Genomic DNA, 54,641 nt, shown 5'->3' with positions numbered 1-54,641 from the left:
GTTCGTGCTGCCCGCCGACGCCACGCAGGAGCAGCTGCTCCGGGTACTGGACGAGGTGAACACCGACGACGGCATCCACGGCTGTCTTTTGTTCCGTCCCCTGCCCAAGCAGTTCGATGACCGCACCGTCCGCGCCGCCCTGCGCCCGGAAAAGGACATTGACGGCATCACGGACGGTTCGCTGGCCGGGGTGTTCACCAACACCGATCTGGGCTATGCTCCCTGCACCGCGCAGGCGTGCATGGAAATTTTGAAGTATTACAACGTCCCCCTTTCCGGCAAGCGTGCCGTGGTGGTGGGGCGCAGCCTTGTGGTGGGCAAGCCCGCCGCCATGATGCTGGACCGGGAGAACGCCACCGTCACCCTGTGCAACTCCCGCACCCGGAACCTGCCGGAAGTGTGCCGGCAGGCCGACATTGTGGTGGTGGCCATGGGTAAAATGGGCGCTGTGGGCGCGGACTGCCTGCGGGCAGGCCAGACGGTCGTGGACGTGGGCATCCATGTGAACGAGGAAGGCAAACTCTGCGGTGACGTGCAGTTTGCCGCCGCAGAGCCGGTGGTGGACGCCATCACCCCCGTGCCCGGCGGCGTGGGCACCGTGACCACCTCGGTGCTGGTAGGCCATGTGGTGCAGGCGGCGGGGAAAAAGGCAGGGGTGTAAACTCCCCCAGTCTCGACCATTAGATAGAAAAACAACACCCTCAGGCGCAAAGGTCTGAGGGTGTTGTTCTTTGGTTTTATAGCGTGCTGTTTACCCCCGCACAAGGAGCAGCAGCAGAGCCGAAGCCACGCACTGCAGAATCAGCCAGCGGGCTACCACCTGCTCGTCGCTCCAGCCCTTGCGCTTGCGCACATGGTCGTGGAGAGGGGTCAGGGTGTTTTTTAAGATCCAGATGTGCAGAAAACGCTTCAGGCTGATCTTCAGAATGCCCAAGCTGCCGTCCGCGATGAACACGATAGCCGCCAGCAGGAAGGCGAACGGATGGCCGCACTTGAGGGACAGCATGGCGATGAAAAAGCCCATGGCGCGGCTGCCGGCGTCGCCCATCAGCAGGCTGGAGGGCTTGGCGTTGAGCCACAGGTAGGCCAGCAGCGCACCGATGAACACCACACCGGCGGTGGCGTAGGTACCCAGCTCGGTCTTATAGGCCAGCAGGTAGGTGCCAATGGTCACCACTGCCAGACTGGCGGAAAGGCCGTCCACACCGTCGGTGCAGTTGACCACGTTGATGCTTGCCCAGATCAGGATAACAATGAGCAGCAGGTACACTGCATAGGGCAGCGTGAAACTCCACTGCAAAAAGTGCACCCCGCAGCCGTTGAAGTTCAGGTAGGTGACGCCCGCCAGCACCGCGATGACAAAATCAATGATGCCCTTTTTGTACTCGTTCCAAGCAGTCTCGGCGGCATCGTCCAGATAGCCGGAGAGCATGGAAGCGATCAGCAGCACATTATACACCACATACTCGGTGGTGAAGGGCAGAAACGCCAGCGACACCAGCGCGATGCACAGCACAAAGATCAATCCGGAGCCCCGCGCCTTGCCCTTGGAAAGTTCGCCGTTCACCGCAAAGGCGCGGCCATGGTCGTGGGGCAGTTTATCGCGGAAAATGGAATCCGTCAGGGCGGTCAGGGCGAACGCCAGCAAAAATGCCATGGCATCCACGCCCCGCTGCCCGATGACAGAGGTAAGCATTTGGATCATAAGATAACATTCCTCTTTCTTTCTGTATAGTACGTTGTGAGTGTATCACGCCCTTGCCCAAAAATCAATCCCGGCGGCAAAATTCGCTGCGGATTGACTTTTCTCCCGCCGCTCTTTATAATAGTATGTTAGTCTGTATTTTCACCCGCAACGCAGGAGGTTTCATGTCCATTACCCTTGAGCAGCTCTCTGCCCGGATGCGGCAGGGCGAGCAGGTGCCGCTGCGCCACACTGCACAGGTGGCGCTGACGCTGAGCATCCCTTCCATTTTGCAGCAGATCGTAGTTACCGCCATGGAGTACATCGACGCCGCCATGGTGGGGCATATCGGCGCCGCCGCCACCGCTTCCATCGGCATCGTCAGCTCCAGCACATGGCTGCTGCACGGGATGCTGGCGGGGCTGTGCATGGCGTTTTCCATTCAGGTGGCGCAGTATCTGGGCGCAGACCGCCAGCAGGACGCCCGGGGCGTGCTGCGGCAGTCCATGCTGTTCAATCTGGTGGTAGGGCTTGCCGCTGCCGCCTTCGGCGTGGGCATCAGCCGGTTTCTGCCCGGGTGGCTGGGCGCAGACGCGGCACTGCAGACAAATGCTTCGGCGTATTTTGCCATCTGGTCGGCTTCCCTGCCCTTTATCATGGCTATGGGCACCTATGCCGCCATGCTGCGCTCCACCGGCGATGCCCTGACCCCCGGCCTGATCAGCGTGTTCGCCTGCGTGCTGGACATCATCTTCAACTTTTTCCTCATCAACCCCACCCGGGAGATGACGGTATTCGGCCAGAACCTCACGGTCTGGGGTCTGGGCTGGGGCGTGCCGGGCGCGGCGCTGGGCACAGCCCTTGCCAACGCCGTGGGCGGCACGCTGGCGCTGGGCGTTCTGCTGCTGCGGGACGGCCCGCTGTGCATCCGCAAACCCGGCGCGTGGCGCATTACCCGCGCCTGCCTGCATAACGTGTGGAAGGTGGGTGCACCGCTGGCGGCAGAGCGCGCCGCTTTGTCCTCGGCACAGGTGCTGCTGGTGCGCATCGTGTCCGGGCTGGGCACGACCGCCATTGCCGCCAACAGTCTGGGCGTCAGCGCCGAGAGCCTGTGCTACATGGCAGGCTACGGCATTCAGGACGCCGCCCTTGCGCTGGTGGGACAGGCCGTGGGCGCAAACCGCCGGGACATGGCAAAGCGCTTTGCATGGCTGTGCACCGCCATGGGCATGGGCATCATGGCGCTTACCGGCGTGGGGCTGTATGTGTTTGCCCCGCAGCTGATGGGCATCTTCACCGCCGATGCCGCCGTTATTGCGCTGGGCGCGCGGGTGCTGCGCATCGAAGCCTTTGCCGAGCCCATGTTCGGGGCAAGCATCGTGGCCAGCGGCTCCATGCAGGGCGCGGGCGACAGCACCGGCTGCTTTGTGCTGAACCTTATCAGTATGTGGGGCGTGCGGCTGACCTTGGCTGTTCTGCTGGCTCCCCGCTTTGGGCTGGTGGGCGTATGGGCAGCCATGTGCGCCGAACTTTGCACCCGCGGCGTACTGTTTTTGCTGCGCATGGCGCGTGGCAAATGGCTGGATAAGGGCGCGCTGGCGTAAAAAGCACCTTGTCAGCGTCCTCGCCCTCTCCGTCTGCTCACTGCGTTCGCATCCACCTCTCCCAAAGGGAGAGGCCTTGGCAAAGAGATGAACTTTGCGTGGACTGCCAAAGGCTCTCCCTTTGGGAGAGCTGTCACCGCAGGTGACTGAGAGGGCGAGCCCTCTAAAGAAAGAGAGCTAGAATGTCCGCAAACACCTGACGCATCCGCAAACTTTACACTTTAGCCGGAAACATCATCGCTATGCCAAGGGCTCCATCTCCGAGGGAGCTGTCACGGCGCAAGCCGTGACTGAGGGAGTTTCTTCGGCAGCTACTCCCTCCAAACAGAGAAAAAGCCGGAAAGTCCGCGGACTTTCCGGCTCTCTTGTTTCAGCAGCTTACTTGCGGCCGTGCAGGATGGGAGACAGGGGCTTATAGATCAGCAGGCACAACACGGCGTCCAGCAGACCCTTGACCAGCGTGAAGGGCATATTAAAGATCACAAGGCACTTGATCAGGCTGTCGGCAGAGGGCAGGATAGCCTGATACATCCCCAGAATGGCTTCCAGCGGCATATGGTAGAACTGCACATAGGCCGGGTAGGTGATGAAGTAGTTGGAGGGCACGCTGAACACCGCCATAGCGGCTGCACCGGCGATAGCGCCCAGAATGGCGGTCTTGCGGCTCTTATGGCGCTTGTAGACAAAGCCCGCCACAGCGGAGAACACCGCGCCCAGCATAAAGTTGCACAGCTCGCCCACGCAGGCGGTGGAGGTGCCCTTGATGATGATGTGCAGCAGGTTCTTCATAAAGCTGATGACCACGCCGTACACCGGGCCCAGTGCAAAGGCACCCAGCAGGGCGGGCAGGTCGGAGAAGTCCATCTTGACGAAGGACGGGATGAGCATCGGCAGCGGGAACTCAATGAACATCAGGATAAAGGCGACCGCGCTGAGCATGGCGGCAACGGTCAGGTTGTGGGTGGTATTCTTTTTCATGGCAGTTGTCCTCCCCGGGGTGTACGCCCCGTTCAAATTTGTTCGGAAAGCCCTTTTCGCGCTGGATCGAACCGGAAAGACAAACCAAAAAACGCCCTGCTGCAACCAAAAACTGCAACAGGGCGCACAGACGCAATTTGCCTGCCGTTTCTTGCATCCGGACTATACCGTTGGTCCCGGAGTTGCACCGGGTCAGCACCCTTGCGGGTGGTCGCGGACTTTACCGCCAGTGGGGAATTGCACCCCGCCCTGAAACGAACTTTCTGACCAAGAGTATAGCGCGGTACTGCGGCGCTGTCAAGCCCCCTTTTTGAAAAGTTTGCGCATTTTTTATCAAAGTGTGTTTTCACCGTTCTTTCCTTGCCCCGGGCGGCAGAGTATGCTATCATAATATGCGTTGTGAAAAAACACAGGAGGTTTTCCATGATTTTCTCGATCCGTAACCTTGGTTTTGAGCTGGGCTCGCTGCTGCTGGAAGGCTGGGCAGCCTTTGCCGCCCGGGTGGTGTGCGCGGCGCTGCTGCTGGTGCTTGGCTGGCTGGCGCGGCAGCTTTTGTCCCGCCGGGTGTGCCCTGCCCTGCTGCGCCGCAGCTGGCGGCTGGCGGGTACGCCCATTCTGCTGCGCAGCTTTGCCGTGCCGCTGCAGCGGCTCACCCTTGCGGCGTTCATCTATGCCGCAGCTGCCAGCCTGCCGTGGGCAATCAGCGGCGTGAGCAAATTTCTGCTCACAGTCTTTGAGCTGGCCGCCACCTTTTTTGTGTGTCAGGGACTGTACGCCGCCGCCGACCTTACCGACCTTTTGCTGGCAAACTGCGGCGAGGAGGTGCGCGCCAACCGCACCCTGACCACCCTGCTGAACAAGCTGTACAAAGTTTTCATCGTGGTATTGGGCGTTATGACCATGGCACAGGAGACCGGCCTGCCGGTGGGCAGCATCGTAGCCAGTGCGGGTCTTGTCGGTCTGACCATCTCTCTGGCGGCGCAGGACAGCGCCAAAAATCTGTTCAGCGGGCTGGTCATCCTGCTGGACCGGCCCTTTTCCATCGGTGACTGGATCACCGTGGGCGATGTTTCCGGCGAGGTGGTGGACATCAACTTCCGCTCCACCAAGGTCCGCGCACTGGATAACTCGGTGTACATCCTGACCAACAGCACGGTCAGCTCTGCCACCATCAACAACGGTACTTTGCGTAACAAGCGGCTGTACCGCTTCACCCTCGGGGTCACCTACGACACCACCCGTCCCCAACTGGAACAGCTGATGACCGACCTAACCGCCATGCTCAAGGCCAGCCCCTACACCTACGAGGACTCGGTGCTGGTGGAGCTGAGCGGCTTTGGAGCTTCCAGCATCGACCTGCTGGTGTCTGCCTACCTGCGCACCGCCGACATGACCCGCTTTTTGCAGATGCAGAACGATTTGAATCTTGACCTGATGGACGTGATGCAGAAAAACGGCGTGGACTTCGCCTTCCCCTCCACCACCGTGTATCTGGAAAAGAACAGCGAAAACTAAAAGACGATCCAGAATGGCCGCCGCTTGCGCTTTGGCCATCTTCAGCGGAAGTCTATTTATACTTCACGTTTGCCGCGGCCTGTGGGTTGCGGCAAACGCATTTTTACGGATCAAATCAAAGAAACGCCTGTTTTGTTGTAAAAAGCAGGCGCTTTTGCCCTATGATTTCCCATCCGGTCATGTTATTCTTATAGCGCACCCGCATATACTGCGGGACACGCCATCAAATCATCTGTGGAGGAATTCTTCCTATGACACAGCTTTTGCTGCCTATCATTTACTTAGCCTTTATCAGTCTTGGCCTGCCGGATTCCCTGCTGGGGTCTGCATGGCCCACCATGTACCCCCAGCTGGGCATCCCCTTTTCCTATGCGGGCATCCTGTCCATGATCATCTCGCTGGGCACCATCGTTTCCAGCCTGAACAGCGACCGGCTCACCCGGGCGCTGGGCACTGGCAAGGTGACCGCCCTCAGCGTGGGCATGACCGCTGCGGCACTGTTCGGTTTCTCGGTCTCCGGCCAGTTCTGGATGCTCTGCCTGTGGGCTGTGCCCTACGGTTTGGGCGCGGGCAGCGTGGATGCCGCCCTGAACAACTATGTTGCCCTGCATTACGAAAGCCGCCACATGAGCTGGCTGCACTGTATGTGGGGCGTGGGCACTACCATCGGCCCTGTGGTGATGGGTGCAGCGCTTTCCGGCGGGCTGAGCTGGAACAGCGGTTACCGGTATATCGCCCTATTCCAGATCGCACTTTCTGCCGTTCTTTTTTGCAGCCTGCCCCTGTGGCATAAACGCTCCGACGCTGCCCCGGACGGTACTGTGTCCAAGGCGCTGACCCTGTCGCAGGTGTTCGCGCTACCGGGCGCGAAGGAAGTGATGCTCTGCTTTTTCTGCTACTGTGCGCTGGAGACCACCGCCGGGCTTTGGGCCAGCAGCTACCTGACCCTTGTGCGGCAGGTGCCCGCCCAGACGGCTGCCAGCTTTGCCAGCCTGTTCTATATCGGCATCACGGTGGGACGGGGCGTCTGCGGCTTTTTGACCTTAAAACTGAGCGACGACCAGATGATCCGTCTGGGGTTTGCGGTGCTGGGCGTGGGCATTGCCGCCCTGCTGCTGCCCGGGGCGCAGGCTTTTGCGCTGGCAGGGCTTGTGCTGGTAGGGCTGGGCTGTGCGCCCATCTACCCCAGCATCATCCACGCCACCCCGGCGCATTTCGGCGCACAGAATTCTCAGGCCGTCATCGGCATCCAGATGAGCAGCGCCTATGTGGGCAATCTTGCCATGCCGCCGCTGTTCGGTCTGCTAGCCAACAGCATCACCCCGGCGCTATTCCCCTTCTATCTGCTGGTATTTCTGGTGCTGATGGCGCTGATGCACCGGCAGCTGGTGCGCAAAACGGCGCGCACCTGAAAGGGTCCAGCCTGCTAAAGTTAAAGGGACTGCCGTACCTCATTTGGTGCGGCAGTCCCTTTGCTATTTATTCAGTTATTTGTAAAGAACTGCGTTCAGAACTTATTGAGCATCTTTTTCAGCTTTGCCAGTTCCTCTGCATCGCGGGTATCATCCAGCAGGGTGAGGGCATCGTTGAAATAGTTGCGGTCCAGATAAGAGTGGGTGGCATTGGCGTGGGCAGCCATAGCCTCCAGCACGGCATAACCGGAGCGCACCAGCGGGTGGGTGGCAGGCACGCTGCCGCCCTCGGCTACCAGCGCAAACTTGCTTTCAGCCATATCCTCCAGCAGGGCGCTGTAAGCGTTGTTGGGGTCGGTGCCGTGGTTCTGCAGACCCTGATACAGCAGCTGTGCCACAAAACCCAGCGTAGAAGCCGTATACCAGTTGCCGTTGAACTTATTGGGGTTCGCGGCCTTATCGGTGACCGGGGAGTTGATCTTGTTGGTCAGGTACACCACCACCAGATCCTCCACGGGGTCGATCATGGTCAACGTACCGGTCCAGCCCTGATGGCCAATGGTATTGGAGGGTGCCTGCGTACCGAAATACCAGCAGCGCTGGTTGTCACCCTCACGCCACCAGCCCAGACCCCAGTTGGCAGCGTCCTCCTTCTTGGGTGCGGTAAAGGCGTCCATCACGTTGCGGGAGAAGTAGCGGTTCTCGCCGTAGCCGCCGGTGAGCATGACAGAGGCCAGTTTTGCCAACTCGGTAGCGTTGGAAAACAGGCCTGCATGGCCGGAAATACCGCCCATCGCGTAGTAGCACTTCTCGTCGTGCACCTGGCCCTGAATGGTAGCGGTGCGCACGCCGGTGAAGGAGATGGCACCATCACGGGTGTTGCCGTTCAGCTCGGTAGCGGCGCAATCGTTGGCGGCAAAGCCGTTCAGCAGGGGGTTGTAGGTGGTATGGGTCAGACCCATAGGATCCCAGAAGGTCTCCTTCAGGAAGGCGTCCAGCCCCTTGCCGGTGATGGCTTCAATGGCGAAGGCCAGCAGCATATAGTCCACGTCGGAGTAAACGGTCTTGGTGCCCGGCTTGTACATCAGCGGGGTCTTGAAGATGGACTTGAGGGTCGCGGCGCGGGTTGCAGCGCTGCCGTCCCAACCGGAGAAGAGCAGGTTGGTGGCACCGGGAACGGTCTTTTGAGAGCACTGGTCAAAGGAATCGTTGTGGTACTGGGGGTCTGCAGGGAAGCCTGCCTGATGGCGCAGGATATCGCGCAGGGTCAGTTCTGCCTTCCACTGCTTGTTGACCTTCAGGCCCGGGTTCTCGTAGCCGTTGTAGGTAATGTCGATGGTGTCCTCCACAAAGGCGCTGCCCAGCAGGTCTACCAGACGGCTGTCCAAATTGGCCTTGCCCTGCGTGACGAGGTACTGTAATGCGTAGTTTGCAGTGTACATCTTGGTGTTGGAGGCCAGATCGTACAGGGTATCGTTGGTCACAGCCGGGCTATCGGTCTTGGGGGTGCCGTCCGGATTATAGGAGTTCACCTTGCCCCATGCGTTCTGATACACCAGCTTGCCGTTTTTCACAACAGCCATCTGTGCGCTGGGGAAGCCGTTGTTCACATCTGCCTGAATGATCTGCTCCAGCAGTTCCAGTGCATCGCGGTCGATGCCCACGTCCTGCAGGCTGCCCTCCTGCACAGTGGGGTAGCCCACCCGCACAGTCACCTTTTTGCCGCGGGGACGGATGCCGCCCACTTGAATGGTGTTGCGGCCGTTGATGGTCTGGCCGGAAATATCCACGTTCCACACGCCGCCTGCCGCCATGGCAGCGGTGTTGATCTGGCGGTTATTGACGAACAGGTTAAAACCGGTCACGCCCGCCTCGGGCTCCACGCACAGCGTTCCCTGCCCTGCATAGCCCACAAAGGTGTACATGTGGTTCATGGCCAGCGTATCGTCCAGACCCTTCCAGTTGGGGAACACCGGCTCGCCCTGCCAGCCGCCGCTCACGCTGCCGCGGCTGGTCACCTTGACCGAGGCCGCCTTTTTAGGGACGAGGTTCAGGGAGTTGGTATCCTCCGCTGCGGCGGCTGCGGGCTCGGCAGCAGAGGCTGCCCCGGCGGTGCACACGTTGAGCGCCATCATGCCCAGACCGGCAACGCTGCCCTTCAGGAACGTTTTACGGGAAAATTTGGTTGACATGGTAAGGTCCTCCCATTCTTTTTGCCGCAATGCGACAATATGCCTGTATTCGTGCTTTTTGTCCCGCAGCAGCGGGACTGCCTTATGCCCCGAATTGTACGCGAGATAAAACAAAATGTCAATCATGTTTTTATCTTGTGGCACAAAGTTTTGCGTTTCTCAGTTTTTCGCCTATTTTGGCACATTGTTTTACTCTTTGTTCCAAATTTTCATGCGTTTTGTATACAACCAGCCGCAAAAATGCGTAAAAAAAGCCGCCGCACAAAACCTTGTGCAGCGGCTTTGGTTCATAATTTTTCTTACAAAATGCGGGCACTGATGGCGTTTGCCACCTGAAACAGGTCTTTCTGTCCGATAAAGCCAAACTTGGCCTCGTGGCCGTCCGCAAAGCAGACAGTCAGCTGGGACGCCTGTAATGGATCGCCAAAGCCCGCTGTCTGGATGCCGTAGTGCAGCACCTTGCGGTAGGGCAGCACAAAAAGCTGCTGCCGCGTGCCCGTGACCCCCTGCATATCCACCATGATGATGCGGTGGCTGGTAAACACCACCTGATCGCGCACCGTCTTGTAAGCGCCCACGATCTGCTCGCCCTCCAGCAGCAGGGCGTTGATATTTTTGCAGATATCCTTCTCCTGCAGGCGAATAAGATTCTCCATCGGTTTATCGCGGAATTCCATAGCAGCGTTCCCCTTTCAGCGTTTTATGGCTCTATTGTAGCATTTCCGCCGCCGGTTGGCAAGATGGCTGCCCGGATAAAAAGAAAAGACCCGAACCATTCAAGGTTCAGGTCTTGTGGAGCGGGTAATGGGAATCGAACCCACCTCCTCAGCTTGGAAGGCTGATATACTAGCCGATGTACTATACCCGCAATTGCAGAATGCATTATACCATAATTTTGCGCAAATGTCCAGCATGAATTTAGGGTCTGCAACCGTGAAGGCGGTGGCTTTCCTTATTGTGGGAAGCTCCCGCCTTTTGCTGTGTCTGTGTAAAAGTCAGGAATTGCGTATTTCTACTTTAGATTTATTTCTCATTGCGGGGCTTTTTAATTTTGCAATTCACAATCCGACTTGCAAGATAAATTATCCAAAAAGTAAGGATATAATTGTTAGTTATAAACTTTGTAAAGGTCGCTTGTTCCCCTAATCTTATTTCAACAAAGTAAAATATCAAATACTGCACAATTAGCATACCACCAACGTCTACTACCAGTTTTTTCACTATCTTCGGCTCCTCTCTATAAAACCTTTTATCCGGATAACGCAGCAAATCACTGGTTTGTTGCAAGATTTTCTGTTTTTATGGTTATAATCATGCAGCCGCTCCCTCATTTTTCAGTAGATTCTTCCAGATTCTTTCGGTACTGTGCCGGACTGACACCATACTCTTTCTTGAATACCCGGCTAAAATAGAGTGGGTTATCATACCCTATGATCTCTGCAATTTCTCCAATATTGTATTCGGTGTTCTCCAATAAGCTCTGCGCATTTACCATCCGAAGGGACAGGATGTATTGTGCAGGGCTTATTTTCATGTACTGCTTAAAATTACGGATAAACCAGTTCGTACTGATATGCAGCGATTCTGCGTAATCGTCCACACTGACCTTTGTGTTATAGTTCTCGTTAAAGTAGGCAACGGCGGCTTCGATTTCTTCCGGGATGCTCGTAGTTGTTTTCTCGCTTTCCTGCTGTTTCCTGCTTACTAAAAGCAGAATGATGTTGAAGAGAGAAGCAATATAGTCTTCATAGCCATATTCACATTGCTGCAGTTCCCGGATGATCTTTCGGAACAGCATTTTGTAATCCGGCAGTGTGCCGCTGTAAAAAACGTGCTTGTCCAATGGTATTCCGCGATAGTTCAGGATGTTTTTGACATCATATCCTGTAAAGTGAATCCAGAACACCTCCGGGTGGTCTTCTACATAGTAGACATACTTCTGGATTTCTTTCGGCTGATAAAGCACCATGTGTCCAGAAGTCACCACTTCCTCAACACCATCGAACCAGAAGTGTGCTTTACCGGATGCCACATAGAGGATTTGATAGTCTCTGCGGCCCTTTGCCCAAAAAGTAGGCAGCTGAGGGCGTTTTTTCAAGCGATAAGTGCCGCAGCTGCCTACGACCAGCGGCTTTGAGTAGTCTTTGAAATCCAAACGGGAGTTGTTTAAATATCCTGAGTTGAAATACATCCCTGCGTCCTCCTCATCTTCAGAGATTTTACAGTGATTTGGGAAATGTTCTATCAAAAAATTACAAACTCTTTGATTTTGTGCATATTTTGTTCCATCTTGTCTATATCTTTTCGTCCCATTAGATTCTATAATATTTTCAGACGAAACGCAAGAGATTTGGGCAACTTGCGGAATGACAATTCCAGTCTGAAGTGCGCAGCAGATTGGTCGCGCCCACACAAAACAAGCAAGATGGGAGAAAGCACAATGACTGAGAAGCGTTATCTAAAGTGGTATAATAAAGTCGGCTATGGTTCAGGCGATATTGCGGGCAACGTGGTGTATGCGTTCCTGTCCTCCTTCGTCATGATCTATCTGACCAACACCGTTGGCCTGAACCCCGGTATTGTCGGCACTCTGATTGCATTTTCCAAACTGCTGGACGGTGTGACGGACATTTTCTTCGGCTCTCTGATCGACAAAACGCACTCCAAAATGGGCAAAGCCCGTCCTTGGATGCTGTACGGCTACATTGGCTGCGCCATCACGCTGGTGGCGATCTTCGCCATCCCGACCAATCTGGGACAGTTTGCACAGTACGCATGGTTCCTGATCGCATATACTCTGCTGAACGCTGTATTCTACACTGCCAACAACATTGCTTACTCTGCACTGACTGCTCTTGTCACGAAGAACAGTGCCGAAAGGTAGTATCGTGGTCGAGTGCGGGAACGCACTTCTGAAAAACGGGTACAAGCTGAAAATCCTGAACACCATCAACTTCAAAAAGTCCATGCACTACAACCCCTTCGCCTATGTCCACAGCGAAAAGGACATTCTGAAACTGGTCACAACCCTGATGACCAACACCAAGGGTGAAGGGTCCGGCGGGGACCCATTTTGGGAAAAAAGCGAACGTCTTTTGCTCACCGCACTGATCGCCTATCTGCATTATGAAGCCCCGGTGGAGGAACAAAACTTCGCTACCCTGTTGGAGATGCTCAACACCATGCAGGTGCTGGAGGATGACGAGGAATACCAAAACCCGGTGGATTTGCTGTTTGAGGAACTGGCGAAGAAGAAGCCCAACAGCTTTGCCGGGCGGCAGTACAAACTTTACAAGCTGGCCGCCGGTGATATATGCTCTAAGTGACTTCTTAATCATGATTTTGTCATGGTTAGTGAAGCAATCACTTAGAGCATTTTTGTTTCAGGAGGTACAGCTATGAGAAACGAAAAAATCACCCCACTGTACGAGCGCCTGAGCCGGGACGATGAGTTACAGGGCGAGAGCAATTCCATATCCAACCAAAAACAGATGTTGGAGGATTTTGCTCGCCGGAACGGGCTGCCAAATCCTACGCATTTTACAGATGACGGTATCTCAGGCACCCGGTTTGACCGCCCCGGATTTTTGGCGATGATGGAGGAAGTGGAGGCAGGGCGTGTAGAGGCAATCGTCATCAAGGACATGAGCCGGTTAGGACGCGACTATCTGAAGGTCGGTCAGGTTATGGAGGTTTTGCGGCAGCGTGGTGTTCGTCTGATTGCCATCAACGACGGTGTAGACAGTCTGAAAGGTGATGACGATTTTACCCCGTTCCGCAACATCATGAATGAATTTTACGCCCGTGATACCAGCCGGAAAATCCGCTCTGTGTTTAAGTCAAAAGGCATGAGTGGTAAGCACCTGACAGGCACCGTGATTTACGGCTACTTATGGGACGAAAAGCGGGAGCATTGGCTGGTAGATGAAGAAGCCGCCGAAGTGGTACGCCGTATCTTTTCCCTCACGCTGGAGGGATATGGGCCTTATCAGATTGCTTGCAAACTATCCACAGACCGGATTGAAATTCCTGTCGTACACCTTGCCCGCTTCAACGAGGGTGTGAACCGTTCAAAGCCGGTCAAAGACCCCTATGGATGGGGATCATCTACCATCGTGAACATTTTGAAAAAACGAGAGTATTTAGGGCATACCATCAATTTCAAGACCCGCAAACACTTTAAGGACAAGAAAAGCCACTATGTTTCTGAGGACGAATGGACGATCTTTGAGAATACCCATGAAGCCATTATCGACCAGCAGACCTTTGATATGGTGCAGAAAATCCGCAGCAATGTACGGCGTTATCCAAACGGCTGGGGCGAAGCGGCTCCCCTCACAGGTTTGCTCTATTGTGCCGATTGTGGCGGCAAGATGTATGTCCACCGCACCAACAATGGCAAGCGGATTTCTCAATATACCTGTTCCAATTATACCAAAGTTCCGTGTGGGACACTATGCCCTACACAACACCGTATCAATGAGAGTGCTATCCTGACATTGGTTTCTGACACGCTCCGGGCTATCGCTGAATATTCCAAAAATGACCGGACGGAATTTATTCACGCCGTTCAGGAAACGCAGGTTGCCCAACAGAGTGCCGATATAGCGAAAAAGCGCAGGCGTCTGGCCGCTGCTCAAAAGAGATCCGGAGAACTGGAAAAACTGATTTGCAAAATCTATGAGGACAACGCCCTCGGCAAGCTGCCGGATGCACGATATAGGGCACTTGATGCACAGTATGCCAAAGAGCAGGACGCACTTGAGATTGAAATTGCGGAGCTGGAAAAGGCTGTTACCGGCTACGAGCAAAGCCAGAAATCAGCGGAGAAATTTATAGCCTTGATTGATAAGTACGAGAATTTTGACACTCTGACAAACACCATGCTCAACGAGTTTGTAGAGAAAATCCTTGTCCACGAACGCGCCCGAAAAGGCACCCAGGACACCACGCAGGAAATTGAAATCCACTTCAATTTTTTAGGACGCTATATCCCGCCATCCTTACAGCCGGTTCCTTTAACTCCAGAGGAACAGGAAGAATTGCGGAAAAAAGAAGAACGCAAGGACAGGCTCCATCAGAACTATTTGAAGCGGAAAGCCAGCGGTGCACAGAAACGGTATGAGGACAAAATCAAGGCGAAGAAAAAAGCGGAAATGGACGCTAAGAAAGCCCTGATCCGGGCTGAGGATATGAAAAAAGGTGTTTTTTCTACTATCGGTCAGCTACCAAAAGAAGAACCGCGCAAAGGCAGCATAGCAGCCAGCGCAGCAGTCTAATCATCACGAAGCAAAGGAGAATGAATATGAGTAAGTTGACTTACATTCGTTGTGGAGATTATGATATACCCAACCTAAAACTTTCTGAACAGCCGGAAACTTCTATCGGCAAGTACGGCAGAATGCGAAAATCCTACCTAAAGGAACATCGCCCCATTCTCTACAACCATCTGCTGATGAGCGAGAAGCTGTATCCACACCTGTTAGAGATTGAGCGGACAGCACAGGGGCGTGTGGAAACCATGTTGCCTCACATGATGGAGACTGCGGGTGTCACGGAAGAACTGAAAGCCTGTGACCCTATGCGTTGGGTGGGGCTGATGAACACATTAACGGCACAGATTGAGGAAATTTTAATCAGGGAACTGATTTGCAGCTGAATGGGAGGTGCGGGAAATGCTGACCTTTGAAAAGATTTTGAAAGTGTTTCAGGCATATCTGGATGATGATCCACTGTATGAGGTGGTTCAGACCAGCCACGGTTATACATTGATGGCATGGGAACCCCACCGGAATGACTGGTACAGCGCTGAAATACAGAAAACCCCGGAGGATTTACGGAACGCTTTGTTGGGTACATACGCCAACTTTCTGGAAGATAAGATTACTGGAAATGACCGTGACCTAACTGTGACAGAAACTGGAGAAATTCAGCAGAGATGCCGGGAACTTTTGGAAAAATGCTGGGAAACTTGATATAGAAACGCCAGAAGGAGGCCGCGATTATGCGTCCTCCTTCTGCTTCGCAGTCTGTTCCATTTTGAGCGCCCCGTCTATGGCACCTTCAATAATCGTCAGGTATTGTTCAGGACAGAGCTTCAGCTTGTGGCTGACCCGCTGCCGCTGATCGCTTTCTTCCCGCATGATCTCCGGGTTAAAATATCGCTCTACGGGAAGTCCGCAGACCTTAATCAACTGGATCATCACAGGCAAGCTCGGAATCGCACCTTGATTCTCAATGTTGGCAAGATACCGCCATTCAATCCCAACCATTTCTGCCAATGTTTTTCGTGCAAGACGCTTTGCCTCTCGTGCGGCTTTGACATCTGCACCAAAGGTTTCAAAACCGGGACAATCTTCAACTTTCGCCATATAACATCACCCAGTTACATTGTATAATTCATACTTTGCCCGTGGAATGTTGCTATATGCAGGTTGGTTGAAGTTTATAATTCATATATTACATCTTATATTTTTCAAGAACAGGAATTACAATAGAATGGAAATAAAAAAAGTAAAAGAAATAATTCTAAAGTTAAATCCTTTTGGGTTATTCAGTTGTATATTAAGTGTAAGGCGTTTTACACATGGAAGGCGGTGACAAGGTATCGAAGATTTCATACTAATAAAAAAAATCCAGTCGGGTGACACAGATGCATTTGAGATAATTGTCCGAAAATATTATCAGTCAATTTATCTATTTTGTTGTCGGCGATTGAACGGCGATCCAGATACCGCCGTAGATATTACACAAGATGTTTTCTTGAAATTGTTGGAGAATATTCAATCAGTACGAAAGATAGGGAAATTTCAAAACTACCTGCTAACGATTGCTGTTAATACCTGTAACAATTATACTAAGAAAGCAAAACCCCTGTATATGGATTTAGAAACTCTTGAAGATATAGAAGATACTGATAATGCCTTTGAAAAAATTGAGCTTAACGAACTTAAAGCGCAAGTTCAATATGCAATCAACACATTACCGGACTATCAAAAAGAGGTCATCATTTTACGATTTTATTATGATTTGAAAATCCGAGAGATTGCAACCATTACAAAAGCGAGTGTTTCTACTGTAAAATCTAGGCTCCAACAGGGGATTAAAAAACTGGAACGATATTTGGCTGATTTTAGAGGAGGCGATAATGTATGACCCAAAAACAAAATGGTGTATTAGAATGGTTGCAGAGTTGTGAAACGCCTGCTCCATCTGAACCTAAAATTGAAGCAGTAATCGTAGCTGGAAAAAGTTACATGAATAGTTCTGAATTCAATAAAAATTCAATGCGAGATATTATATTGAACCAACTTCAATTTCTGCCGCTTTCTTTCTGGATTATTCAAATAATACTCACTATATGTGCAGTATTATTAGCATGTATCCTGGGCCAATGGAGGGTTCCATTTTATTATCCATTGACAATCCTTGCAGTTATGGTTCCATTCCTTGCGTTATTAGGTGCAATAGAAATATCTAAAAGCAACATCTATGGTATGTGGGAAATTGAACAGTCTAGTAGAACAACGCTGGTAAAAATTATAGCAGGTCGTATGCTGATTATTGGAGTAATCAACCTTTTCCTAATAACAGTCATTTTAATTTCAATGGCATATATTTACCAGAAATCAATGATTGAAATGGTGTTGTATGGTTTGATTCCGTTTAATATTTCTTGCACTTGTTATCTTTTTATATGTGCGAAAAGCAGGACAAACGATAGCTTGTATCATTTAATTGCTTGTATGATTTTTCTTTCTGGAACATTTTCTCTTGTACTTCATCAGCGATTTATTTTTGAAGCGTCTATGTTCTGGGGATGGATTGGATTTTATGTGTTATCCATTATCCTATTAGGGAAAACACTTCAACTGTACTTGAAAAAAGAAAAAATGATTGGAGAATTGATATGGAACTTACAATAAATGATCTTTCAAAAGAATATGGAAGAAAAAAAGCTGTAAATCATTTCAGCGCAAAATTAACAAATGGTGTTTATGGTCTACTCGGGGCAAATGGTGCGGGCAAGACAACTTTGATGCGAATGATTTGCGATGTCCAAACTGAAACGAAAGGAGCAATTTTTTTTAACGGGAAAAACATTCATGATTTGGGCGAGAAATATCGTAATATCTTAGGCTACCTGCCACAAAATTTTGGCTATTATCCTAACTTTACAGCGTATAAATTTTTGATGTATATCTCTGCAATAAAGGGGCTGCCGCCTAAAAAAGCCCATAATCGCACAATGGAGCTGTTGCAGGTTGTTGATCTGCTCACACAGAAAAACGAAAAAATCAAAACTTTTTCCGGCGGTATGAAACAACGCTTGGGAATTGCTCAAGCATTACTAAACGATCCCCGTATTTTGATTTTGGATGAACCTACAGCTGGACTTGACCCGAAAGAGCGGGTGCGGTTTAGGAATCTGATTAGTTCTTTGGCAGAAAATAAAATTGTAATTTTGTCCACTCACATTGTTTCTGATGTTGAATATATCGCAAATGAGATTCTGATTATGAAAAATGGCGAGTTAATTCAACATGGTTCTCCAGAAGAAATTTTGAAGCCGATTGAAAAATGTGTTTGGGAATGTGATGTATCTCGAAAAGAGGCCGAAGAATTAGAATTGAACTATGTAACAGCAAATCTGAAACATAATAATGGTGCAGAACGGCTGAGGATTATTTCTCAAGAAGCACCATGCAGAACCGCTTGGAATGTTGATCCAACATTGGAAGATTTGTATTTATACTATTTTGCGGAGGTATCCGAGCATGAATGAAATGATAAAAGCAGAACGAAATAAAATATGTTCGAGAAAGCAAACACGAATGTTGTTTTTAGCTGGTGTGGTTCTTATCGTTGCCTATTTTTTCTTTTTTCAATTTAATTATCAAAATGTTTTCTATGATTATGACCTTGAAAAAATGGCATTAGCAAGCGGTTTTACAGCCATTGAACAACGGAAGGAAGTAGCAGAAATATTTGAAGGAAAACTCTCTCAAAATACATTACTTACTATGCAAGAAAAAATCGACCAAGCAAAACAAGCAACTGTTGGACAAGATGAAAATTCTGCTTTTTCTGCTGTTCATGTTTATCGTGACCAAGCGGCGATTCTGGAATATTTGACAAATTCTGATGGTAGTTTTAAGTCACTCGAAACAGCATATCCAAATAGTCCAACTGTGACTTTAGGATATTGCGATGGCTGGGATAAGCTATTATCTGGAATGGGGAGCATCTTGTCCATAATGATATGTTTAATTGTTGTAATCACTCTATCTCCTGTTTTCTCAGAAGAGTATGCACTTCATACAGATAGCATTATTTATTCGGCTCGGTATGGCCGAACCAAACTCACAACTTCAAAAATTATAGCGGCCTTGGAAGTTGTAATTGGCACATACCTCTTGTATTTACTGCTAAATTTAGTTCTGTATGGCTGTACCTATGGGTTACAGGGGTGGAATGTAAGCATTCAATCTTCATTACATTATGCTTCTTCAATATATAATTTGACCTTTTTGCAAATGTTCTTTATCTCTGTAATATTGAATATTTTGGGGATTGTAGCCTTGACAACTATTACATTGTTTTTAAGTGCTCAAATGAGTTCTCCTGTTACAGCGCTTATTACTTCTTGCGTCATCTGCTTCTTGCCAGTTGTGTTTGATTTTAATGATAGCCTTCCTGTTTTACAAAAAATGCAGGAAATTTGCCCGATTTTTATGCTTCATGCAAACGGTATATTTTCTGATATGAAAACATATTTCGGTATGAGCCAGCCGGTCTTTATGATCATCCTTAATGTTGGATTGATATTCGTATTTTATAGACTAACAAAAAATATATCAAAGAAACATCAAGTTACGGGGTAATTTTGATGAAAGAGACAAGTTGGGTTAGTTGTCCTATATGCCATAATAAAACCCGAATAAAAATACGAATTGACACGGAATTAAGGAATTTCCCCTTGTTCTGTCCAAAATGTAAACAGGAAACGCTCATTCATGTAAAGCAACTGAATATATCCGTTATTAGAGAGCCAGACGCATAGACGCAGAGCCGATAACACGCAGGCTAACATGACTGCTGTTATCGGCTTTTCATATTCTTTTAAACCTGCCCCGCCTAATGGGGAAAGAAAAAAACCGTAGCTGGGCAGGTTGATTTTGTGCGCTTACTCTAGATACCCTGGCGGCGGTTTTGAGAAATCAGAGCCGCCGTTTCTTTTCGTCTACCCTAAACCAACGACGACCTAACACCGTGTAAATCCACGGCGGCACATAGGAGGATTGCCGCCGTGTCTATTTTTGCCTTTTTTCACAGTCCCCATGACCTGCACCAGCTAAAAAAAGCCTGTTCCCAGCAGCGGAGCAATGCGGTCAGAAGTATGCACTATACCATGTAACTAAACAGCAAAATATACTCTATTACGCTCGTATGGCTTTATGCCGTCCGGGCGCTTTTTTGTCCCTGTGGAGCCGTAACATCGGGCCAGCATGGCCCGAACTTTATCCCCGGTGCCGTTCTCCGCCGCCCCATTCAGATTTTCCCGAAAAAATCTGAATGGAGGAAAGGCAGATGGAAGTTACCATCAATTATAACGGACAAGCTGTGGCCGTGGAGGTCACGCTGGAAGTCTATGAATTTCTTGACCGGGCCGATCACAAAACGGAGAACCTGTTCCATGAACAGCGGCGGCATTGGGATGGCCGGGAGTTTGACGAGTACATCATTACCACCGAAGGCGTAGGAGCCTACGGAGAAACGCCGGAAGAATATCTTTGCCACATGGAAACGCTGCATGAGCTGATGGCTGTTCTGGACACCTGTACTGAGGCCCAGCGCCGCCGGTTCCTGCTCTATGCGCTTGAGGGACTGAGCCTTGCAGAGATTGGTGTGCTGTGCGGCTGCTCCAAAGTGGCTGTGTATCAAAGTGTGGAGGCGGTCAGAAAAAAATTTATAAATTTCTTTGAGAACAGGCTTAACGAATGACCTGTTTTCTGGCTACCAAGTGAAAGGGATCATTTCCCTTATCTCAGCGAGGGGCGGACAGCGGACGAGCTGTCATCCTCTCCGATTTTCAGGAGGTAAGCCTATGAAAACAATCAATCTGCGGTGGATGTATCCCCACTACCGGCATGACGAGTTTGTGGATGTTACGGACGAGGTATGGGCAGCGATGTATCAGGCCAAGCGGGAGATGGAGAACTATGAGCGTCGGAAAGTCTACCACCGCGCCTACTACTCTCTGGACGCATACAGCTGGCTGGAAAATTACGCGCTGGAACACAGCAGATCGCCGGAAGATATTTTGCTGGAACGAGAAGAAATGACCACCCGCCTGCACCTGATTGCAGCTCTGCCGGTGGCTCTGGCTCATGCCACTCCGACACAGGCCCGCCGTGTTCACGCCTACTACATTGCCGGTATCAAGCAGCCGGAAATCTCCCGGAGAGAGGGCGTCCACAGCAGCAAGGTCAGCGTTGCCATCCGCCGGGGGCTGCGGAATATGCGCCGCTGCTATGATGACCTTTTTCAAACAGAGTGAGGGCGTGCCTATGCAGACCATCAATCTCAAACAATATTATCCATTTTGCAAAGAGGACATTTTTGTGGAGGTGTCCGATGAGATCGTCGAAGCGTTTCTTCTGGACAAGAGAGCCGAGGCCGCCAGAGATCGCAAGATGTTCCGGTATAAGGCGTTTTATTCCCTCGATTGTAACGATGGAATCGAAAATGCCGCCATCGGCTGGGCGCAGCCATCGCCGGAGGACTACCTGATAGAAAAAGAAGAATTAGCCGAATACGAAGAATTGATACGGCGATTGTACGAAGCCATTTCTTCCCTGCCGCCTATGCAGGCTCGCCGTGTCCATGCCCGCTATATGCTGGGTATGAAAGTGAAAGATATTGCCGCAATGGAGGGTATCACGCCATCACAGGCGGGAAAATCCATCCATGCCGCACTGCGGAGGCTGCGCCGGTACTTTGCTCGACAGAAATGGACGGTCAATCTATGAGTATTTCCAAAGAAAAGAGGTGCCTGACATGAACGAAAAAATTACAGCCCACCATCAAAAAGAAGAACGGGAGAAAGTCCTGAAGGAGATTCGGCAGCTTGAAAACCGAAAGAAGATTTTGGAGAACAAGCAGTGGAACGAAGAACGCAGGGTTCGCACCCGCCGCCTGATTGAGCGCGGAGCCGTTTTGGAGGGGATTTTCCCGTTGGCTCCTGACCTTTCCGGCGCAGAGGTCAAAGCATTTCTGATTACCCTGTCCCATCTTCCGGGGGCTGCGGAATTGACTGCAAACCTGCCAAAATCCGGGGACACGCCATAAGTCCCTTGTTTACAAGGGCGCACTTATACACCGTTGCCGGTGCTGTGCGCCCTGCCGGGGGCATTGCGTACTTCGTCCGCGATGGGGCGCTACACTCCCCAAACCCCTTGTGCGCCCCGCGCAGCCAAACACCCGCTTCGCGTTTGTTCGGCTCCACGGAGCCTGAAATATCCCCGCCGAAAGGAGGTGCCACCCATAGATTTCTGTCATATCCCCGTCAGTATTATCAAGCGCAGCGCAGGCCGTTCTGCTGTTGCCGCAGCTGCTTACCGCAGCGGAACCAAGCTGACAAATGAATGGGACGGCATGACCCACGACTACACCCGGAAAGGCGGCATTGTTCATGCGGAGATCATGCTGCCTGCCCACGCGCCGCCGGAATTTGCAGACCGATCTATCCTCTGGAACAGCGTGGAGCAAATCGAGAAAGCAAGGGACAGCCAGCTTGCCCGCGAGATTGAAGCAGCCCTGCCCCGTGAACTGTCCGGCGAAGAGCAGCTTGCCCTTGTGCGTGCCTATGTGAAGGACAACTTTGTAGACAAAGGAATGTGCGCCGACTTTGCTATCCATGACAAGGGAACCGGCAACCCTCATGTCCATATCATGCTGACGCTCCGGCCTCTGAAAGAAAATGGACAGTGGGGCGCAAAGTGCCGCAAGGCATACGACCTGGACGAAAACGGCCAGCGTATCCCGGACGGGAAAGGCGGCTGGAAGAACCACCGGGAGGACACCACCGACTGGAACGACAAAGGAAATGTGGAGATTTGGCGGGCGGCATGGGCGGCCTGCACCAACCGGGCATTGGAGGCCGCCGGTCATCCCGCCCTGGTAGACCACCGCAGCTACAAGCGGCAGGGCATTGATAAGATTCCCTCTGTCCATCTGGGGCCAGCCGCCAGCCAAATGGAAAAGCGCGGCATCCGCACCGACAAGGGTGAAGTAAACCGGCAGATCGCCGCCGACAACAAGCTGCTGAAAGAAATCAAAGCCCGCATTACCCGTCTTTATCTCTGGTCGAAAGACGAAGCGGAAAAACCACAAACGCAGCAAAGCAGCTTGACCGCCTTGTGGGAAGCCCAGCAGCAGTTGAACGCTCCCCGCACCCGCACCGGCAAAATCCGGGCTTTGCAGGAAAGCGCTGCACTATTCAGCTTTTTACAGGCAAACGGCATCCAGTCTATGCAGCAGCTTCATGAAAAAATCGCTGATATGAACAGCCGTTACTATGACCTGCGGGGAAAGATCGTCAAGGCCGAGCGCCGGATCACTACCCTTACCGAGCGCGGGGAGATGTGGAAACAGTACAACCAGTACAAGTCCATCCACAAGCAGTTTGCCAAAGTAAAGCCGGAAAAACGGGAACAGTTTGAACAGCGCCACAGCCGGGAACTGATTCTGTATGACGCAGCGGCCCGGTATCTGAAAGAACTGAAAGACAGCGGCGAGGCAATCACCCCAAAGGCATGGCAGCTGGAAATTGACCAGCTGGCCGCTGGAAAGCAGACGGACACGCTTGCCATGAAAGCCATGCGGGAGGATTTGAAAGCAGTGGAACGGCTCCGCAAAACCGCCGAGCAGTTGTCCCGACAGGAACTGGACAAACCTCACGACCGGGAACCGGAGCGGTAAGGGCTACCGCGTTTTGGCGTACTCCTTTTAGGTGCGTCGCGTTTCACGACACCCTTTTGCACACAGAAAAACCGCCGTACAGGTTTCCCCATACGGCGGCAGTCGGTTTATTTGCCGAACAAGTCGCTGTGTGTGCCGGTGCGGGCCAGCGTCAGCACCAGAACATCATCTTCTATGCGGTAGACAAGCAGCCAGTCCGGGAGAATATGACATTCCCGATGGCCTGCCCAATCGCCGGACAGGTCATGGTCACGGTTCTTATCCGGCAGCGGTTCGCCCATCGCCAGCAACGCTACGACCTGCTCCAGCAGCTCGATCTTCAAGCCACGCTTGATGGCTCGTTTGTAGTCTTTTTTGAAACTGGTCGTGTACTTGACGGTATATTTGGTTTCTTTCATCTTTTCAGGTCAGCAAACAACTCGTCAAGGTCATTGTAGCCCTTTACAGACGGGTCTTTTGCAATCCTTTCCGCTTCCAGCATGGCAGCAACCGTTTCTTTGTTCGGCTGTTCCAGCCTTACTTCAAAGGGAATGCCGCCTTCACGAAGCGACTGGCGCACAAAGATGTTAAACGCCGTAGTCAGGTTCATGCCAAGTTCAGTAAACAGTGCGTCCGCCTGCGCTTTCAAATCTGCGTCCATGCGGATACTGATGTTTGTGGTATTTCCAGCCATACGATCAACCCCTTTCTGCTGGCAATTATAGTATATGCCATTTGCACGAAGAAAACAATACTTTGCACGAATATTTAATAATAAATTCATTTGAGGAGGTTGCCGGCTTTATGAAAGAAATCATTTATGAAGAACAATAAGTCTGAACCTATCCCCGTCATGGATTACCGCCAGTACCGCAGAGTGCGGAGGCTGGTGCATGAGTGCTGTAACTACATCGACGGAAACTGTATCGCCCTGGACGATGGGGAAGAATGTGTCTGTGTCCAGTCTATTTCCTACTCCCTGTTGTGCAGGTGGTTTCGGGCGGCGGTATTGCCGCAGGATAAGGAACTGGAAACGGCACTGTTCCACCGGCTGAATGCGAAGAAATGCTCCGTATGCGGGGCGCTGTTTACCCCCGGTTCCAACCGAGCCAAATACTGCCCGGAATGTGCCGCACGCATGAAGCGGATCAACGCCGCAAAGCGCAAGCGGAAACAACGGGAGAAATGTCACGCTTTAGGGGCTGAAAAACCCTTGTAAATCAAGGCTTTTTTCGGGGGTGTCAAAGGCAGTCTGATAGATTTATCCTCTGCCCCCTAAAATAGCCTTAAAATGCGTACAGAATCCCAAGAGAAACCCCAAGGAGGAACCCTATGTCAGACAACCGAAAATATTATTACCTGAAACTCAAAGAAAACTATTTTGACGATGATTCCATCGTGCTGCTGGAAAGTATGCAGGACGGTGTGCTGTATTCCAACATTCTGCTCAAGCTGTATCTGAAATCGCTGAAACATGGCGGGCGGCTCCAGCTTGACGAGGACATCCCCTACACGGCGCAGATGATCGCCACCATCACCCGCCAGCAGATCGGCACTGTGGAGAGAGCCTTGCAGATCTTTTTGAAGCTGGGCCTTGTGGAAGTGCTGGACAGCGGCACATTCTACATGAGCAACATCGAACTTTTAATCGGCCAGTCCTCCACCGAGGCTGAGCGAAAGCGGGCTGCGAGGCTCCAAAACAAGGCTCTTTCTGCGCCCCGGACAAACGGCGGACATTTGTCCGACATTCGTCCACCAGAGATAGAGATAGAGTTAGAGAAAGAGATAGAGATAAAGAGAGAGATAGAGAAGGGATGCTCCGCCCGCGCCTATGGCCGTTACCAGAATGTTTTCCTGACGGACGAGGAACTGGCAGACTTGCAGGCCAGTTTTCCCACTGTATGGGGCCAGTACATCGAAAAGCTGTCCGAATACATGGCCTCTACCGGTAAGCGGTATCAGAGCCATGCCGCCACCATCCGGCGCTGGGCCGGTGAGGACGCGAAAAAGGCGGCCCCGCCCACCCGCAACCGTGATTACAGCGTAAAGGAGGATGAAACCGTATGATGGAGATTACCGCAGAAATCCGGGCGCTGATCGACAAGGCAGCCGTCGGTATGGAACTGGCCGGGGACGAGTACATAGACCCGGCAGACGGGCTCATTCACTGTAAGAAATGCGGCGGCCAGAGGCAGACCGTTGTGCCATGCTTCGGGAAATCCGGCTACTTTATGCCGCGCTGCATCTGCCAGTGCCAGCGGGAGGCTGAGGAGCAGCGCAAGGCTGCTGAAGAACGGCAGCGCCGCATGGAGCGTATCAAACGCCGAAAGGCACAGGGCTTGCAAGACCGTTATCTGTATGACTACACCTTTGCCAACGACAACGGCAAAAACCCATTGATGGACAAGGCCCGCGCCTATGTGGAGAACTGGAAAGAGGCATATAAGAGCAATATCGGGCTTTTGCTGTTTGGAGATGTGGGAACCGGCAAGTCTTTTTTCGCCGGATGTATTGCAAATGCTTTGCTTGACCAGGATGTGCCGGTGCTGATGACGAACTTTCCCACCATTCTGAACCGCCTGACCGGGATGTTTTCCGAGGACAGGTCGGAGTTTATTGCCAGCTTTGACGAGTATGACCTGCTTATCATTGACGATCTGGGAGTAGAGCGCAGTACCGAATATGCTATGGAGCAGATGTTTTTCGTCATTGACAGCCGCTACCGCAGCCGCAGGCCCATGATCATCACCACCAACCTGAAGCTGGCCGAACTCAAAAACCCGCCTGACCTGGCCCACGCTCGTATCTATGACCGTATTCTGGAACGGTGTGCGCCGATTCTCTTTGACGGGAAGAATTTCCGGGAAGAAAATGCCGGTGCTACCCGACAGGCAGCAAAAGACATTGTAAACAGTAAGCACGACTGATTTTTTACCGGGCGGCACAGACCCGTTCGGAGAAAGGAGCGCCATGAACAAAGAACCCCGTACTATGCAGGTGGCAGACGCCGCTACTGCGTCCAGAGCGCCGGAAAACACGCCGACGATGGTAAAGAAAATCGGAAAGACAACCTACAAGGTTCATGTCCATTTCAGCAATACCAGCACAGAAACCATGAGCGATAAAATCAAGCGTATGCTCAAAAATGAAATTCAGCAAATGTGACAGACTGATAAACGAAGCCGCCTTGTGCTAAACTGATGATGGTACGCACCAAAATTTTTGTCAAGGAGGACACGAAAATGCTTTACACAGAAAAAGAGAAGCATGAAATTGAACGAGTAAAGGAGGTCTTTGCGGAACATCTGCGGCAAAGCCCTGATTTTGAACTGCTCTGGTCGGACAAGGTAGGCTATGTCTGGCTGACGATTGGCGTCAATCCAGTCTATGTGGATACCGGTATCAGAATCGAATCAGCCGCCGATCTTTGCAGCAGGTGTTTGGATGATGTTGCTACGGATGTTTTGTATATGACGGGCAACGATCACGCGCTGGAAGCAGCCGATCCGCTGGAATTGGCCGAAATCAAGCGGCGCTGGGAGCCATATATCAACCAGCTGCCAGACTATGCGTATCTCTGCAAAGACCTGCTGAACAGAAAAATGTAATCTATCAAACGAGGTGTCAGGAGCCATATAGCGCTTCTGGCACCTTTTTTGTAGATTTTTTGTGAATTTGATTAAAAAGTCCTTGACAATTTGTCTCTGGAAAGACCGCAAAATCCATCCTCATTTCCTGTGGTGCCAGATTAGCCCCCTTCGACATCCAAGAGTTGCGTGACCTCACTATGTACGATGAGCTGCAACTGGACACGCTGGGCGATAAGAAAACGGCGCTGTTCCTCATTATGTCGGACACGGATTCCACCTTTAATTTCCTCATCAGCATGGTCTACACCCAGCTTTTCAACCTCCTGTGCGATAAAGCAGACGATGTGTACGGCGGCAAGCTGCCCATCCATGTGCGGTGCCTGATCGACGAGTGCGCCAACATCGGGCAGATTCCCAATCTGGAAAAGCTGGTGGCGACCATTCGCAGCCGTGAAATCTCTGCCTGCCTTGTTTTACAGGCAAGAAGCCAGTTGAAAGCCATCTACAAGGACAACGCAGATACCATTGTGGGCAACATGGACAGTCAAATTTTTCTCGGCGGCTCCGAACCCACGACCCTGAAAGACCTTTCGGAGATGCTAGGCAAGGAGACCATTGACGCATTCAACACCTCAGACACCCGTGGCAATAGCCCCAGTTACGGCACTACGTTCCAAAAGATGGGGCACGAGTTATTGAGCCGGGATGAGCTGGCGGTGCTGGACGGCGGCAAGTGTATTTTGCAGCTGCGAGGTGTGCGCCCCTTTCTTTCGGACAAGTACGACCTGACCCAGCACCCCAACTACAAGCTGACCTCGGACTATGACCCCAAAAACACCTTCGATATTGAAAAATATCTGAACCGAAAAGAAAAAATCCACCCCGGTGATGAGTTCATCGTGGTGGATGCCGATTCGCTCCCGTCTGCCTGACCCGGTAGGCGGTTTTATTTTATCCTGACCAGAGAGGTACACCAGCAAGCCTACTCCCGCCGCAGTTTGCGGCTTCATTATGCAGCTTCAGGTGTGTACGGATGGTCTACAACTTTCATTTATAAAGGAGAAACGACTATGGAATTCTTTAACTCTGCTATCGAAGTTCTTCAGACTCTGGTTGTCGCTCTGGGTGCCGGTCTCGGCGTATGGGGTGTGGTCAATCTGCTGGAGGGCTACGGCTCGGATAACCCGGGCTCCAATGCTCATGTACGGCAGAGAAGCACAAAGCAAAACAAGGATAGCCAGCCCTGCCACTATTCCGAAGTCAGGGGAACGCAATAGAAAAATTCATAGCTGTATGCTATACTTAATTAGCATTTGAACATATCAAGCTGACACAGCAATCTCTTTGCTTGCCGTTAATGCGCGTCTACCAATAGTCCGCAGAAAGCAAGAGTATCGTAAAGGTATAAAAATTTCAAACTTCTTTGTAACGAAATTCCGATTTCTCCGTCTAACCTATGAAGCTGAAGGAGGTGATGACAAGTATGGACTATGAAAAGCTCTATAAAGCCTACTATTTACAGGTATACTCGTATACTATTTCTCTTGCCAAAAATCGTGAGATAGCAGAGGAAATCACGCAGAACACATTCTATAAGGCTGTTTCTACAACATCACAATTCAAAGGTAAGTCAGATGAATTGACATGGCTCTGCTCCATAGCAAAAAATCTTTACCATGATGAAATGCGAAGCCGTCAGCGAGTAGCTGATGTGAGTGAAATCAATGACTTGCCATCAAATGAAAATGTTGAGAACTCAGTTGCAGATTCTGACATGGCGTTCCGCATACACCTCGTTCTTCACCGTTTGGAAGAACCATACAAAGAAGTCTTTCAGCTTCGCGTATTCGGGGAACTATCTTTTTCACAAATCGCTGCAATTTTTGGAAAAACAGAATCATGGGCGAGAGTTACTTATCATCGTGCAAAGCTAAAAATTCAAGAAAGGATGGATGAAAAGCATGAGTAAACAATGCGATATTGTTCGAGATATTCTTCCGCTGTATGTTGACGGTGCTTGCAGCGAAGCAAGCGCAGAGATGGTAAAAGAGCATTTGAACGCCTGTGCTGACTGTAACGCAATTTATCAGAAATTGCTTTCTCACACGAACGAAGATGTTCTTCACGAAGAAAGCGAAAGCGTTATTATGCGCCATGAGGCAAAAGAAAAGCAGAGAGGCAAAAAAAAGATAACGATTGCTGTTCTCGTTTCCATCGCTCTTTGTATCATTGCAATTTTTGCAGCTCTCTTTCTGTTACCTATAAACATTGCTTATGAGCCTGTCAAAATCGACTTCCCATTTGAGGTTGAAGATGTCGAAAGCGTTGAAATGTACCACTATGACGAAGTGCCTGCATCAGCAGAAAAGAAAGTAGTTGTTGCTGAAAATGATATAAAGACCCTGTATGATAAGTTCAAGGGCTTATCCTTAAAAGACAAAACAACTGAGGAAACTGCCGGAGCAGCTGTGACCAGCTTTAGATTTAACCTCTCAGATGGAACAAGCTACGATTTGATTTACGCCTGCTATGGAGTTAAAAACGGCGAATTGAAGTCAGCAGCAGGCGGTTTTAAGTATTTCACAAGTGCGGATATCGGCTCTTATTGGAACAATTTGAATACGGAACTTGAAGCAATTCCTATCAATGAGAGTGAATTGCCGTGAGCAGATAGCAAACCCAGCCGAGCCTGTCAACGGTCAAGATGAACGGCGGAAATGCGCCGCTGTTGACAGCCCCGCCCGTCTTTGCTGTTCGGTAATCAAGAGGGCGACAGCACAAGATGCTGCCGCCCTCTGCCATTATTCAGAAAGGGGGATTTTCCATGACCGAACACGAAAAGTATCAAGAACATATCCGGCATACACACGATGCCTTTTGCAAGACTGTTATTCGCCACGCTGCCATAGACGCAGCCCGGAGCATACGGAGCCGCCGCAAGCGGGAAATCTCGCTTGAATATCTGATAGAAGAAAAACACTATCCATTCAGTACCACAGATAAATACTTTGCGGAGCAATCCGGCATGACCAGCTATCCGCTTTTCGTCTGTGGTCAGATGGTGCTTTTGGAAAGTCCAGAGCTTGCCGCAGCCCTGTCCGCACTATCACAGATGGAACAGGAAATCATTTTCTTGTACTACTTCCAACGATTGACGCATAGGGAGATTGGACGGAGATATGGACGGGCTGGCAACACAACCGGGCGGCGTATTCAGATGATTTTACGGCGGTTACGGGCAGAGTTGGAGGGTTTGTCCTATGAGCCAGCTACTTCCCTATGAGACAATCGTTAAGGCAAGCGAGGGCGACCCGGAAGCTGTTGCCGCCGTCCTATCCCATTATGCGGGATATGTCCGCTCTTGTGCGAAAATGGACGGACAGATTAACACGGATATGCAGGAGCATATCGTCAGGCAACTGATAGAAAGCCTGTTGAAGTTCCGCTTTGACCGCTAAACAGAAAAGTTGTATAATTAGAGCCTGACAAATTAAACTTCAATGAGGGTAGAGCAAATGGAACAGATTATCAATTATAGAGACATACCCACAGATAAAAGGATTGACATATTAAATGCTCTTGAGCGAATAGGTTTTTTTCCGGCATACGGCGGCGTGAGAACAATGCAGCAAATTATGGAAAAGTCAGTTCCAGGTTCAGGCCCACAATTCTATTTCGTTTTCCGTGAAAATGAGTTGATAGGGTACAATTTTCTCATTGGGGACACTAAGAAATATAAAGCGTTCCCATGGCTTGCTATTAGCAATATGGATGAGCAGAAGTTGACTGTTTGTGAAGAACTGATGAAAATACAAATTGCCTTTTTTGAAGAACTCGGAATGCAAAAGATAGCAGATCATTGCGTTAGGATTATGGAAGATTACAGAAAAGGAATTGGAAAGCGGAAAGAAAGCGATTGCAGATAAATTCCATTTGAAAAACGGCTGACAATTTAATACCGCCGCCCATCACAGCGGCAGATAAGCAGTAAATCTTGAAAAGGTTTACTGCTTTTTTTGCGCCCATTTTCAAAAATCTTTGGCAAACCACACCGCCGGATTGTTGTAGGGAGCAGACAGGGAAAATAAAAAAATTTTCGCTGCGTTTGCCAAAACGCCCCCTTTTCACCGTTGTAGTGGTGAACAGCGGGCAGAACACGCCGCCGCAATCGCTATATTGGTGGAGCAAGCCAGTATATCCGCAAACCAGAGCCGCCGAGGAAAGCGGTAGTTTTTTAGAGCAAGATTCTACCACGGTGCCAAAATCCGCATATCTGCGGTTTTGCCCCTTTGGTAAATCTTGTTGGGGAGTGCCTTCCCCAAACCCTGCTCATGCGCCCTGTCGGGCGAGAAAGGAGGTCAACGCTTGAAGAAAAAATACAACACGCCCCACCGCAGCCATGTGGTCAAAACCCGCATGACCGAGGAAGAATACGCCGACTTCACCGAGCGGCTGAAACACTATGACATGAGCCAAGCCGAATTTATCCGGCAAGCCATTACACGGGCGACCATTCGCCCCATCGTTACCGTTTCCCCGGTCAATGATGAACTGCTGTCTGCCGTTGGCAGGCTGACCGCCGAATACGGAAAAATCGGCGGCAACCTCAATCAGATTGCCCGCGCCCTCAACGAGTACGGCACACCATGCAACGCCCTGTCCGTTGAAGTCCGCGCCGCCATTTCTGACCTTGCTGCCTTGAAGTTTGAAGTCTTGCGAAAGGTAGGTGACGCTGTTGGCAACATTCAAACATATCAGCTCTAAAAATGCGGACTATGGCGCAGCCGAACAGTACCTCACCTTTGAACATGACGAGTTTACCATGAAGCCCACCCTTGATGAAAACGGGCGGCTTATTCTCCGGGAGGACTACCGAATAGCCACGCTGAACTGCGGTGAGGAAGATTTTGCCGTTGCGTGTATGCGCTCCAATCTCCGCTACGGCAAAAATCAAAAGCGGGAAGATGTGAAAAGCCACCACTATATCATTTCCTTTGACCCACGGGACGGCTCGGACAACGGCTTGACCGTAGACCGGGCGCAGGCATTGGGCGAGAAATTCTGTGCCGAGCATTTTCCCGGACACCAAGCCATTGTCTGCACCCACCCGGACGGACACAACCACAGCGGCAATATCCATGTGCATATCGTTATCAATTCTCTGCGGATAGCCGAAGTTCCATTCTTGCCCTATATGGACAGACCGGCAGACACCCGCGCCGGGTGCAAACACCGCTGCACAGACGCGGCGATGGAATACTTCAAAGCCGAAGTCATGGAGCTGTGCCACCGGGAAAATCTCTATCAAATCGACCTTTTGCATGGCAGCAAAAACCGCATTACCGAGCATGAGTATTGGGCGCAGCGGAAAGGGCAGGCAAAGCTGGACAAGGAAGCTGCCGCCTTGCCAGCCGAGGAGCAGCCAGCCAAGCCCACGAAGTTTGAAACAGACAAGGAAAAATTGCGGCAGGCCATACGCACCGCGCTGTCCTCTGCCGCAAGCTATGGCGAGTTCGCCGCCGTTCTCTTGCAACAGGGCGTGACTGTCAAGGAGAGCCGAGGGCGGCTATCCTACCTCACGCCGGACAGGACAAAGCCCATTACCGCCCGCAAGCTGGGAGATGATTTTGACCGCACTGCCGTTCTTGCCCTTTTGGAACAGAACGCCCACAGAGCCGCCGAGCAGACCGCAACCGTACCCGAATACCCCCGCAACATAAGGGAGCGTTTGCAGGGCAAAAAAGCTGTCCAAACCACCCCGGAAAAGGACGGTATTCAGCGCATGGTTGACCGGGCAGCGAAGCGAGCGGAGGGAAAGGGCGCGGGCTATGACCGCTGGGCGGCAGTCCACAATCTGAAACAAATGGCGGCTACCGTTGCCGCCTACGGGCAGTACGGCTATTCGCCGGAGGAGCTGGACGCAGCCCTTGTATCCGCCAATGCGGATTTACAGGACAGCACCGCCAAGCTGAAAGCCCTGGACGCTGCTATCCGGGAGAAAAAGGAACTTCAGACACAGGTGCTTGCCTATGCCAAGACCAAGCCTGCCCGTGACGGTCTGAAAGCGCAGAAAACGGAAAAAGCCCGCAGCGCCTACCGGGAACGGCACGAAAGCGATTTTATCATAGCGGACGCAGCCACCCGTTATTTTCGGGCGCATGGCGTTTCCAAGCTGCCAAGCCATAAAGCCCTGCAAGCGGAAATCGAGCAGCTTACCGCCGAAAAGAACGCCCATTACAACGAATACCGGGAGAAAAAAGCCCGTGTCAAGGAGCTGCATACCGTGAAAAGCAATCTTTCTCAAATCCTGCAAGGCGAGAAAGACAGAGAGAAAAAGCACGAACATGAGCGTTAAAAACCGCCCCGAAACGATACCAAAACGGGGATATGCCCTGCACCCTATCCGCAATACTGCCCACCTTTGAAACGGGGCGCACAGCGCAGGAAATCCCCGAAAATGACACCGAGAAACTACATTTTTACCGACCTATCCGCTTATACCAGCGGAAACGGCAGAAAGGAGCGAGAAATGCCACGCATGAGCAAAAAGCGGCGGTTGGAATGGAGCTTTTTCCTCAACCACCGAAACCGTATTACCTACAATGACCTTTGCCGGGGCTGCACACACGGCTGCAAGCAGAGCTTCCGGGCGATTATCGTCCTCTGCCCCCGGTATTTCTCTAAGAGATGGAAACACAGGGAGGACACCGCCAATGGCAGATAACCGCAAATATTACTACCTCAAACTGAAAGAAAACTTCTTCGACAGCGATTCCATTGTGCTGTTGGAGGACATGAAAGACGGGATTTTGTATTCCAATATCCTCTTGAAGCTGTACTTAAAATCGCTGAAAAATGGCGGCAGATTGCAGCTTGACGAGCATATCCCCTATACCGCCCAGATGATAGCCACGCTGACCCGTCACCAAATCGGGACGGTGGAACGGGCATTAGCCATCTTCCAGCAGTTAGGGCTTGTGGAGCAGCTTGACTGCGGGCTGCTTTATATGACCGACATCGAGCTGATGATCGGTCAATCCTCTACCGAAGCGGAACGGAAACGCGCCGCAAGGCTTGAAAATAAGGCACTTTTGCCGCCGCGGACAAATGGCGGACATTTGTCCAACATTCGTCCACCAGAGATAGAGATAAAGAAAGAGATAGATATAGAGTTAGAAAAAGAGGGAGAGTTAAAGAGACAAGCCCTCGCCCGCAGCTATGGCAGATATGAGAATGTATTTCTGACTGATACGGAGCTTTCCGAACTGCAAGCGGAGCTGCCCGAAAAATGGGCGTACTACATTGAGCGGCTTTCCGGCTATATCGCGTCCACGGGCAAGAAATATAAAAACCACGCCGCCACTATCCGCAGATGGGCGGCAGACGATACCGCAAAGGCTGCCCCGAAAAAGGGCATACCCGAATACACCTGCAAGGAGGGCGAGAGCTTATGAGTAATCTGTTTACAGAACGAGTTTTGAATATGGCGGCTGTTACCCCACAGCCGGAGGACTACACGGGCGAGGACGGACTGCTTTACTGCGGCAAGTGTCACACTCCGAAAGAAGCCTACTTCCCGGAAAAGCAAGCCGCCCTGTTTGGGCGTGACCGCCACCCGGCAGAATGTGACTGCCAGAAAGCCCAGCGTTTGGAGCGTGAAGCCGCCGAACAGCGCAGAAAGCACCTTGACACCGTGGAGGACTTGAAACGCCGGGGATTTACCAATCCTACCATGCAGGAATGGACTTTCGCCAACGACAACAGGAAATGCCCGCAAATGGAGATTGCACACTTCTATGTGGAGCATTGGGAAATCATGCGCGAGGAAAATATCGGCTATCTGCTATGGGGCAAGGTCGGCACAGGAAAGAGCTATTTTGCCGGGTGTATCGCTAATGCCCTCATGGAGCAGGAAGTCGCTGTCCGCATGACGAACTTCTCTGCGATTTTGAATGACCTGACCGCCAGCTTTGAGGGGCGCAACGAGTATATCGAGCGTCTTTGCCGTTTTTCTCTGCTTATCATTGATGATTTTGGAATGGAGCGCGGCACAGAGTACGGTTTAGAACAGGTCTACAATGTGATTGACAGCCGCTACCGCAGCCGCAAGCCCTTAATCGTTACCACCAATCTGACATTGGACAGCCTGCAAAATCCGCTGGACACCGCCCATGCCCGGATTTATGACCGCCTTTTGGAAATGTGCGCCCCTATCCTCTTTACGGGAGAAAACTTCCGCCGTGAAACGGCGCAAGCCAAGCTGAACAGACTAAAAGAATTGATGAAATGAAAGGAGTTGCCTATGGCAGAGAACAAGCAGAATACCACCCCGGAACGCCGCCCGGACTGTGTGACAGAGATCCGCATGGGCAACACCGTCCTTGTCGTTTCCGGCTTTTTCAAAAAAGATACCACCGACACCGCAGCCGATAAGATGATGAAAGTGCTGGAGGCGGAAGCAGCCGCAGGACACAAAGCCCAGCTTTCGCCCTAACGCTACAAGCCGCACAGAAAAATCGTCATTTTACCGGGCGGTAAAGAAGCAGAAGCCGCTATACAGACAGCCGCCCCATGTGGTATAATCGAAATACGGAATAGTGGGGCTGGCTGTCGGAAACGGAGGATTTTATGTTAAGACAGACCACCCAGAAAATCACTGCCCTTTATCCAAGACTATCCCATGAGGACGAGCTGCAAGGCGAAAGCAATTCCATTTCCAACCAAGAGTTAATATGTAAAGGGTGGTTTCTGCCACCTAATACATATGACTGCGGCTCATTTGTGGTGAATGGAACAGCAGTTGTAGGAAAGGAGTAAAAACACCTTATAACCGCTGGAAATCAACACAAAAAGGAGCTGATTCATATGAAATCTCTATTTGAGGAAATGGGCGGCACTTACCGTCAGGAGGGCGATTACCTCATCCCGAACCTTGCGCTGCCGGACGAACCGGAATACCAGATTGGCAAGTATGGGCGTATGCGCCGCAGCTATCTGAAAGAACATCGTCCTGTTCTCTACGCAAACCTGCTCACAAGCGGAACGCTGCATCGGCACCTTGCCGAGATCGACCAAGCCTGCAACGAGCGCATGGCAATCATCGTATCTGCAATAGCGAAGCAGGAAGGCGTAACAGAAGCACTCAAAGCTGCCGATCAAATGGAATGGGTGCGCCGCATGAACAGCATCCGCAGCCGCGCAGAGGAAATTGTCCTGACCGAACTTGTATATGAATGATGAACGCCCGTTATTGGCCGCATGGCCGATAACGGGCGTTTCTGCGTTTTAGTTCTTTTGCTCCGTGCTGGCTACCAGCCGGTCAAAGTCGCTCTGATACAGCCGATCCTGAATGACACGGTACTGCTCAAACTCGCTTTCGGCAAAGGCTTTTGCAATGGCAGCGGTGACTTTTCCCTTATTTTGCAGAATCTCTGCATCGTTGAATTGCAGAAAAGCATCCAGCTTGGAGGCCCAATCTGCCATGGTCATAGGGATATGCCGTCTGGCCTGCCGGGTGGCGTAGTCCAGATACATGGTGACGATTTCGTTCAGTTCCTGCATTTCATCCATGGATAAGTAATTTTTTGCAACGGACACATCTGCCTTGACAATCTTGCCGTCAGGAGCATTCTTCCATGAGGTCAGTCCCATGTGTTCCTTGGTGTGATCGGCTCGTGCCATAATGACCTCTGCCGCTGTGCCGCCATGGACGGCATAGTGCATCTTATTCTGAACTGTGGCAAAGAAATCCTTTGTGGTCTGGCTATCGAGAGAGTAGTCCACAGCGGTGGCGTAAATGTCCGTGATTTTCTGGTAAAAGCGCCGTTCGCTGGCCCGAATCTCCTGAATCTCGGAAATCAGGTGATCGAAGTAGTCCTCATCAAAAATCTGCCCATTGATGAGCCTGCTCTTATCCAGCACATACCCCTGCTTGGTGAAGGTGTCCAGCACCTTGGTTGCCCACTGACGGAACTGCGTGGCTCTGCCGGAATTGATCCGATAGCCTACGGCTATGATGGCGGGCAGAGAGTAGAACTTATAGTGATAGGTTTTTCCGTTATCCGCAACTTGTGCAAAATTTGCACAAGTTGCATCTTCGGACAATTCACCGCTTTCATATACATTTTTCAGATGCTTTGTCACAACGCTCCGGTCTACATCAAAAAGCTGTGCAATGGCCTTTTGGGTCAGCCAAACGTCGTGATCCTGTACCCGTACCTCAATGCCATCCTCATGGGCATCTTTCGTGAACACAAGGAAATCCACTGTGCTGTTGCGGATTTGCAGTTTATCCTTCTTGGCGTCTGCCATGTCGTTTCACCTCAATCTTCTTCGCTGGTTTTCTTTCCCCGGCTCTTATAGACATTATACTGATTCTTGCACCGGGGGCTGCAAAATGCGGAATTGGAGCGGCTGCTCAGGAATACCTTCTGGCAGTGCTTGCACAGCCGCAGGGGTTTCTCTCCGTCCACCAGCAGGAAGCTGAACATCATCTGGATGCCCAGCAGCAGCGAATGGAAGTCCCAATAGATGGTCGGCTTGTCCAGCAGCTCAATATGATAGCTGGGCGCAATGCCGCCGAAGGCAGCCATGCCCTTGCGGTAAAGATTTCTTGTATCCTCGTCAATGCTGTCGTAGTCGTTATAGTACAAAACAGAGGTGGTCAGCGTGAACGCCCAATCCTTGAACTGCTGTGCTACCCAGTCATAGGCTTCCGCATACTCCCGCTGGAAGCTCATGGTTTTCGCCATAGGTTCGTCCGCAAAGGTCATGGTCAGCGCCACCATTGTTCGGTCGCCGGACACGCTCCAACTGGATTCAACGCCTTGTTTCACCACATCCAGCTGGTCAAAGGGATAGAACAGTGCCAGATAGTCTTCGGTTTCCATGGATTCTGCCTTGATGAAATGGTTTTTCGGCAGATAGACTGCCTCATAATCCATAAAGGACGGCGTAGTGGGTAGCGCCGTCATCAGACCCAGCAGGCCGTAATGGGTTACAAACTCTAAGATAGCCTTCTGCACCTCGTCCTCTGGCTGCCGGTTCATCATCAGCATACCCACATTCAGTGCATCCAGCACGATTCCCGACGCTTCCTTCAAGGGATTATAGATGTCAGGCTTGGCATTCTTCCCCGGCGTGATGTACCGCTTGCCGTCTGCGGCGGTTTTCAGTTCATAGCGGTCATACCGCACCCAATGGGAGCGGGACTGCTCAAAGAGATTCTTCATGGTGCTGTTCCTCTCAACTCGTAATCCAACTATATATTAACTATATTACTATTGTATCAACCGTCCTTGTCATCGTCAAGGGCGGCTTTCATTTTTCTCGGTTTGGTTTTGTTTTCCCGGCGGATCACGGCATCCTTGCCCATGGTTTGCAGCAGTGCTTCATATTCCTCCACGAACTCGCGTTCCCGCAGAGTAATGCTGTAGTCCTTTTCCAGCTTTTCGCTCAGATGCTCATACATCCGCCTTTGCAGCTTTTTCTGAATGGTCATCCGCAGCTTTCGGATGTTTCGGTCGGACTGCCCGCGGAGGGTGGCAAGCCGTGTGGTGCTGTATTGCTTAACGAACAGGTAATACAGCACCTCCTTCTGCTCATCACTGAGTGTGAAAAAGAGCTTGGAGAGAAAACGGTTGGAAGTCAGCTGGTGCAGCTCGTAGGGACAGGAGAAGATGATGTCGAGAAAATTTCCCTGACAAAGCTGGCGGAACCTCGGCAGATTCATCCAGAGGGGAGCGATCTTTGGATCAGGTACAGCCTGAAACTCCAACGGCACGTCTCCACGCAGGTTTTCGTGGTCACGTTCCCGGCGCTCCCGGTTTCTGTCCAGCTTGTTCCACTCGTCTACTACAGTTAGAAAATCTGATTCCGTCCGGGCTGCTTCCTCCAGCCGCCGCAGAGCCTCTGCGCGAATTTCCCGCTTGAGCCGTTTCTCACTGGTGGGCGCGGCTTCTTCCTCCTCGTCCTCCAGCTCGGCGGCATAGTTTCTGGGATGCTCATCCTGCTCCAGCTCGCTCTCCAGCTCCAGCGTGCGTTCCTCTGCAAGCGCTTCCTCCAGTGTCTCATCCACCGGCGCAGTGTCAGACGAATCCTCCCAATCGGCAAAGCCGTCCGCATCCATTTCAAGGCCGGTTTCCTCTATTTGCTCCTCGGCATCTTCTTCCTCATCGGAAAAATCATCTTCCCACAGCAGTTCATCCTCCCATGGTTCCACGACAGCTTCACCTCCCCGAAAAAATATTTTTCTTTTTCTCAAAAACAGTTCCGATTTACACCCCGTTTTTCTCCTATTAGTGAAAGGGTAATCTAAACGCAAGTTACTAAGATTACTTTCTTAAAACACAGAGGAAAGAAAGGAGAAACAAGTATGGAAAATCAGCGCAAAGACGCAGTTGGCTTACAGCCAACGGAACCGGATTTATTATATCAAAAACCAGCAAATTACGCAAGGAGGAAGCCTATGGAGCAAACGCAACAGGAACAGTTCATCATTCGGCGCATCGGCGGCACCACCTATAAGGTAAGGGTCGCATTCAGCGAAACAGCAGCGGAGACTATGGAGGAAAAGATTCTGCGGATGATCCGCAATGAGGGGGTTACAAATGACGGTACTTGTGGTATAATGGAAGCACCACAAATGAGCCGTCAGTCTGAAAGGAGCGCCGAATGCGCATGAAACAGACTGAGGAAAAGATCACCGCTCTGTATGAGCGGCTGAGCCGTGACGATGACAATGCTGGTGATAGCAACTCCATCGTGAATCAGAAAAAATACCTCGAAAGCTATGCCCAGCAGAGAGGCTACGCCAACTGCCGCCACTATACCGATGACGGATGGAGCGGCGGTAATTTTGACCGTCCCGCATGGAAACGGCTGGTGGCGGACATCGAGGCCGGAAAGGTTGCCCATGTCATTGTCAAGGATATGAGCCGGGCCGGTCGTGATTACCTGCAAACCGGCTTTTACACGGAGGTATTCTTCCGGCAGCACGGTGTCCACTTTGTGGCGATTGCCAACGGCGTGGACAGCGACGATCAGAACAGCAACGAATTTGCGCCCTTCCTCAACATCATGAACGAATGGTATCTTCGTGACCTGAGCCGCAAGCAGAAAACCGCCATTCGGGTCAAAGGGGAATCCGGCAAGCCCACCACCAACTGCGCCATCTATGGCTACAAGAAAGACCCGGAGAACAAGTATCACTGGCTGATCGACGAGGAAGCTGCCGCCGTGGTGCGGCGTATCTTCCAGCTGACCATCGAGGGTAAAGGCCCTTACGATATTGCCCGCATTCTGTTCGATGACAAGATCGACACGCCTGCGGTCTACTTTGGCAAGCAGAATAAAGGCGTCTGGAAAAGCAAGGAGGAGTTCCCCAACCCCTATAACTGGAGCGGCTACATCGTTGGGCAGATTTTGTCCAAGCCGGAGTATATGGGGCATACGGTGAATTTCCGTTCCCACAAGCAGTCCTATAAGGATAAAAATGCCGTAATGAATCCCAAAGAGGATTGGCTGATTTTCGAGAACACCCATGAAGCTATCGTAGACGCAGAAACATGGGAGCTGGCGCAGAAGCTGCGGAAAACACCACGGCGGCATGACACGCTGGGCGAGGCCAATCCGCTGACAGGGCTTGTGTTCTGTGCCGACTGCGGGGCAAAGATGATGAATCACCGCTCAAGGGGCGGCACGGAGAACAATCCTTATCCGTCGGACTTTTACGATTGTTCCACCTATACGCTGGCACATCAGAAACGCACCCATGCTTGCAAAGGACATTATATCCGCAGCAAAGTACTGCGGGAGCTGATTCTGGAAACCATCCGGGCTGCCAGCACCTTTGCCATCTCTGACCGAGATGCTTTTCTGGAGAAGGTGCGCTCCGCCTCCCAGCTGCGCCAGGCGGAAGCCACCAAGGAAACCAAGCGGAAGCTGAACAAGGAGAAAAAGCGGATTTCTGAGCTGGACACCATCATCAAGAAGCTCTATGAATCCTTTGCCGTCGGTCGTATCACCGGCGAGCGGTTTGACATTCTGCTGGCAGAATATGAGGCGGAGCAGAAAGCGCTGACAGCATCCGTCTCCGAAATGGAAACGCAGATGTCTGCCTTTGCGGAGGACACCGACCGAGCCAGGCAGTTTCTGGAGCTGGCAAAGAATTATACGGACTTCTCCGAGCTGACCACGCCCATGATCAACGAGTTCGTGGAGAAGATTATCGTCCACGCCCCAGAAAAGATCGACGGCGACCGGGTGCAGGAGGTAGAAATCCATCTGCGGTTCATCGGGCGGTTTGAGCTGCCTGTCACAGAGCTGAGCGAGGAGGAAATCAAGCGGCAGGAGTTTTTGAAGAAAGAACGCATCCGTAGCCGGGAGCGCTATCAGAAGCTGAAGTCCGGAGAGCGCACGGTTGGCGTTCCGGTTACACTGACATGCAAGTGCTGCGGGCAGGAATTTGCATCCAAGCGGACAAACACCCTGTTCTGCGGCCCCAACTGCCGGGCGAAATTCTACCGGCAGGAGGCGGCGGAGAGCCGCAGCCGGGCGTGTACCTGTGAGAACTGCGGCAGGGTGTTTACAACAACGAGGGCAGATGTGAAATACTGCGGTGACGATTGCCGTTATCAGGCACAGATCAAGCGGCAGGGCGCACGGAAGAAAGCCTTGCGAGACGCTAAGAACGAAAAAGAAACGAAAACAGCATAAGATAAGACGCAAACGGCGGCTTGTCCCTTAATGGGCAGGCCGCCGTTTTGTGCAGAAATGGAGGAACAATGAATCTTTTCGAAATTGTAAAATACGGCGTAAGCTGCCGGGAGGCGGCGGAGCGGTACGGCGTGGAGGTCAACCATTACGGCATGGCCCTTTGCCCGTTCCACAATGACCGGTATCCCAGCTTATATGTGGCAGACGATCACTACCATTGCTTTGCCTGCGGGGAACATGGCGATGTGATCGACTTTGCTGCAAGGCTGTTCGGCTTGCCGCTCTATGAGGCGGCGCAGCGTCTGGCAGCAGACTTTCACCTTACCCCGGACAAACCGCCCAGCGCAGCGGCGCTCCACGCAAAGCGCATCCGAACAGAAGCACAGCAGCTCAGGGAAAACGAGCGGCTGTGCCTTTCTGTTCTGTCCGATTATGCCCGTGTCCTGCGGGACTGGAAGGTGCAGTATGCGCCGCAGTCACCTGACAAGCCTGTTCACGCACGGTTTGTAGGAGCCTGCCACGAACTCGACCGGACAGAGTATTACTTAGATATTCTGTGCGCCGGGGATTCTCACGAACGTGCCGAAGTAATTCAGCAGCAGATGGCGGACGAAAAGCTGGACAGGCTGCGACGGAGGTTAGAGAAAATTCACAAGGAGGAATTGGAAGATGGATATGACACCGCAGACGTGGCCTGAGTGGTACGATGGCAGGCACATCAACGAGGTGCTGTTCTGTCAACAGTTTTTGGACAAGCACCCCATGAAATGTGTGCGTGGGCGGCTGTTCACCGTGGACGGGCTGATTGAGGATGAAGGGCAGATTGGGAATCTCATTCTGGAGGAAATCTCCGGCGTGCTGACCGCCAATCTTTCCAAGACGGTTGCGAATCTGCTTGCCAGCATCAAGCTGCAAGCCTATTCGCCGCCGCTGCCCATTGAAACCGACCGCATCCATGTTGCCAACGGAACGTACTTCATGGACGGTAGCTTTTCCACAGACAGGAGCTACTGCAACAATCGTCTCACCGTCACTTATAATCCAGACGCACCCACTCCGAAAAAGTGGCTGCAATTCCTATCGGAGCTGCTGCAACCGGAGGACATTCCAACCTTGCAGGAATTTCTCGGTTACTGCCTGCTGCCTACCACCAAGGGGCAAAAAATGCTCATGCTCATCGGCAAGGGCGGCGAGGGCAAAAGCCGCATTGGTCTTGTCATGCGCTCGCTGCTGGGGGACAGCATGAATACCACCAGCATCCAAAAGGTGGAGAGCAACCGGTTCAGCCGTGCAGACTTGGAAAACAAGCTCCTGATGGTGGACGACGATATGGACATGAGCGCCCTGCCAAAGACCAACTACATCAAATCCATCGTGACCTCCGAGTGCAAAATGGACATGGAGCGTAAGGGTGTTCAGAGCTACCAAAGCCAGCTCTATGTGCGTTTTCTTTGCTTCGGCAACGGTGCGCTCACCGCCCTGCACGACAAGTCCGACGGTTTCTTTCGCCGCCAGATCGTGCTGACCACCAAAGACCGGCCCGCAGGCAGAGCGGACGATCCGTTTCTGGTGGATAAGCTGCTGCGGGAAAAGGAGGGCATCTTCCTCTGGTGTCTGGAGGGGCTGCACCGGCTGATTGGCAACAACTATCAGTTCAGCATTTCGGGAAAAGCCAAAGAAAATATGGAGACGGTCAAGCGCAGCAGCAACAATGTGATCGAGTTTCTGCAATCCGAGGGCTATATCCGCTTTCGGGCAGACAGCGAAGCCAGCTCCAAGGCGATCTATGAAGCCTATACAAGATGGTGCGACGACAACGCGCAGAAGCCCATGTCTGCCAACCGCGTCAGCTCCGAGCTTGCACAAAATGAGCGGCTTTACAATGTGGAGGCCACCAACAACGTCCATGTCGGCGGCAAGCGGGTGCGCGGGTTCATGGGCATTGAGGTGGTCAATCCGCCGCCGTATTAAAAATGAGGAATGGACTTCAAAATTGCCGTACACGCCGTACACCCTGTACGGCTGTTTTTGATTTCATTCTTAAAAACCATTTTGCTTGTGTGCACCGTGGAGTATTTCACGGCAGAGTGTAAAATCTGCCGCTGAACCGACGGCTGGTACGCAAAACAGGCGTACAGAAGCGTACACAAAGAGACTTTGCCGTACCGAGCCGTACACTGGCGGCTCAATTTAGCGGCTTCAAAATCAATGCTTGTGAAATCCGTGAAGATTTTCGCCGCAGGTCGAACACGATGCACCATCCGGTGATTTACCGAAATGCGAAGCTGCTGTACCGGACTGTGGCATATCCTGCCATTCCGTATGTTCTCACACAGAACGATGAAGCCGATAGGGCGCAGTTGTGAACAGGGCATCACGGGCGGAAATCTGAGCGGATTTGCGGCACGGCAGATTCTTCACCGCAAAGCGCACACAGTTCACTTACTCAAAAACCAATATCACGAAAATATGGAGGTAAAAAGTTGATGAAATCCAATCTGAGAAATGAGATCAAGTCGTACATCGTCCGTCAGGGCATGACCATGCAGGAGGTGGTCGATCTGCTGCGGGACGAACACGGCTGGTCTGACAGCGTTTCCAACCTTTCAAACAAGCTCCAGCGGGAGTCCCTGCGCTATGTCGAGGCTGTCCAGCTTGCCGACGCACTGGGCTATGAGATCGTCTGGCAGAGGCGGAAGTGAGGAGGATGTTCACATGACGGATACGGAAAAGAAGCTGTTGCAGGCGCAGCACCGATTGGAGGAAGCACAGGCGCGGGATCGCGTCAAGGAGCGAAAAGCCCGCACTCGCAGGCTCATTCAGGAGGGTGCAATTCTGGAAAAGGTGCTGCCGGAGGTGCGGACGATGGAGCTGCCTGCGCTGGAGGGGTATCTTTCACGGAAGCTGGGAAAAGAAATCTAAATTTCAGATGGGAGGTCTCCGGGAAACCGGGGGCCTTCCTCTTTTTTCTCCCGAAGGGCGCACTTACTCACCACCTGCGAAGCAGGCGGTGGTATCCCTTCCGTTGGTCGGGCTCGTGCGCTCTTCACGAACTGTCCATCGGACACTTCTCCAGAGAGGGCAGGAAATGCCGCAAGTCAGCATTCCCTGTGCAGTCGGCGCTTCTGCTGATGCAGAGATTGCTGCTTGTCGCACCAATCCGGCAGATACTCTGCCCGCCTCCTGCCTGCGAAAACCTGCCACCGGCAGCTTTATCGCAGATATGGGCAGCAATGCAGCCCATTTTCTCTTTGCAAAGAGAAACAGAAACCAAGGGGTGGCGTTTTACCACCCCCTCACAAAATACGAATCGAGGTGAACGCAAATGGCAATTTACCACTTGGAGGCAAAGGTGGTCAGCCGGGGAGCCGGACGCTCCGCCTGTGCAGCCTCCGCTTATCTCAGCTGCTCCCACATCCTCAATGACTATGACGGGGTGCAGCACGACTACACCCGAAAGCAAGGGCTGGTCTGGCAGCAGGTACTTCTGCCGGACACGGCCCCGCCCGCATGGAAAGACCGGGAAGTGCTCTGGAACGCCGTGGAGGAAAACGAGAAAACCAAGGACAGCCGCTTGGCCCGTGAGTTCGTGGTAGCCTTACCCATGGAGTTGTCCCCAGAACAATGGCAAACGCTGCTGACGGATTTCGTACAGAATCAATTCGTCGCAGATGGGATGTGCGCCGATACGGCGATCCACGATCCCGATCCACCCGGTCACAATCCCCACGCCCACATTCTCTTGACGGTGCGCCCGCTTGATGAAAGCGGCAAATGGCAATACAAAACGGAGAAGGAATATCTCTGCAGCCGTGACGGTGAGGAACGGGGCTTTACCGCTGCCGAGTTTAAGGCTGCACAGGCTGACGGATGGGAGAAACAGTACCAGTACAAGGTAGGCAGGAAGAAAGTGTATATGACACCATCCGCAGCTGAGGAACATGGATATGAGCGTGCCAGCAAGTATCCCAAAAGCACCAAATACGGGAGACAGAATCCCATTTCTGAACGCTGGAACAGCGAGGAACAGCTCCTTATCTGGCGCAAAGCATGGGCAGATGTGACAAACAAATATTTGGAGCGATACGGTCATGAGGAGCGCATCGACCACCGCAGCTTTGTCGAGCGAGGCATTGACGAGCAGCCCACCATCCACGAGGGCGTGATTGCCCGTGCTTTGGAACAGAAAGGTATCGTGTCCGACAGGTGCGAACTCAACCGTCAGATCAAGGCGGACAACAGGCTCCTGCGGGAACTGAAGGCGCAGTTCAAGAAAATTACGGAGGCGGTGAAGAACACGCTGCCCGCTATTGCAGAAGCGTTGGAAAAGCTGCGGGAAAATATGCTGATCTTCTGCTATCAGTTAGGGCATATCCGCAGCAGCAAGAAACAGATGACCGGTGCCTTGAATATTCTGAAGCCAAATCTGGCACAGTACCGCTCCCTTGTGCAGCAGATAAAGGAAACAACCAAAGAACGGAAGTCCCTACTGGCTGAAAAGAAATCCCTTCCTGCGATCCACTTTGTCAGGCACCGTGAGCTTGCCTCCAAAATAGCCGAGTTGACGGAAAAGTTAGAGGAGCTAAAAAGCGAAAAGGCTATGCTGCTTCATTCTCTGGAATACCCAGAGGACGCCACAAGCGATACCTTCCAGCGCCAGATTGACCGCTATGAAGATAATCTCAAACGGCTTGAGGCGCAGGAGAATAAGTATGCCGGAGAGCTGGAGGCTGCATTGTCTGAGTATGCCGAGCTGAAAGAGCAAGCTTCCGGCTTTGATTCCTTGCAGCTTTATCTGGAGCGGAAGGCACTTCGACCTGACAGAGAGAAAGCAGCAGCCCAACGCATTGAAGCGGCTTATGGCGACAAGTTCAGTTGGTGGTTGATGGAGAGTGGCCTACGGGATGTGTCTGGCTATCTTGACGAATATGCACAGGAAAAGACAATGGATCGAGAACTGCGGCAAAGGCGGCGATCGGAGCGGCTTGAGCGTAAGATGAAAAACAGAGATATGGAACGTTAAAAGTGCTGGAGGTTGAAACTTCAGGTGAAGTCTGTGACATAGGGGGATGGAGATAATCCCTATACGTCAAGCGTAAAATAAGCACCGGTATGGGTTTTCCATACCGGTGCTTGCAATATTTAATCGAATTCTATCACTTATTTACAAGTGAAAAATCAAAAGAGTTTTCCAACAACTTATCAAGTGCTGCCATCAGTTCCGCTCGAACAGCCTCTCTTTCACTTTCTCCGCCTGCATTTTCGATATAGATGGAATAGTTATCAAATGTGATATAGGCGTAATAGATCACAGTCTTAATTCCTTCGCTGTTTGCATTTGTAACGAAGTAGCCAGCTTTAACTGGCGTATCTCCAACCATAGATACATTTTCCTTGCCAATTACGGTAGTATCCATAAGATTGTTCCCAGACAGCGAAACAACAAATTTCATATCGCTGTAATGACCATAAAAGCCAACAAATGCTACATCGTCCAAGGTAAAGAGGGCATCTCCGGAAATCGGAAGATCACCGAAAATAGTCTGAACCTCATCTTTGGTCAATGCTCGTGCTTGCAAGTTCAAACTCAGAGCAGAGGCTACCGTATCTGCTTTAGTGAAAGATATGGTAGTTCCATCACCTAATGTAGCTGTTTCTGTACTTTTGCCGAATAATCCCATACTAAACACTCCCACCACGATTAGACAGAGACACGCAGCAATTGCCCCAAATTTCAGCCAAATGCTTTTTTGTTTCTTTGCCTGATAACTCGCCGTTTCTTCGATATGACGGCTACCAATGCCACCAACGGCGTCAGAGATGTTCTTTCGTGTCATAAATCATACCCCGCTTTCTGTAAATGATTTTTAAGTTTGCTTCTGATTCGGGAAAGGCGGACAGACACATTGTTATTTGTTGTACGAAGCCTCTTTGCAATTTCTGTAATGCTATCTGAGTACCAATACCTTGCTACAAACATAACCCTGCTTTCCTGATCCAAGCTGTCAAGGAAACGATCAATTTCCTGTGACAGCTCCTTTGCATCCACTTCCTGTTCAATAGTAGATGCAGAAGTTAGGCACTCTTCCAACTCATCAAGTGCAACATCATAGTAACTGTTTCGCTTTAGTGCAGTATTTGCGTGGTATTTTGCGGTAGCGATATTGCGGGTAATACGAAAAATATAGGTTCTGAGTGGGTCAGGTCTTTCTGGAGGAATTGCATTCCACGCAGCAAGGTATGTATCATTTACACATTCCTCTGCGTCGGGTTCGCATTTCAAAATGTTGTTTGCAATTCTTTTGCAAGTTGAACCGTATTTTGCAGCAAGTTCAGCTATTGCCTGCTCAGTACGAGCAAAGAACAGTTCAATGATCTTCACATCCTCTAACAAGGTATCCACCTCCTCACCTATGTACTATGGATCTGGCGGACAATCTTACAGAAGCGAGGGAAAATTTCACACCTTTATTATAGTACATTGCAATTCTATTTTCTATCGCCTCAGCAAAATCGTTTGGCACCAGTCGAGGTCGCTCGGCAGTCTGAAAATATGGTCCTTCGGTTTTGGTAGAGTTGCTCGCAGCAGAGGAGGCGTAACAAAAAATTAAAGGTAGCTGCCCGGACAGAATGGGTTGGGTGGAAAAATAAATAATATCCGAAACAGGATGACGGAAATTGTTAGCGCCGAGTTAATTCGTACACAGTTAGTGTTTAAGTGTTTACAAACAGCCCATTGATATTGTTCGTTTGTGCGTATATAATATATATAACTATTTGATGCGGAGGTAAACTATGTTTGAATACATGACAGTACAGGATGCGGCTAAACTTTGGGGAATATCGGTGCGTCGTGTTCAAAAGCTGTGTGAGGAGAATCGCATTGATGGAATTGTTCGGCTACCTCGTGCATGGCTAATTCCCCAAGATGCCCAAAAGCCGGCTGATGGAAGATATAAACAAAATAAAAATGAATTTATAGCTGACAACAAGGAGAACACACGATGAGTAAATTGTTATTAGTGGAGGATGACCAAAGTATCGTATCCTCATTATCAGACTATTTAGGAAATGAAGGGTTCAAAATCGAAAATGCTCCCGGTCAAAAAGAAGCAATAGAAAAATTGGATAGCGACCAATACGATATAGCCTTGGTGGACATTCAATTATCAAACGGAAATGGTTTTTCTGTTTGTTCTGCAATTAAAGAAAGAGGAACTATGCCAGTTATTTTCTTAACGGCTTCTGATGATGAATATAGTGTTGTGGCTGGGTTAGATATGGGGGCTGACGATTATATCAGCAAACCGTTCAGACCAAGAGAACTGCTTTCAAGGATCAACAGCGTATTAAGGAGAACTAAGAACACACAAAACATTATCAGTTACCTCGACTTAGTTGTGGACACAAATCAAGCAACCGTATCAAAGAATGGGAAAGAGATTTTGTTGTCTGCTATGGAATATAAGTTGCTGTTAGTCTTTTTGCGTAACAAAGGTATTGTCCTTTCTCGCAGAAGATTGTTGGAGCTTTTATGGGACACTACCGGGGAGTTTATCAATGATAATACATTGACTGTCTATATGAAAAGGCTACGTGACAAAATTGAAACCAATCCGCAGGAGCCGGAAATCATAATTACCGTTCGTGGGCTTGGCTATAAGGTGGGTTGATATGGACTTTATCAGAAATAAAGAAGTTAAAAGGCAAATTGTTGTCAGCAGTATTCTTATTCTATTTTGGGGCGGCATTGGCATTATCGTTGATAGCAAAGCTGTGTGGATTGTTCTGTCGGCTATCATTTCATCCAGTGCAGTTTCCCTCTTTTTCACATATCAGAGATACAAGAAAATTGCTGATTTTAGTTTGCATATTGATAGGCTGTTACATGGAGATGAAAAAATTTCTTTTGGGCAGTTTCAAGAAGGTGAGTTATCTGTTTTACATGATGAAATATCCAAGATGACAAGACGGCTTATTGAACAGGCAGAAGCTCTGAAAATGGAGAAAGGTAATTTGGCAAATGCTTTAGCCGATATTTCACATCAATTAAAAACACCTTTGACATCGCTGAATATCTTAAATGCTTCTCTGTGTAATGAGGAACTGACTGACGAAGAAAGGTATGAGCTGATCCGCGAACAGACTATGCTCTTATCAAGAATGGAGTGGCTGATAGCCACACTTCTGAAAATATCCAAGCTGGATGCAGGAACGATTACTCTAAAGCCACAGGCGGTATACTTAAAAGATGTGGTAGAAAAAGCAATTCGTCCTCTGGAGATTGCGGCAGAATTAAAAATGCAGACAATCACGCAAGTGATTCCGGCAGAATTAAAACTATCTCTTGATACTGATTGGACTGCTGAAGCCTTGGGGAATGTAATCAAAAACTGTATCGAACATTCACCAGAGGGCAGCACTATCGAAATCAAGGCAATAGAAAGACCTCTTTTGACACAGATCATTATAGAGGATAGCGGAACAGGTTTTCAGGAAAAAGACATCCCCCATTTATTTGACCGATTTTATCAAGGAAGTGGCTCTACAATCGGTAATGCCGGTTTGGGGTTGGCTCTGGCAAAGACGATTATTGTCAATCAGGGTGGTGTCATCCAAGCGAAAAATCGGGAGTCAGGCGGTGCAAAATTTGAAATCTGCTTTTATCGGGGGACTGCTTAATGCAGCCCCTTTTTAAGTGACATTTTTGTAATGAAAAAGTAATGAAGCAGTCACTTGGCTTTGCTATACTGAATTGCAAAAATATATGGAGGAACTTTTTATGGAGATATTAAGAGTAGAGAATATCTGCAAAACCTATGAAATGGACAATGCTCCTGTCCATGCTTTGTCAGATGTTTCTTTTTCCGTCGATAAAGGAGAGTTTGTTGCAATCATTGGAGCATCTGGGTCTGGCAAGTCTACCCTGTTGCACATTTTAGGTGGTGTTGACAGACCGACTTCGGGAAAAGTATTTGTGGATGGACAGGATGTTTATGAGCAAAATGAAGATGAATTGGCTGTATTCAGAAGAAGGCAGGTTGGGCTTGTCTATCAGTTTTATAATCTGATCCCGGTTTTGACTGTCGAGGAAAATATCACGCTGCCGATTCGATTGGATGGGCGTAAAATCAATCAGGAGCGTTTGAAAGAACTGCTATCCACACTCAAACTGGTAAAGCGTAGAAAGCACCTGCCAAGTCAGTTATCCGGCGGTCAACAACAAAGAGTGGCAATCGGACGAGCGTTGATTAACGCACCTGCGATTATCCTTGCGGATGAGCCGACGGGAAATCTGGACACGGAGAACACAAGGGATATTATGAAACTTCTGCGTGAATCCAATGAAGTCTATCGCCAGACAATGATCCTGATTACCCATGACCGTGAAATCGCAATGCAGGCAGACCGTATTCTGGAAATTCAGGATGGCAGACTTGTGAGGGATGAGGTGATACGCTGATGAATATGATTTTCATGCTTACACTCAGGAATCTGTTGTCGAATAAAAAGCGTACCCTACTCACACTTTTAACCATTCTTTTGTCAATCAGTATGATAACCGCTATTCTCTGTGGGGGATGGTCGTTGGTTGATTTTTTGAAAGAGAAAGAAAAAGTGTATGGTGGCGATTATGACTACTACATGGAGGATTTGACTTGGGAGCAGGTTCAAGAGCTATATAGTCAAAACAATGTAGGCGAAGTTTCGCTTCTCCGCTTTGCCGGAAACAGTTTTTACGGGGAGAAATCCAACAGTACAATGCTCTCCGTTGGCGAGATTGACGAGAACTTTACCCAAAGATTTTCGTTAAATCAGTATTTGCTTGCAGGGCGTTTCCCGCAAGATGAAAATGAGATTGTTATTTCAGAATCTTTTTTGAAGAAAAACAACATGAATACAGAGATTGGAGATACGATTTCTTTAACTCTTGGTTCAAGAATTTGGGATGAATATAATGCCCAGCTTTCCGGGCTGACAAATTATAGGGGTGAAGAAGAAAGCTTCGTTCCAACAAAAGAGAAAGCGTATGTAGTTGTTGGTATTCTGTCAGATGTGAATGACTCAAAAATCGCAGCAAACTATAATGCCTTTGCAGGTGTTGACAAAACGGCATCCGATTTTGCTGCGTATGTCAAGGCAAAGAATTTATCCAATTCGATCTATACAGAAGCCGAAGAAGTGGCTGCGGCAGTAGACAGTCATGTAGCAAAGTTTCATTCGGAATTGTTAGTCTATCATGGAATTACCGGGGGTAAAGGAGCTGCAAAACTGATTGCTTTGGTGGTCATGGTCGTTTGTCTTTTGATGGCTGCATCTGCTTCAATGATCAGCAACGCCCTCTCCATTTCCTTACAGGAACGAATTAAGCAGATGGGAATGCTATCCAGTATTGGAGCCACAAAAGGGCAAAAACGCCTTAGCGTATATTTAGAAGCCTTCCTTTTGGGAGTGGTGAGCATACCCTTTGGATTGGTTGTTGGTATCCTGCTATCTGCTCTGTTATTAAGTGTGGTCAGGGCAGCTTTTGGAGAAACATTCACTTTTGGCATCGTAGAACTGTCCTTGAAGGTAAACGGATTGATCCTGCTCGTCAGCGGATTATCCGGCATTGCTTCTTTGTACTTCGGAAGTAGAAAGCCTGTGAAGCAAGCAGCTAAAATTACAGTTATTGAAGCGATCCGCCAGTCTAACAATGCGGTATCAAGAAAGAAATTCCGTGACGGAAAAATCGTTTCTTTGGTTTTTGGCATTTATGGTTCGTTAGCAGCAAAAAATATTAAGCGTAATCCAAAACGCTTCCGAGCGATTACCGGCTCTATTTTCTTGTCGGTGGTAATTGCCCTTTCCTTATATAGTTTCTCTGATTTTATGCTTTATCAGACATCCTTGGATATGAAGGAGGACGGTTCCTGTTATACTGATGTGATTTCGATGATTCAATACAAAGATATTCCTGTCGCAATCGGGGCATTATCGGATGAAAATATCACTGCGGATGTTTCCTATTCTTTTCAGCGATATATGACCGCTGAATTTTCGCAGGAACAAATCAATCCTGATATGCAAGGATATTTTATCAATGGTACGAAAGCAGAGGTATATGTCGTAGGATTGGACGAAGAACATTTTGTCTCTTTTTGCGATGAAAATGGATTCAGTCTGGATGTGACAAATTTCAATCATGGAATTTTGCTCAATCAGACTATGGGATACTATAATTCGGCACAAAATCGGGTAATTGCAGGCTCACCGTTTCTTATTGAACCGGGAACAGAAATCATTCCGCTGGGGGCATCCGAGGATGCCTTGCCGATTATCGTGGAAAAAATCGTTTCAGAAGAAAATGCAAATATCCAATCCATGTTTGTGAGAGATCGAGCTGTCCTCATCGTGCCTTTAAGTTATTTTAACTGGCTGATAGATGATAACGCCTATGTGGAAATGAGAATACAGACAGCACAGCATAAAGAAGCAATGGAATGTCTGGCTGACAGAGGATTTCCGCAAACTGTGGACATTGCAGCCGCAACGAATAATTCCAGACAGGTATATACGATTGCAAAACTGGTAATCTGCCTGTTCTCGATCCTGATGACGGTTATTATCAGCTTGAATGTTTGTAACACTATCTCGAATACGATTCATTTGAGAAGAAGCGAATTTGCTGTTCTGCGTTCTGTTGGTATGACTGCCAAAGGATTAAAATGTACGCTATTGCTCGAAGCTGTTTTGTACGGCGTAAAAGCATTGGTTCTTGCGTTGCCTGTGAGCTTTTTGATTCATTGTGCTATCTACTACTTCATATCGTCGGGTATGACACCATTTGCTTTTTATATGAACGGCGGTATTTATGCTCTTGCAGTTATGGCTGTCGGCGCTATGGTATGTATCGCTATGCTGTTTGCTGTTAGAAGCGTATCAAAGGTGGAAATTGTAGAGGAACTGAAATTGAGCAATATGTAATCATTCAATCTAACAAAGCAACTGAAACAGAGGTAATAGAAATTGCGTAAAAAGAAACTGGTAAAGAGAGTTGCAGGCATTGCTTTGACTGTTGGTGCAGTTATACTTGCCATTGTATGTGTTGGTAAAGTAAATCGCATTCAGAACGAAAAAGATATTATTGGCACATGGAAGGATGCAAATGCTGAGGAGATATTTACCTTTCAAGAAAACGGGGAACTTGCTGTGAGTAAAGATATGCCCGATTCGGGTCTATCCTGCGGTGACGCATATTATAGTTTTTCTTACTCGGATATAATCTGTGTTACACAGGGAAATAGTAGTGTAGAATTTGAGATAGAAGTAGATCAAAACGAATTGAAAATCTTCTTCATGGGACAAGAATATCTGGAATTGGAAAAGTAATGATTACAAATAAAAGAAAACCATTGAGCCGATAATTCGCATCCTTTGCGGACTAACGGCTCTGCATATATTTTGAACGCTATTTTCAGAAACATTGTGTTTTGCAGAAAAGCCCCTTGACAAATTCCATCTCAAAAGAAATATCTGGAAGATTACGCCCAAAAGAACGGTTTTAAGAACATCCGCCATTTTACAGATGATGGCTTTTCAGGTGTGAATTTCAATCGTCCCGGCTTTCAATCTCTAATAAAAGAGGTAGAAGCAGGAAATGTCGAAACGCTTATTGTGAAGGATATGAGCCGCTTAGGACGAAATTATCTGCAAGTCGGTTTTTATACGGAAGTTCTGTTCCCACAGAAAAACGTCCGATTCCTTGCAATCAACAACAGCATCGACAGCAACAATGCTTCAGACAATGATTTTGCTCCATTTTTGAATATTATGAACGAATGGTATGCCAAAGACACGAGTAATAAAATCAAGGCTGTGTTCGATGCTCGGATGAAAGATGGAAAACGTTGCAGCGGCTCTATTCCGTATGGATATAACCGTTTGCCGAACGACAAGCAGACACTTGTTGTTGATCCGGTGGCATCCGAAGTCGTAAAGCGCATTTT

General features: G+C 50.1%; 63 protein-coding genes, 1 tRNA gene, 4 pseudogenes and 1 riboswitch (1 of these 69 running past the window's edge). Of the genes and pseudogenes, 54 read left to right on the top strand and 14 right to left on the bottom strand.

Going from position 1 to position 54,641, the window contains the following annotated elements; all coding sequences use genetic code 11:
* Positions 1 to 661: the 3' portion of a bifunctional 5,10-methylenetetrahydrofolate dehydrogenase/5,10-methenyltetrahydrofolate cyclohydrolase gene (locus tag C4N24_RS08365; RefSeq protein WP_112091033.1), read on the top strand. The gene continues 194 nt to the left of window position 1, outside the view; the window shows 661 of its 855 coding nt (coding positions 195-855); the start codon falls outside the window, past its left edge; it ends in the stop codon at positions 659 to 661.
* Between the two features lie 90 nt (positions 662 to 751).
* On the opposite strand, the gene C4N24_RS08360 is transcribed toward C4N24_RS08365, so the two are convergent.
* Complete coding sequence (locus tag C4N24_RS08360) at positions 752 to 1,705, bottom strand: phospho-N-acetylmuramoyl-pentapeptide-transferase (protein WP_112091032.1); 954 nt, start codon at positions 1,703 to 1,705, stop codon at positions 752 to 754.
* A gap of 164 nt (positions 1,706 to 1,869) precedes the next feature.
* On the opposite strand from C4N24_RS08360, the gene C4N24_RS08355 reads away from it, so the two are divergent.
* Positions 1,870 to 3,288, top strand: a complete 1,419-nt coding sequence (locus C4N24_RS08355; RefSeq protein ID WP_112091031.1) for an MATE family efflux transporter — start codon at positions 1,870 to 1,872, stop codon at positions 3,286 to 3,288.
* A gap of 378 nt (positions 3,289 to 3,666) precedes the next feature.
* Here the strand turns inward: C4N24_RS08355 and C4N24_RS08350 are convergent, their stop codons facing one another.
* Positions 3,667 to 4,266 carry an ECF transporter S component gene (locus C4N24_RS08350; protein ID WP_055184785.1) on the bottom strand — a complete coding sequence of 200 codons (600 nt, stop codon included), beginning with the start codon at positions 4,264 to 4,266 and terminating at the stop codon, positions 3,667 to 3,669.
* A gap of 141 nt (positions 4,267 to 4,407) precedes the next feature.
* A riboswitch (FMN riboswitch) is annotated at positions 4,408 to 4,527 on the bottom strand.
* 162 nt (positions 4,528 to 4,689) lie between these two features.
* Between C4N24_RS08350 and C4N24_RS08345 the strand changes: the two genes are divergently transcribed.
* Together C4N24_RS08345 and C4N24_RS08340 are read left to right on the top strand one after the other, a co-directional pair.
* The gene (locus C4N24_RS08345) at positions 4,690 to 5,781 is read left to right on the top strand and encodes a mechanosensitive ion channel family protein (RefSeq protein ID WP_112091029.1); all 1,092 of its coding nucleotides are present in this window, start codon (positions 4,690 to 4,692) and stop codon (positions 5,779 to 5,781) included.
* A gap of 251 nt (positions 5,782 to 6,032) precedes the next feature.
* Entirely contained in the window at positions 6,033 to 7,193 is a 1,161-nt protein-coding gene (locus tag C4N24_RS08340; protein ID WP_112091028.1) for an MFS transporter, read from the top strand.
* Between the two features lie 95 nt (positions 7,194 to 7,288).
* On the opposite strand, the gene pbp4b is transcribed toward C4N24_RS08340, so the two are convergent.
* The 4 genes from pbp4b to C4N24_RS08315 form a co-directional block, all read right to left on the bottom strand.
* Entirely contained in the window at positions 7,289 to 9,385 is a 2,097-nt protein-coding gene (gene pbp4b, locus C4N24_RS08335; RefSeq protein ID WP_112091117.1) for a penicillin binding protein PBP4B, read from the bottom strand.
* Between the two features lie 299 nt (positions 9,386 to 9,684).
* Entirely contained in the window at positions 9,685 to 10,062 is a 378-nt protein-coding gene (locus C4N24_RS08330) for a PH domain-containing protein (RefSeq protein WP_097780052.1), read from the bottom strand.
* A gap of 116 nt (positions 10,063 to 10,178) precedes the next feature.
* Positions 10,179 to 10,253, bottom strand: a tRNA-Gly gene (locus C4N24_RS08325).
* 459 nt (positions 10,254 to 10,712) lie between these two features.
* Positions 10,713 to 11,576, bottom strand: coding sequence for a helix-turn-helix domain-containing protein (locus C4N24_RS08315; RefSeq protein ID WP_112091026.1), 864 nt, complete (start codon positions 11,574 to 11,576; stop codon positions 10,713 to 10,715).
* A gap of 249 nt (positions 11,577 to 11,825) precedes the next feature.
* On the opposite strand from C4N24_RS08315, the pseudogene C4N24_RS08310 reads away from it, so the two are divergent.
* The 5 genes and pseudogenes from C4N24_RS08310 to C4N24_RS08290 all read left to right on the top strand — a co-directional run.
* A pseudogene (locus tag C4N24_RS08310) lies at positions 11,826 to 12,266 on the top strand (MFS transporter); the annotation flags it as partial.
* Positions 12,253 to 12,693, top strand: a pseudogene (locus C4N24_RS08305) (type IV secretory system conjugative DNA transfer family protein); the annotation flags it as partial. The pseudogenes C4N24_RS08310 and C4N24_RS08305, both read left to right, overlap by 14 nt.
* A 90-nt stretch (positions 12,694 to 12,783) precedes the next feature.
* Entirely contained in the window at positions 12,784 to 14,664 is a 1,881-nt protein-coding gene (locus tag C4N24_RS08300) for a recombinase family protein (RefSeq protein WP_112091025.1), read from the top strand.
* A 26-nt stretch (positions 14,665 to 14,690) separates the two neighbouring features.
* Entirely contained in the window at positions 14,691 to 15,044 is a 354-nt protein-coding gene (locus C4N24_RS08295) for a TnpV protein (RefSeq protein ID WP_112091024.1), read from the top strand.
* A 16-nt stretch (positions 15,045 to 15,060) separates the two neighbouring features.
* Positions 15,061 to 15,360, top strand: a complete 300-nt coding sequence (locus tag C4N24_RS08290; RefSeq protein ID WP_112091023.1) for a hypothetical protein — start codon at positions 15,061 to 15,063, stop codon at positions 15,358 to 15,360.
* Between the two features lie 27 nt (positions 15,361 to 15,387).
* Here C4N24_RS08290 and C4N24_RS08285 read toward each other — a convergent pair whose 3' ends face one another.
* Positions 15,388 to 15,756 (bottom strand): helix-turn-helix transcriptional regulator, encoded by a 369-nt coding sequence (locus C4N24_RS08285; protein ID WP_112091022.1) that lies wholly within the window; start codon positions 15,754 to 15,756, stop codon positions 15,388 to 15,390.
* Between the two features lie 235 nt (positions 15,757 to 15,991).
* Here C4N24_RS08285 and C4N24_RS08275 point away from each other — a divergent pair, with 235 nt between their 5' ends.
* The 10 genes from C4N24_RS08275 to mobQ (C4N24_RS08230) all read left to right on the top strand — a co-directional run bounded on the left by C4N24_RS08275 (position 15,992) and on the right by mobQ (C4N24_RS08230) (position 23,368).
* Positions 15,992 to 16,540: an RNA polymerase sigma factor gene (locus C4N24_RS08275; RefSeq protein ID WP_112091020.1), complete on the top strand. Its 549-nt coding sequence runs from the start codon at positions 15,992 to 15,994 to the stop codon at positions 16,538 to 16,540.
* Positions 16,537 to 17,310, top strand: coding sequence for a hypothetical protein (locus C4N24_RS08270; RefSeq protein WP_112091019.1), 774 nt, complete (start codon positions 16,537 to 16,539; stop codon positions 17,308 to 17,310). Before C4N24_RS08275 ends, C4N24_RS08270 begins: the two co-directional genes overlap by 4 nt.
* Positions 17,295 to 18,170: an ABC transporter ATP-binding protein gene (locus C4N24_RS08265; RefSeq protein ID WP_112091018.1), complete on the top strand. Its 876-nt coding sequence runs from the start codon at positions 17,295 to 17,297 to the stop codon at positions 18,168 to 18,170. The genes C4N24_RS08270 and C4N24_RS08265 overlap by 16 nt, the downstream gene beginning before the upstream one ends.
* Complete coding sequence (locus C4N24_RS08260; RefSeq protein ID WP_112091017.1) at positions 18,163 to 19,269, top strand: hypothetical protein; 1,107 nt, start codon at positions 18,163 to 18,165, stop codon at positions 19,267 to 19,269. The genes C4N24_RS08265 and C4N24_RS08260 overlap by 8 nt, the downstream gene beginning before the upstream one ends.
* Positions 19,270 to 19,274: 5 nt before the next feature.
* Positions 19,275 to 19,448 (top strand): cysteine-rich KTR domain-containing protein, encoded by a 174-nt coding sequence (locus C4N24_RS08255; RefSeq protein ID WP_081026450.1) that lies wholly within the window; start codon positions 19,275 to 19,277, stop codon positions 19,446 to 19,448.
* A 527-nt stretch (positions 19,449 to 19,975) separates the two neighbouring features.
* On the top strand, positions 19,976 to 20,389 hold the full coding sequence (locus C4N24_RS08250) for an RNA polymerase sigma factor (RefSeq protein ID WP_112091016.1): 414 nt from the start codon (positions 19,976 to 19,978) through the stop codon (positions 20,387 to 20,389).
* 103 nt (positions 20,390 to 20,492) lie between these two features.
* Positions 20,493 to 20,945, top strand: coding sequence for an RNA polymerase subunit sigma-24 (locus C4N24_RS08245; protein WP_112091015.1), 453 nt, complete (start codon positions 20,493 to 20,495; stop codon positions 20,943 to 20,945).
* 10 nt (positions 20,946 to 20,955) lie between these two features.
* On the top strand, positions 20,956 to 21,417 hold the full coding sequence (locus C4N24_RS08240) for an RNA polymerase sigma factor (protein ID WP_009296689.1): 462 nt from the start codon (positions 20,956 to 20,958) through the stop codon (positions 21,415 to 21,417).
* A gap of 28 nt (positions 21,418 to 21,445) precedes the next feature.
* Positions 21,446 to 21,736: a DUF3847 domain-containing protein gene (locus C4N24_RS08235; RefSeq protein ID WP_112091014.1), complete on the top strand. Its 291-nt coding sequence runs from the start codon at positions 21,446 to 21,448 to the stop codon at positions 21,734 to 21,736.
* A gap of 186 nt (positions 21,737 to 21,922) precedes the next feature.
* On the top strand, positions 21,923 to 23,368 hold the full coding sequence (gene mobQ, locus C4N24_RS08230) for a MobQ family relaxase (RefSeq protein ID WP_112091013.1): 1,446 nt from the start codon (positions 21,923 to 21,925) through the stop codon (positions 23,366 to 23,368).
* A 107-nt stretch (positions 23,369 to 23,475) separates the two neighbouring features.
* On the opposite strand, the gene C4N24_RS08225 is transcribed toward mobQ (C4N24_RS08230), so the two are convergent.
* A complete protein-coding gene (locus C4N24_RS08225) occupies positions 23,476 to 23,766 on the bottom strand; it encodes a type II toxin-antitoxin system YafQ family toxin (protein WP_002596328.1) in 291 nt (96 codons plus the stop codon).
* Positions 23,763 to 24,041 carry a type II toxin-antitoxin system RelB/DinJ family antitoxin gene (locus C4N24_RS08220; protein ID WP_005924829.1) on the bottom strand — a complete coding sequence of 93 codons (279 nt, stop codon included), beginning with the start codon at positions 24,039 to 24,041 and terminating at the stop codon, positions 23,763 to 23,765. The genes C4N24_RS08225 and C4N24_RS08220 overlap by 4 nt, the downstream gene beginning before the upstream one ends.
* Before the next feature lie 126 nt (positions 24,042 to 24,167).
* On the opposite strand from C4N24_RS08220, the gene C4N24_RS08215 reads away from it, so the two are divergent.
* The 20 genes and pseudogenes from C4N24_RS08215 (at position 24,168) to C4N24_RS08115 (ending at position 36,174) form a co-directional block, all read left to right on the top strand.
* Positions 24,168 to 24,566 carry a cysteine-rich VLP domain-containing protein gene (locus tag C4N24_RS08215; RefSeq protein ID WP_055153539.1) on the top strand — a complete coding sequence of 133 codons (399 nt, stop codon included), beginning with the start codon at positions 24,168 to 24,170 and terminating at the stop codon, positions 24,564 to 24,566.
* A gap of 113 nt (positions 24,567 to 24,679) precedes the next feature.
* Entirely contained in the window at positions 24,680 to 25,414 is a 735-nt protein-coding gene (locus tag C4N24_RS08210; protein ID WP_112091012.1) for a phage replisome organizer N-terminal domain-containing protein, read from the top strand.
* Positions 25,411 to 26,274 carry an ATP-binding protein gene (locus tag C4N24_RS08205; RefSeq protein WP_112091011.1) on the top strand — a complete coding sequence of 288 codons (864 nt, stop codon included), beginning with the start codon at positions 25,411 to 25,413 and terminating at the stop codon, positions 26,272 to 26,274. Before C4N24_RS08210 ends, C4N24_RS08205 begins: the two co-directional genes overlap by 4 nt.
* 64 nt (positions 26,275 to 26,338) lie before the next feature.
* Complete coding sequence (locus tag C4N24_RS08200) at positions 26,339 to 26,512, top strand: transposon-encoded TnpW family protein (protein WP_431733127.1); 174 nt, start codon at positions 26,339 to 26,341, stop codon at positions 26,510 to 26,512.
* Between the two features lie 77 nt (positions 26,513 to 26,589).
* Positions 26,590 to 26,955 carry a hypothetical protein gene (locus tag C4N24_RS08195; RefSeq protein WP_097784680.1) on the top strand — a complete coding sequence of 122 codons (366 nt, stop codon included), beginning with the start codon at positions 26,590 to 26,592 and terminating at the stop codon, positions 26,953 to 26,955.
* A gap of 86 nt (positions 26,956 to 27,041) precedes the next feature.
* Positions 27,042 to 27,869 (top strand): annotated as a pseudogene (locus C4N24_RS08190) (VirD4-like conjugal transfer protein, CD1115 family); the annotation flags it as partial.
* A gap of 138 nt (positions 27,870 to 28,007) precedes the next feature.
* Complete coding sequence (locus C4N24_RS15650; RefSeq protein ID WP_242983219.1) at positions 28,008 to 28,214, top strand: Maff2 family mobile element protein; 207 nt, start codon at positions 28,008 to 28,010, stop codon at positions 28,212 to 28,214.
* Positions 28,215 to 28,393: 179 nt separating this feature from the next.
* The gene (locus tag C4N24_RS08180) at positions 28,394 to 28,906 is read left to right on the top strand and encodes an RNA polymerase sigma factor (RefSeq protein WP_003533443.1); all 513 of its coding nucleotides are present in this window, start codon (positions 28,394 to 28,396) and stop codon (positions 28,904 to 28,906) included.
* On the top strand, positions 28,899 to 29,603 hold the full coding sequence (locus C4N24_RS08175; RefSeq protein WP_006573567.1) for a zf-HC2 domain-containing protein: 705 nt from the start codon (positions 28,899 to 28,901) through the stop codon (positions 29,601 to 29,603). The genes C4N24_RS08180 and C4N24_RS08175 overlap by 8 nt, the downstream gene beginning before the upstream one ends.
* Before the next feature lie 158 nt (positions 29,604 to 29,761).
* Positions 29,762 to 30,220 carry an RNA polymerase sigma factor gene (locus C4N24_RS08170; RefSeq protein WP_023921375.1) on the top strand — a complete coding sequence of 153 codons (459 nt, stop codon included), beginning with the start codon at positions 29,762 to 29,764 and terminating at the stop codon, positions 30,218 to 30,220.
* Entirely contained in the window at positions 30,198 to 30,395 is a 198-nt protein-coding gene (locus C4N24_RS08165) for a helix-turn-helix domain-containing protein (RefSeq protein ID WP_005921293.1), read from the top strand. The genes C4N24_RS08170 and C4N24_RS08165 overlap by 23 nt, the downstream gene beginning before the upstream one ends.
* Before the next feature lie 42 nt (positions 30,396 to 30,437).
* Positions 30,438 to 30,863: a hypothetical protein gene (locus tag C4N24_RS08160; protein WP_005921288.1), complete on the top strand. Its 426-nt coding sequence runs from the start codon at positions 30,438 to 30,440 to the stop codon at positions 30,861 to 30,863.
* Between the two features lie 439 nt (positions 30,864 to 31,302).
* Positions 31,303 to 31,701, top strand: coding sequence for a plasmid mobilization protein (locus tag C4N24_RS08150; RefSeq protein WP_174235870.1), 399 nt, complete (start codon positions 31,303 to 31,305; stop codon positions 31,699 to 31,701).
* Positions 31,673 to 33,292, top strand: coding sequence for a relaxase/mobilization nuclease domain-containing protein (locus C4N24_RS08145; protein ID WP_174235869.1), 1,620 nt, complete (start codon positions 31,673 to 31,675; stop codon positions 33,290 to 33,292). Before C4N24_RS08150 ends, C4N24_RS08145 begins: the two co-directional genes overlap by 29 nt.
* A gap of 174 nt (positions 33,293 to 33,466) precedes the next feature.
* A complete protein-coding gene (locus C4N24_RS15645) occupies positions 33,467 to 33,661 on the top strand; it encodes a hypothetical protein (RefSeq protein ID WP_006573562.1) in 195 nt (64 codons plus the stop codon).
* Positions 33,651 to 34,391 (top strand): phage replisome organizer N-terminal domain-containing protein, encoded by a 741-nt coding sequence (locus C4N24_RS08135; protein WP_112091008.1) that lies wholly within the window; start codon positions 33,651 to 33,653, stop codon positions 34,389 to 34,391. The genes C4N24_RS15645 and C4N24_RS08135 overlap by 11 nt, the downstream gene beginning before the upstream one ends.
* On the top strand, positions 34,388 to 35,227 hold the full coding sequence (locus C4N24_RS08130; RefSeq protein WP_112091007.1) for an ATP-binding protein: 840 nt from the start codon (positions 34,388 to 34,390) through the stop codon (positions 35,225 to 35,227). Before C4N24_RS08135 ends, C4N24_RS08130 begins: the two co-directional genes overlap by 4 nt.
* Positions 35,228 to 35,239: 12 nt before the next feature.
* The gene (locus tag C4N24_RS08125) at positions 35,240 to 35,431 is read left to right on the top strand and encodes a transposon-encoded TnpW family protein (protein ID WP_005946147.1); all 192 of its coding nucleotides are present in this window, start codon (positions 35,240 to 35,242) and stop codon (positions 35,429 to 35,431) included.
* A gap of 134 nt (positions 35,432 to 35,565) precedes the next feature.
* Positions 35,566 to 35,670 (top strand): annotated as a pseudogene (locus C4N24_RS15855) (recombinase family protein); the annotation flags it as partial.
* A gap of 132 nt (positions 35,671 to 35,802) precedes the next feature.
* Positions 35,803 to 36,174, top strand: a complete 372-nt coding sequence (locus C4N24_RS08115; protein WP_112091005.1) for a TnpV protein — start codon at positions 35,803 to 35,805, stop codon at positions 36,172 to 36,174.
* 48 nt (positions 36,175 to 36,222) lie between these two features.
* Here the strand turns inward: C4N24_RS08115 and C4N24_RS08110 are convergent, their stop codons facing one another.
* The 3 genes from C4N24_RS08110 to C4N24_RS08100 are packed head-to-tail and all read right to left on the bottom strand — an operon-like array spanning position 36,223 to position 39,157.
* Positions 36,223 to 37,248, bottom strand: coding sequence for a virulence RhuM family protein (locus C4N24_RS08110; protein ID WP_112091004.1), 1,026 nt, complete (start codon positions 37,246 to 37,248; stop codon positions 36,223 to 36,225).
* 11 nt (positions 37,249 to 37,259) lie between these two features.
* Entirely contained in the window at positions 37,260 to 38,168 is a 909-nt protein-coding gene (locus C4N24_RS08105) for a hypothetical protein (RefSeq protein WP_112091003.1), read from the bottom strand.
* A 56-nt stretch (positions 38,169 to 38,224) separates the two neighbouring features.
* Positions 38,225 to 39,157 carry a sigma-70 family RNA polymerase sigma factor gene (locus C4N24_RS08100; RefSeq protein WP_112091002.1) on the bottom strand — a complete coding sequence of 311 codons (933 nt, stop codon included), beginning with the start codon at positions 39,155 to 39,157 and terminating at the stop codon, positions 38,225 to 38,227.
* 153 nt (positions 39,158 to 39,310) lie between these two features.
* On the opposite strand from C4N24_RS08100, the gene C4N24_RS08095 reads away from it, so the two are divergent.
* The 8 genes from C4N24_RS08095 (at position 39,311) to mobQ (C4N24_RS08060) (ending at position 46,675) form a co-directional block, all read left to right on the top strand.
* Positions 39,311 to 39,619, top strand: coding sequence for a transposon-encoded TnpW family protein (locus tag C4N24_RS08095; RefSeq protein WP_181567151.1), 309 nt, complete (start codon positions 39,311 to 39,313; stop codon positions 39,617 to 39,619).
* Complete coding sequence (locus C4N24_RS08090) at positions 39,610 to 41,652, top strand: recombinase family protein (protein ID WP_112091001.1); 2,043 nt, start codon at positions 39,610 to 39,612, stop codon at positions 41,650 to 41,652. Before C4N24_RS08095 ends, C4N24_RS08090 begins: the two co-directional genes overlap by 10 nt.
* Positions 41,653 to 41,720: 68 nt before the next feature.
* On the top strand, positions 41,721 to 42,350 hold the full coding sequence (locus C4N24_RS08085) for a CHC2 zinc finger domain-containing protein (RefSeq protein ID WP_112091000.1): 630 nt from the start codon (positions 41,721 to 41,723) through the stop codon (positions 42,348 to 42,350).
* Positions 42,322 to 43,623, top strand: coding sequence for a DNA primase family protein (locus C4N24_RS08080; RefSeq protein WP_112090999.1), 1,302 nt, complete (start codon positions 42,322 to 42,324; stop codon positions 43,621 to 43,623). The genes C4N24_RS08085 and C4N24_RS08080 overlap by 29 nt, the downstream gene beginning before the upstream one ends.
* Before the next feature lie 515 nt (positions 43,624 to 44,138).
* Positions 44,139 to 44,354, top strand: coding sequence for a DUF6471 domain-containing protein (locus tag C4N24_RS08070; protein WP_112090998.1), 216 nt, complete (start codon positions 44,139 to 44,141; stop codon positions 44,352 to 44,354).
* Between the two features lie 13 nt (positions 44,355 to 44,367).
* Positions 44,368 to 44,574: a DUF3847 domain-containing protein gene (locus C4N24_RS08065; protein ID WP_008978058.1), complete on the top strand. Its 207-nt coding sequence runs from the start codon at positions 44,368 to 44,370 to the stop codon at positions 44,572 to 44,574.
* A gap of 166 nt (positions 44,575 to 44,740) precedes the next feature.
* A complete protein-coding gene (locus C4N24_RS15160) occupies positions 44,741 to 44,971 on the top strand; it encodes a hypothetical protein (RefSeq protein ID WP_055145317.1) in 231 nt (76 codons plus the stop codon).
* Positions 44,972 to 44,977: 6 nt separating this feature from the next.
* Positions 44,978 to 46,675, top strand: coding sequence for a MobQ family relaxase (gene mobQ, locus C4N24_RS08060; protein ID WP_112090997.1), 1,698 nt, complete (start codon positions 44,978 to 44,980; stop codon positions 46,673 to 46,675).
* A 133-nt stretch (positions 46,676 to 46,808) separates the two neighbouring features.
* Here the strand turns inward: mobQ (C4N24_RS08060) and C4N24_RS08055 are convergent, their stop codons facing one another.
* Both C4N24_RS08055 and C4N24_RS08050 read right to left on the bottom strand, forming a co-directional pair.
* Positions 46,809 to 47,489: a hypothetical protein gene (locus C4N24_RS08055; protein ID WP_112090996.1), complete on the bottom strand. Its 681-nt coding sequence runs from the start codon at positions 47,487 to 47,489 to the stop codon at positions 46,809 to 46,811.
* Positions 47,486 to 48,046, bottom strand: coding sequence for an RNA polymerase sigma factor (locus C4N24_RS08050; RefSeq protein ID WP_055145326.1), 561 nt, complete (start codon positions 48,044 to 48,046; stop codon positions 47,486 to 47,488). The genes C4N24_RS08055 and C4N24_RS08050 overlap by 4 nt, the downstream gene beginning before the upstream one ends.
* 401 nt (positions 48,047 to 48,447) lie before the next feature.
* Here C4N24_RS08050 and C4N24_RS08045 point away from each other — a divergent pair, with 401 nt between their 5' ends.
* The 7 genes from C4N24_RS08045 to C4N24_RS08015 all read left to right on the top strand — a co-directional run.
* On the top strand, positions 48,448 to 48,660 hold the full coding sequence (locus C4N24_RS08045; protein WP_055145329.1) for a helix-turn-helix domain-containing protein: 213 nt from the start codon (positions 48,448 to 48,450) through the stop codon (positions 48,658 to 48,660).
* Positions 48,657 to 49,325, top strand: coding sequence for a response regulator transcription factor (locus C4N24_RS08040; RefSeq protein WP_055145332.1), 669 nt, complete (start codon positions 48,657 to 48,659; stop codon positions 49,323 to 49,325). Before C4N24_RS08045 ends, C4N24_RS08040 begins: the two co-directional genes overlap by 4 nt.
* Position 49,326: 1 nt before the next feature.
* Positions 49,327 to 50,334 (top strand): sensor histidine kinase, encoded by a 1,008-nt coding sequence (locus C4N24_RS08035; protein WP_055145335.1) that lies wholly within the window; start codon positions 49,327 to 49,329, stop codon positions 50,332 to 50,334.
* Between the two features lie 100 nt (positions 50,335 to 50,434).
* Positions 50,435 to 51,115: an ABC transporter ATP-binding protein gene (locus C4N24_RS08030; RefSeq protein WP_055145338.1), complete on the top strand. Its 681-nt coding sequence runs from the start codon at positions 50,435 to 50,437 to the stop codon at positions 51,113 to 51,115.
* A complete protein-coding gene (locus tag C4N24_RS08025) occupies positions 51,115 to 53,619 on the top strand; it encodes an ABC transporter permease (RefSeq protein ID WP_112090995.1) in 2,505 nt (834 codons plus the stop codon). Before C4N24_RS08030 ends, C4N24_RS08025 begins: the two co-directional genes overlap by 1 nt.
* A gap of 42 nt (positions 53,620 to 53,661) precedes the next feature.
* Positions 53,662 to 54,024, top strand: coding sequence for a hypothetical protein (locus C4N24_RS08020; RefSeq protein WP_055145343.1), 363 nt, complete (start codon positions 53,662 to 53,664; stop codon positions 54,022 to 54,024).
* A gap of 123 nt (positions 54,025 to 54,147) precedes the next feature.
* A partial coding sequence (locus C4N24_RS08015) for a recombinase family protein (protein ID WP_181573069.1) occupies positions 54,148 to 54,641 on the top strand: 494 nt, incomplete at its 3' end.

Source organism: Faecalibacterium prausnitzii (assembly GCF_003287405.1).
In the GTDB taxonomy this organism is placed as follows: Bacteria; Bacillota; Clostridia; order Oscillospirales; family Ruminococcaceae; genus Faecalibacterium; species Faecalibacterium intestinale.
Note: the sequence above shows the minus strand (reverse complement) of the source record. Positions and strands in the feature narration are given on the sequence as shown.

Excerpts from the sequence above, each read along its gene's own strand:
- C4N24_RS08360 (WP_112091032.1), bottom strand. The coding sequence starts at position 1,705 with ATGATCCAAATGCTTACCTCTGTCATCGGGCAGCGGGGCGTGGATGCC.
- C4N24_RS08355 (WP_112091031.1), top strand. The coding sequence starts at position 1,870 with ATGTCCATTACCCTTGAGCAGCTCTCTGCCCGGATGCGGCAGGGCGAG.
- C4N24_RS08350 (WP_055184785.1), bottom strand. The coding sequence starts at position 4,266 with ATGAAAAAGAATACCACCCACAACCTGACCGTTGCCGCCATGCTCAGC.
- C4N24_RS08345 (WP_112091029.1), top strand. The coding sequence starts at position 4,690 with ATGATTTTCTCGATCCGTAACCTTGGTTTTGAGCTGGGCTCGCTGCTG.
- C4N24_RS08340 (WP_112091028.1), top strand. The coding sequence starts at position 6,033 with ATGACACAGCTTTTGCTGCCTATCATTTACTTAGCCTTTATCAGTCTT.
- pbp4b (WP_112091117.1), bottom strand. The coding sequence starts at position 9,385 with ATGTCAACCAAATTTTCCCGTAAAACGTTCCTGAAGGGCAGCGTTGCC.
- C4N24_RS08330 (WP_097780052.1), bottom strand. The coding sequence starts at position 10,062 with ATGGAATTCCGCGATAAACCGATGGAGAATCTTATTCGCCTGCAGGAG.
- C4N24_RS08315 (WP_112091026.1), bottom strand. The coding sequence starts at position 11,576 with ATGTATTTCAACTCAGGATATTTAAACAACTCCCGTTTGGATTTCAAA.
- C4N24_RS08300 (WP_112091025.1), top strand. The coding sequence starts at position 12,784 with ATGAGAAACGAAAAAATCACCCCACTGTACGAGCGCCTGAGCCGGGAC.
- C4N24_RS08295 (WP_112091024.1), top strand. The coding sequence starts at position 14,691 with ATGAGTAAGTTGACTTACATTCGTTGTGGAGATTATGATATACCCAAC.
- C4N24_RS08290 (WP_112091023.1), top strand. The coding sequence starts at position 15,061 with ATGCTGACCTTTGAAAAGATTTTGAAAGTGTTTCAGGCATATCTGGAT.
- C4N24_RS08285 (WP_112091022.1), bottom strand. The coding sequence starts at position 15,756 with ATGGCGAAAGTTGAAGATTGTCCCGGTTTTGAAACCTTTGGTGCAGAT.
- C4N24_RS08270 (WP_112091019.1), top strand. The coding sequence starts at position 16,537 with ATGACCCAAAAACAAAATGGTGTATTAGAATGGTTGCAGAGTTGTGAA.
- C4N24_RS08265 (WP_112091018.1), top strand. The coding sequence starts at position 17,295 with ATGGAACTTACAATAAATGATCTTTCAAAAGAATATGGAAGAAAAAAA.
- C4N24_RS08260 (WP_112091017.1), top strand. The coding sequence starts at position 18,163 with ATGAATGAAATGATAAAAGCAGAACGAAATAAAATATGTTCGAGAAAG.
- C4N24_RS08255 (WP_081026450.1), top strand. The coding sequence starts at position 19,275 with ATGAAAGAGACAAGTTGGGTTAGTTGTCCTATATGCCATAATAAAACC.
- C4N24_RS08250 (WP_112091016.1), top strand. The coding sequence starts at position 19,976 with ATGGAAGTTACCATCAATTATAACGGACAAGCTGTGGCCGTGGAGGTC.
- C4N24_RS08245 (WP_112091015.1), top strand. The coding sequence starts at position 20,493 with ATGAAAACAATCAATCTGCGGTGGATGTATCCCCACTACCGGCATGAC.
- C4N24_RS08240 (WP_009296689.1), top strand. The coding sequence starts at position 20,956 with ATGCAGACCATCAATCTCAAACAATATTATCCATTTTGCAAAGAGGAC.
- C4N24_RS08235 (WP_112091014.1), top strand. The coding sequence starts at position 21,446 with ATGAACGAAAAAATTACAGCCCACCATCAAAAAGAAGAACGGGAGAAA.
- C4N24_RS08225 (WP_002596328.1), bottom strand. The coding sequence starts at position 23,766 with ATGAAAGAAACCAAATATACCGTCAAGTACACGACCAGTTTCAAAAAA.
- C4N24_RS08220 (WP_005924829.1), bottom strand. The coding sequence starts at position 24,041 with ATGGCTGGAAATACCACAAACATCAGTATCCGCATGGACGCAGATTTG.
- C4N24_RS08215 (WP_055153539.1), top strand. The coding sequence starts at position 24,168 with ATGAAGAACAATAAGTCTGAACCTATCCCCGTCATGGATTACCGCCAG.
- C4N24_RS08210 (WP_112091012.1), top strand. The coding sequence starts at position 24,680 with ATGTCAGACAACCGAAAATATTATTACCTGAAACTCAAAGAAAACTAT.
- C4N24_RS08205 (WP_112091011.1), top strand. The coding sequence starts at position 25,411 with ATGATGGAGATTACCGCAGAAATCCGGGCGCTGATCGACAAGGCAGCC.
- C4N24_RS08200 (WP_431733127.1), top strand. The coding sequence starts at position 26,339 with ATGCAGGTGGCAGACGCCGCTACTGCGTCCAGAGCGCCGGAAAACACG.
- C4N24_RS08195 (WP_097784680.1), top strand. The coding sequence starts at position 26,590 with ATGCTTTACACAGAAAAAGAGAAGCATGAAATTGAACGAGTAAAGGAG.
- C4N24_RS15650 (WP_242983219.1), top strand. The coding sequence starts at position 28,008 with ATGGAATTCTTTAACTCTGCTATCGAAGTTCTTCAGACTCTGGTTGTC.
- C4N24_RS08180 (WP_003533443.1), top strand. The coding sequence starts at position 28,394 with ATGAAGCTGAAGGAGGTGATGACAAGTATGGACTATGAAAAGCTCTAT.
- C4N24_RS08175 (WP_006573567.1), top strand. The coding sequence starts at position 28,899 with ATGAGTAAACAATGCGATATTGTTCGAGATATTCTTCCGCTGTATGTT.
- C4N24_RS08170 (WP_023921375.1), top strand. The coding sequence starts at position 29,762 with ATGACCGAACACGAAAAGTATCAAGAACATATCCGGCATACACACGAT.
- C4N24_RS08165 (WP_005921293.1), top strand. The coding sequence starts at position 30,198 with ATGAGCCAGCTACTTCCCTATGAGACAATCGTTAAGGCAAGCGAGGGC.
- C4N24_RS08160 (WP_005921288.1), top strand. The coding sequence starts at position 30,438 with ATGAGGGTAGAGCAAATGGAACAGATTATCAATTATAGAGACATACCC.
- C4N24_RS15645 (WP_006573562.1), top strand. The coding sequence starts at position 33,467 with ATGCCACGCATGAGCAAAAAGCGGCGGTTGGAATGGAGCTTTTTCCTC.
- C4N24_RS08135 (WP_112091008.1), top strand. The coding sequence starts at position 33,651 with ATGGCAGATAACCGCAAATATTACTACCTCAAACTGAAAGAAAACTTC.
- C4N24_RS08130 (WP_112091007.1), top strand. The coding sequence starts at position 34,388 with ATGAGTAATCTGTTTACAGAACGAGTTTTGAATATGGCGGCTGTTACC.
- C4N24_RS08125 (WP_005946147.1), top strand. The coding sequence starts at position 35,240 with ATGGCAGAGAACAAGCAGAATACCACCCCGGAACGCCGCCCGGACTGT.
- C4N24_RS08115 (WP_112091005.1), top strand. The coding sequence starts at position 35,803 with ATGAAATCTCTATTTGAGGAAATGGGCGGCACTTACCGTCAGGAGGGC.
- C4N24_RS08110 (WP_112091004.1), bottom strand. The coding sequence starts at position 37,248 with ATGGCAGACGCCAAGAAGGATAAACTGCAAATCCGCAACAGCACAGTG.
- C4N24_RS08105 (WP_112091003.1), bottom strand. The coding sequence starts at position 38,168 with ATGAAGAATCTCTTTGAGCAGTCCCGCTCCCATTGGGTGCGGTATGAC.
- C4N24_RS08095 (WP_181567151.1), top strand. The coding sequence starts at position 39,311 with ATGGAAAATCAGCGCAAAGACGCAGTTGGCTTACAGCCAACGGAACCG.
- C4N24_RS08090 (WP_112091001.1), top strand. The coding sequence starts at position 39,610 with ATGCGCATGAAACAGACTGAGGAAAAGATCACCGCTCTGTATGAGCGG.
- C4N24_RS08085 (WP_112091000.1), top strand. The coding sequence starts at position 41,721 with ATGAATCTTTTCGAAATTGTAAAATACGGCGTAAGCTGCCGGGAGGCG.
- C4N24_RS08080 (WP_112090999.1), top strand. The coding sequence starts at position 42,322 with ATGGATATGACACCGCAGACGTGGCCTGAGTGGTACGATGGCAGGCAC.
- C4N24_RS08070 (WP_112090998.1), top strand. The coding sequence starts at position 44,139 with ATGAAATCCAATCTGAGAAATGAGATCAAGTCGTACATCGTCCGTCAG.
- C4N24_RS08065 (WP_008978058.1), top strand. The coding sequence starts at position 44,368 with ATGACGGATACGGAAAAGAAGCTGTTGCAGGCGCAGCACCGATTGGAG.
- C4N24_RS15160 (WP_055145317.1), top strand. The coding sequence starts at position 44,741 with ATGCCGCAAGTCAGCATTCCCTGTGCAGTCGGCGCTTCTGCTGATGCA.
- mobQ (WP_112090997.1), top strand. The coding sequence starts at position 44,978 with ATGGCAATTTACCACTTGGAGGCAAAGGTGGTCAGCCGGGGAGCCGGA.
- C4N24_RS08055 (WP_112090996.1), bottom strand. The coding sequence starts at position 47,489 with ATGACACGAAAGAACATCTCTGACGCCGTTGGTGGCATTGGTAGCCGT.
- C4N24_RS08045 (WP_055145329.1), top strand. The coding sequence starts at position 48,448 with ATGTTTGAATACATGACAGTACAGGATGCGGCTAAACTTTGGGGAATA.
- C4N24_RS08040 (WP_055145332.1), top strand. The coding sequence starts at position 48,657 with ATGAGTAAATTGTTATTAGTGGAGGATGACCAAAGTATCGTATCCTCA.
- C4N24_RS08035 (WP_055145335.1), top strand. The coding sequence starts at position 49,327 with ATGGACTTTATCAGAAATAAAGAAGTTAAAAGGCAAATTGTTGTCAGC.
- C4N24_RS08030 (WP_055145338.1), top strand. The coding sequence starts at position 50,435 with ATGGAGATATTAAGAGTAGAGAATATCTGCAAAACCTATGAAATGGAC.
- C4N24_RS08025 (WP_112090995.1), top strand. The coding sequence starts at position 51,115 with ATGAATATGATTTTCATGCTTACACTCAGGAATCTGTTGTCGAATAAA.